Here is a 56,887-nt window from a genome sequence, read left to right as displayed (position 1 = left end):
CAGCCGAGCTCGGCCAAGCCCTTGACGTACTCGTCCGGGATCCGGCTCTCCGCTTCGATCACCGATCCGTCGATGGACTCGCACAGCGTGCGCAGCCGGGACAGGAACGCCTCGGTGCGCTCGGCGTCTTCCGGGCCGGGCTGCGGATACGGGTGGATCAGGTCGAGCCGGAACCGTCCCAGGAACATCTCCTTGGCGAACGACGGCTTGGCCCAACTCGTTTCGCGCGACTCCTCGACCAGTGCGCGGGCCTGTTCTTCGGTGGCGTCGACTTTCGCGGCTGTCGCCATGATGTCCTCCTCGGACGTGATCAGGATCACATCCGAGTGTAGGAGGGTTTGTTACCCATCGGTAGGGCTGCTGGTCGAGATAAATCTACGAATATCTATTGATCTTGGAAGAGATGGCCATAGTCGGCAATGCGCCGCCGCCCGCGTCGCCGGGCGACGCTCAGACCGAGCGCAGATAGCGGCCGAAGTGCGGCACCGTGAAGCCGATCGTGCCGCGTTCGGCGGAGTAGATCAGCCCTTTCTTGATCAGGCCGTCGCGGGCGGGGGAAAGGGAAGCCGGTTTGCGGCCGAGTTCGTTGGCCACTGCCGCGGTCGCCACCGGGCCGTCGTCGCCGGCCAGGTCGGCCATAGCGCGCATGTATTCGCGTTCGGCGGGGGTAGCCCGCTCGTAACGGGACCCGAAGAACCCGACCGCCAGCTCCTCCTCGGCGGCGGGTGAGGCCACCTCGACGTCCTCGGCCGTGATCGGACTCTCGGGCGCCTGATCCCAGGCGGCCTTGCCGTATGCCTGCACGAAATACGGATAGCCATCGGCCTTGCGGTACAGCGCGTCCAGCGCCTCGTCGGTGAACTTCACGTCTTCGCGCTGGGCCGGCGCGATCAGCGCTTGGTCGGCGGATTCCCGGTCCAAGCGGTCGATGCGGTGGTAGCTGAACAGTCGCTCCGAGTAGCTCTTCGAGGCGGAGAGCACCGCGGGCAAGTGTGGGAGGCCCGCGCCGACCACGATCAGCGGCGCGGCGTCCTGGCTCAGTTCGTGGCATGCGCCGCAGATCGCGGAGATGTCCGCGGGCCCGAGATCCTGCATCTCGTCGATGAAGATCGCGATGCCGACGCCGATGTCGCCGGCCAGTGCCGCCGCCTCGACCAGCAGTTCCACCAGATCGATCTCGATGTCGCCGGAATCGGCCCGACCGCTGACCGCCGGTACGTCGATGCCGGGTTGCCAGCGTTCTCGCATGCCCTTGTCCGCGGTGGCCCGCAACGCGAACGCCTTGAGTATGCCGAGGAAGTCGTCCACCCGCTCCGGATTCCGGTGCGACGTGGCGATCGCCCGCGCCGCCATGTGCAGCGCCGAGGACAGCGGGCGGCGCAGTTCCTGGTCCGGCCGCGCCTCGATCTTGCCGGTGCCCCACCCCCGGGAGATCGCCGCGGAGCGAAGCTGGTTGAGCAGCACCGTCTTTCCGACCCCGCGCAAGCCCGTGAGCATCACGCTGCGTTCCGGGCGGCCGCGCGCGACGCGTTCGAGCACGATGTCGAAAGCGGTGAGTTGCTTGTCGCGCCCGGCTAATTCGGGTGGGCGCTGTCCCGCTCCGGGGGCATACGGATTCCGCACGGGGTCCATGCCCTGACACCGTAGCGCGTTTCGTCCGGATAATCTGGGCGCGTCTACGGCGTGTCCTAGAGAGCCCTAGCGGTCCGTATTGCACTATTGCTCTCGCCGCCGGTTCTCTAGGCTGGTGGCGGTTCGCCAGAATGGTCGCGCGGTATCGACGCGCGGGAACGGAGGGGCATGTCCGACGAACCCAACCCTCCCGGCCTCGCCGAAGTGGTCGGGTCCTGGAATGTTCCGGCGGGCGCCACGGTGGCCCAGCGCATCCGGTCCAACATCCTCGTCGCGATCGAACGCGGCTACGACGATCCCCAACTGGTCGCCGATCTTGCGGTCGGGCCGCTGGTCATGGCACTCGGCGGGCTCGAGGTCGAACTGGCCGAGGCGCGCCGCAGGATCGACGAGCTCGAGCGCGCGGTGCACGGCTCGCGGTCTTGACGCCGGGTGCCCGTGCGGGGCGGGGTTGTCCTTTCGGTGACCCGGCCCCGCCGAACGAGATCCGGTCGTGACCCGGGGCCCGATGGCCGTTTTCCGCCATGTCGTCGCGGGTTCGGTGGTGATGGAAAAGTCGCAGCTCTGTGCGCTGGACAACATCGCGTCCGCACCGTAATCTTCTCGTGACTTAGTGGAACAAGTCGCTTCGTAAGTGAAACGGCGCCACTAGTTACCGCCTTAACGGCTGTCGGGGCCAACTGGTCTCGGCTGTCGTGCCGGGGACCCACAGGTTCGTCTGGGGTGAATCCTTGCGGCCATTTTCGGTCGCGAGGTAGGGCCGCTCTCCCGGTCCGAACCCGTCAGCTAACCCGGTCGGCGGGAGAGCAGCAAGATCGGAGACGTAGCTCGGTGGGTAAACACAGCTTGCAACGGGATTCTCGGGTTCCGAATTCCGTCAAGGGTGCGATTGTCATGGGTGCGGTGGCCGCTACTGGCGCCATGCCCGCGATTCCGGCCATGGCCGCGACCATCAACGTTCCCGGTGTCGGCAATTTCGACGTTCCGCAAGAATGGGAACAGCCGGTCCAGCAGCTCAACCAGCAGATCCAGCAGGCGCTCGCGGCTGCCCCCGCGGCTCCCCAGGCGCAGCAGCAGGTCGCTCCGCAGGCGCCCAATTTCGCGCCGATGCTGCCGGGCCTGTTCGGCCAGCAGCAGAACTCCCCGGGCGATATCGCCCTCGACGCCGCCAAGACCAAGGTCGGCGCCCAGTACTCCTGGGGCGCCGCGGGTCCCCGGGCCTTCGACTGCTCCGGCCTCGTCCAGTGGGCGTTCCGCCAGGCGGGCGTCGAACTGCCCCGCACCAGCTTCGAGCAGTCGCATGTCGGCGCTCCGGTCGCCTACCACGACCTGCAGCCGGGCGACATCGTCATCACCAACGGCGGCGGTCACGTCGGCATCTACGCGGGCGACAACAAGCTGCTGAACGCGGTGCAGTCGGGTACGCCGGTGTCCTACACACCGCTGCGCCCCGACATGGTGGTCACCGCACGCCGTATCGTCTGACGAGTGGCCCGCGCCGAATCCGGCATCCAGAGCACTGCGACCCAGGCCCGCGTCGACTCGTGGACCTGGGCGGTGCGCCTGTTCAAAACCAGATCCGCTGCCTCGGAGGCATGTCGCGGTGGGCACGTCCGGGTGAACGGCGCGACGGCCAAGCCCGCCCAACCCGTACGCCCCGGTGACGAGGTACGCATCCGCGCCGGCGGTATCGAACGCATCGTCATCGTGGAGCGGATTGTCACAAAGCGTGTCGGCGCTCCGATCGCGGCGCAATGCTTGATCGATCGCAGTCCGCCTCCTCCCCCGCGCGAGATCGTGGCGAGCCTGCCCCGCCGCGACCGCGGCGCCGGACGGCCCACCAAGCGTGAGCGGCGCGAGACCGATCGCCTCATGGGCCGAGCCGATTCCTGAACAAGCGCGTCCTCGTCAGGACTGTTCGCTTCGCGGAAATCCGCTGACCTCAGATCATGGCGACCGGGTGCAGCCGGCCCGCGAGGTAGCGGGCCCTGCACTCGCCGCGGCGGAGCTTGCCGCTGCTGGTCTTGGGAATCCGCCCCGGCTCCACGAGCAGCACCGCACCGGGCATCACCTCGTGGGTGGCCGCGACCGCGGTGCGGATGCGCCGGGCCAGGGCGAACAGTTCGATGGTCTCGCAGCCGCCGATCGTGACGAGTTCGGCGACCACGACCAGGTCTTCGCGAAGCCCGTCGTCGTGCCCGAACGCCGTCACGTGGCCCGGCCGGACCTCCGAGGCGCATATCTGCACCGTCGCCTCGATATCGGCGGGATAGTGATTTCGCCCGTCGACCACGATGACGTCTTTGCGGCGGCCCGCGACGTAGAGCTGCCCCTCGTGCTGGAACCCGAGATCGCCGGTGCGCAGCCAGCGGGCGGCGCTCCCCGGCACGGTGGCGCCGAAGGTCTCCTCGGTGGCATCCGGCCTGCCGAAATACCCGTCGCACACATTGTCTCCGGCTACCCAGATCTCGCCGACGCGTCCGGCGGGCAGCACGGTCCCGGCTTCCGGATCGACGATTCGCAGCTCCTGCCCGACGGGCGCGCCGCACCCGACCAGCGGCACGCCGTCCCGGTATCCCGGCGCTGCCTCGGGTAGCGCGACCACGCGTCCTTCGGCCAGCGCGGCACGATCGAAGTGCTGCCATACCGGGTCCTCGTGCTGGTCGCAGACGGTGACCGTGAGCGTGGCTTCGGCCAAGCCGAAGCCAGGGGTGTGCGCGTGATGGCGGAAGCCGTATGGGCCGAAGGTCTCGGTGAATTCGGTGAGCGCGTCGGCGCGGACCGGTTCCGAGCCGTTGAGCACGAGGTCGAGCCCGGACAGGTCCAGCCCGGCCCGCTCGGCGGGGGTAGTGCCGGAGACCGCGAGCTTCAGGCCGAAATTGGGACACCCCGTGGTACCGGCACGATAGTCGGAGATCGCGCGCAGCCAGCGGACAGGGCGCTTCACGAACTCCGCGGGCGCAAGGGTGATGCCGTGCACGCCCAGGAACAGCGGCAGCGAAAGGCCGAGGATCAACCCCATGTCGTGGAAGAACGGCAGCCAGGTCACGACGGGCCGATCGTCCGCGACCGACACGGCGTGCCCGAGCTGCGTCAACGCCGTGGCGAGGTTCTTGTGGGTGACCCGGACGCCGGCGGGAGATTTGGTCGAGCCGGAGGTGTACTGCAAGTAGGCGAGCTCGTCGCCCACCGGGTCGATCACGGGCGCGGCCGCGAAGTCCACCGCGGCCGAACCCGCGATCGAAGCGGCTGGACGCATGTCCGGCGTACCGGAAGGCGCCCGCGATGATTCCGCCTGCCGCGCGACCGCGTCGGCCGCACCCGCCGTTGCGAGCACCGGATGAGCGTTCGACAGAAACTGATCGGCCGAACCCCACTCCGCTGCCGAGAGATTCGCGGGCAAGGTGACTATCCGGCCCGGCGCGGGACCGAGGATCGGCGCGGTGATCTCGTCGTGCGCCGAGAGCAGGCTGAGCGTGGGCCGGGCGTCGGCCAGGACGGCGTGCAGCCGGTCGCGGTTGCGCGCGCCCGCGGCCGGGAACAGCGGCACCGCGACTCGATTGCTGTACAGGCATGCGAGGAACGCCACCGCGTAGTCGATGCCGTGGGCGCAGAGAAGGGCCACTCGGTCGCCGGGCGCGCTCTCCCGCCGTAATCGTGCGGCCAGCGCGCCCGCCGCGGCATGCAGACGGGCGTAGGTCAGCGTGACGGGCACTCGTTCCTGCACGCGGAAGCGCAGTTCGGTGAAAGCCGGCTCGTCCGGCCGGATGGCGGCCCACGCGGCCACCGACGTGGCGAGGCCATTGCCTGCCGGGTGCGGGTCGCTGCTCACGAGGCGTCTCCGGTATTCGTGGCGACACGCTCGAGCAGGGCCGCGCCGAGGGCGGTGATGGTGGGGTGCTTGAACAACTCCGCGGTGGCGATCCGCACGCGCAGCAGCGATTCCAGATTCCGTCGCATCTCGATCGCGAGCAGCGAGCTGAGCCCCAGCTCGTTGAAGTCGGCGGCGGGGTCGATGTGCTCGGCGGGCAGATCGAGCGTGCTCGCGAGCACCCGGCGGATGATCGTGGTCAGCGGTTCGGTCGGCTCCGCGGGCGCGGGCGTGGGCTCGGTCGCGGTGTGCCGGGTGGAAGCGATGCTCGAATCCGGCGTCGGCACCAGCAGATTCGCCAAACGCGCCGCGACCGGGGACATGTCGGTCGTCGGGGTGTACTCCAGGGCGAGCAGGTACGGGCCGTCGTAGCGCAGGGCCTGGGACAGTACGGCGCTTCCGCGCCGCAGGTCGAACGCCCCGATGCCCGCGCGCCGCAGATGGGCCGCCCCGCCTGCGGCCGCGGCGAGGCCGGAATCCCACAGCCCCCAGCCGACGCTCAGAATCCGCCTGCCCGGATCACGCTGGGCCAGGGCGTCCATCGCCGCGTTGGCGGCGGCGTAGGCGGCCTGCCCCGGCGCTCCGAGCGCACCTGTGGCCGAGGAGAACAGCAGGACGAAATCCGTGGCGTCGGGCGCGGTGAGCTCGATCAGATTGCCCGCCGCGGTGGATTTGGGCAGGAACGTCCTGGCCACCTGGCCGGTGGTGACCGCGTCGAACCCGGCGTCCTCCAGCACGCCCGCCGCATGCACGACGCCGCGAATCGCGGAGTCGGAGGCTCGGATATCGCTGAGCGCGTTCGCCAGATCGTCCCGGTCGGCGGCGTCGCAGCGCACCACGACGATGCGGTCCTCCAAGCCGTCGAGCAGCGCGGGCACCGGCCGGGGCGCGCGGGTCAGCACAACCACGTCGCGCGCGCCTCCGTCGAGTAACCAGCGCACGGCGACCGAACCGAGCGTGCCCAGCCCGCCGGTGACGACGTAGGTTCCGTTCGCATCGATGCCGGCAACCGGAAGGGCGCGCGCTCGCGCGGGCGCGAAGCGCCGCACCGCGACCTCACCCGCCGACAGGCGCAGCTCGCCGGGAGTCGCGCTGTCGGTAGCCGTCACCAGACGGGTGAGCGGCGGCAAGTTCCTGAGGTCGGGGTCGGTCCAGATCAGCCGTACCGTCCGGCCCGTCTCGAGCTGGAGCGATCGAACCAGCCCTGCGATCGCGGCGGGGATGATCGAGATCGGCGCGCCGGGCGGCTCGTCGGGCCGCGAGAGTGAACGCGCCGCGTCCCGCAGCGGGAGTACAACCGTCACGGACGCGGTGGCGGCGTGGGCGCAAACCAGTTGCAGCAGTTCGAGTACGCGACTGGTCGCCGCGGCGGCGTTCTGGTCGTCGCTCCCGCCGGAGTCCGCGGGCCAGACGGCCACTACGGCGTGGCCGCCGCCGCGCCCGGCGAGGACCGCGGCGACGAGCGGGCTCGCGGCGTCAGGTTCGTGTGCGATCCGCTCGGTCGGCAGCTCGGCGTCCAGCGCGCGGGCGAGCCGTACCGCGAGATCCGAAGCACCCACCACCACCGCGCGCCGCACGACGCTCTCTGCCGCGTCACCGATCCCGAGCGAGCCGGGATCGCGAGCTTGCCAAACCTCGTGACGGAAGGGCGCGATCTGCGTTTCGTCGGCACGTACCGTGCGAAGTGGGTCGAGCCCCTCCTCCGTGCCGGGGTCGGCGTAACGGATGCGCACGCCGGAGAAGGCGAGACAGGGCACGCCGTGCTGGTCGGTCGCGATGACGTCCCCGACCAGTCCGGTGTCGCCGCGCTCCCGCACCAGCGCGTGCACTTCGAGCACATGGCGGTTCGGCTCGTGCGACAGCCAGGCCGAGTCGATGCCGATCGGCAGTGGAATCGACGCGGTGGGCAACTCGTCGAACACCGCTGCGGTGAGTACGTGCAGGCAACCGTCCAGCGTTGCGGTGCGATGCAATTCAGCGGCGTCGAACAAGCCCAGCGCTCGGCCGGTGCCCGCCGCGATACCGCGCAGCGTGCGGAACCGGGGACCGTACTCCAGCCGCCTGCGGCGCAATTCCTGGTAGAAAGCGCCGGTGGTGATGACGCGCATGTGGTGCCGGGCGGCCCGGTTTGCATCGACCACCCGCATCCATGCGACGATATCCGCGGGTGTGGGGTCACCGGCGGGCCGGGCCGAAGCCAGCGTCCCGGTGCCTGTGACCTCCGCCCGCACGCTTTGCTCCGCTCCCGGCCCGCGGTAGACGACCTCGGGCAGCACGCCCGGATCGGTTCGCTCGTGCACGGCGAAGTCGGCCAGGGCGGCGGTCCCGGCGGTGTCTTGGGCGAGTCGCAGCAGCCTGCGCAGCCAGAAGACGGCGGGGACGACGCCCTCGCCCTGCACCACGTGATGAGCGAGATCCTCGGTGGCGAACGCGGATTCGGGGACGTGCGCGCTCGCGGGCCCGGCCACCAGCAGCGGGAACTTCCGCTTGCGCCACTGCCGCGGGGTGAGCGGGCCGAACGGACCGAGGGCGGACCAGTCGACCGGTCGCCCCTCCAGGTACAGCCGCGCCAAGCCGGTGAGAAAGCCGCTCGCCTCGTCATCGCGCAGCGCCACGGCATGCGTGCCGTCGCGGAAGTCCGGATACTCCCGCACCGCCGGGAGCAGAACCGGATGCGGGCCGATCTCGACCACGGTCGAGATGCCCTCGTCCGCCGCGCGTTCCAGGGCGGCCGCCAATTCCACTGTGCCCGTTGCGTTCTCGGACCAGTAGTCGCGGTCCATCGCCGCCGTGGTGAGTTTCGTGCCGCGCCGCGCCGTCGAGTACACCGGTACGCGCGGCGTCCGGGCGGTGATCTCGGTCAACGCCGCGACGAAAGGCGCGAGCACGGTAACGACCTGTGGGCTGTGCGCGGCGAAGTCGACCGCGAGCTTGCGCGCGAACATGTTGCGGCGCGTGGCCCGCCGCACCAGCGTGTCGACATAGCGTGGCGTGCCGGACACGACCACCGATCTCGGGCCGTTCACCGCGGCGATGGCGACCTCCGCCCGCATCGGCTCCACGAGTTTGGCCGCTTCGTCCGGGTGCGCCTCGAGGACCGCCATCGCGCCGCGCCCGTCCAGATGCGCCAGGGTCGCGCTGCGCAGCACCACCACACGCGCCGCGTCCGCGACCGACAGCGCACCGCTGACCGCCGCCGCCGCGATCTCACCCAGGCTGTGCCCCGCCACCGCGTCGGGCCGAACCCCCCACGCCGTTAGCAATTTCACCAGTGCCATCTGGAACACGAACAACGCGGGCTGCACCAGATCGGTGGCTTGCGTCTCACTCGAGGAGGCGAAACCGTGGCGCGGTGTCCACACTCGCGGCCCGCCCGCCGCCACGATCGCGTCGGTCGTCTCGGCGAGCGCGGCGGCGAAGACCGGATACCGCGCCGCCAGCTCGCGGCCCATCTTCGGATGCTGGCCGCCTTGCCCGGAGAACAGGAACAACAGCCCACCGCGGCGGCGGTTCACCACTGGGCCGAGCACCGCGCCGGCGTCGCCGTGTCCGAAAGCGCGCAGCCGGTGCACCGCGTCGGCGTGATCATGCGCGAGGACCGCTGCCCGGGCCTGCTCGGGAAGCGATCTCGCCGCAGCCGAGGCGAACTCGGGCAGCGGCGGCCGCGCCTGGTCCAGTTCGCCGGCCAGCCGCTGTGCGCGTTCGCGCAGTTCCTCCTCGTCGCGTGCGGTGAGCGTCAGCAGAATCGGGAAGTGCTCAGCACGGCCGGGCCGGGCCGGGCCGACGCCGCGGAGCACGATGTGCGCGATCGTGCCGCCGAATCCGAACGAGCTGACCCCCGCCACGCGCTCCGGAGCGGCCACCCGGCTCCAGTCCACCGGCTCGGTCGGCACCCGCAGGCCGCGCTCGGCCAAGTGCAGCAACGGGTGTTCGGTGTGGACGTTGATCGTCGGGGCGATCATCCCGTGATGGATGGACAGCGCGGTCTTCACCATCCCGGTGACTCCGGCGGCGGCCTCCAGATGCCCGATGTTCGACTTCACCGAGCCGATCCAGATCGGATCGCCCGCGCTGTCGCCGAGCGCGGCGGCGAGCGCGCCGACTTCCACCGCGTCACCCAACGGAGTACCCGTGCCGTGACATTCGATGTAGCCCGCGCGCCCCGGCGTGCGCCCGGCCCGCGACCAGGCGGCGCGCAACGTCTCCTGCTGCGCCCGGCCGTTGGGCGCGTACAGACCGTTCGAGCGCCCGTCCGATCCGACGGCGCTTCCGACGATCTCCGCGTAGACCCGGTTGCCCTCGCGTACCGCGTCCGAACTGCGTTGCAGCACCACCACGGCGCAGCCGTCGCCGCGGGTGTAGCCGTCGGCGGTGACGTCGAACGGCGCCGACCGCCCGCCGGGCGACAGGACCCCGCTCTCGGCCAGGTAGTTCGAGGTGTGCTCCAGCAAGACGAGATTGACGCCGCCCACGATGGCGAACGGGACCGTGCCGTCGGCGAGCAGTCGGACGGCGAGGTCCACCGCGGCGAGGGAGGACGAGCAGGCGCTGTCGAGCACCAGGCTCGGTCCGTGCAGATCGAGCACGTACGACAGCCGGTTGGCGATGATGCTGAGCGCGGACCCGGTCACCGCGTAGGGCGCGTCGTGGCCGGCCCGGCCGAGTACCGCGATGCCGTGGTCGTACCCCGAAGCGCCGAAGACGACGGCGGCGCCGGAACCCCGCACGCGGTAGCCGATCCCGGCGTCGTCGAGCGCCTCGACCGCGACCTCCAGCGCGAGCCGCTGCTGCGGATCCATGACCGCGGCCTCGCGCTCGGAGATGGCGAACCAGTCGTTGTCGAAGGACTCGACGTCGTCGAGGTACCCGCCGCGGCGGGAGCTCAGCCGCCCGGCGGGCGGGCTGGACGTGGCGTCCCGGCCCTCGATCAGCAGCTGCCAGAACTCGGCGACGCTCGCCGCTCCGGGAAGTCGGCAGCCGATGCCGATGACGGAGACGGGTGGATGCGAGCCGACGGGGTAAGTGGGCGCGCCGCTCATCGCATCGCGAGATACTCGACAAGCTGTTCGATGTCCGGATGGTCGTAGATCGCGGTCAGCGGAACCTCGACTCCTATGGCGTCTTCGAGATGGGCGGTCAGCCTCGCGAGTTGAGTGGAACCGAGGCCGAGATCGGTGAAGGGCGAACTGGTCGACACCGCGGCGGCGTCGACGCCTAGTAGATCCGCGACGGCCAGGACGGCGGCGCAAGTGAGCGCGGTGCGCCGGCTACAGCCGAGCGAACCCTCGTTCTCCTGTGCGCCACTGCGCCCGTCCGGAAGACTGGGCCGCATCGCGTCCTCCCTCCCCGTCTCCCCGGCTGCTGTTACCCACTCGAGATCGGTACCCACGCGATTATGCCGGAGAAATCGTCCGGAGCAAGGTCGCATATCCGCTGCCAGCCCGGCTCTTTCGCGAACCGGCGGTGATCGCATACCGTGGCACCGTGACCGAACCGGACAACGGTGCCGCCACCCGCGCCGAGCGCACGCCGACTTTGCCCGTCCTGCTGCGCTGCTGTGCCGCGCTGGCGGCCACGCCAGGCCGGTTGTTGCGGCCGCGCCGCCCCGACACCACCCTGCTGGCGAACCTCGAGGTGCTGCCGCCGCCCCCCGCGAGCGCCACGGTCGAGCTGACCGTGCTGACCCAGGCCACCATGTCCGCGCCGACCACCATCGTGGCCGAGGGTGTGCGCAGCCTACGGGAGATGCGGCTGTCGATGGCGGCGTTCCTGGTCGAGCATCCGAAGGCGCGTTTCCTGGTCGATCCCGCCCTGTGCGCGGGCGTGCACGAGCGCGTGCTGCCCGAACTTCCCTTCCCCGTTCCGCTGCTCGTCGCGCCGGACAAGCCGGTGCTCGGTCTGGCCGATGCGCTCGCCGCGCACGACGTCGCGGGCGCGGACATCGATTTCGTGGTGCCGACCCACCTGCACTGGGACCATGTCTCGGGCCTGCTCGAGCTGCCCGCCTCGGTCGAGATCCGGTTGCCAGGAGCCGAGTACGACTGGGCGATGGGCGGCCCGCACGCGCCGGCCGGTGTGGCGCGCGGCCCGCTGCGCGGACGCAGCTTCGACCGCTTCGACCTCGACGGCCCGCCGGTGCTGACCTTCCCCCGCAGCAAGGACCTGTTCGGCGACGGTTCGGTGCTGTTGGTCGATCTCGCGGGACACACGCCCGGCAGCATCGGTGTGCTGCTGGCGGTGGACGACGGCACCCGGGTGCTGCTCGCGGGCGACGCCGTCTGGAGCAAGCTACAGGTCGATCTGCTGCGGGAGAAGGCGCCGATGCCCGGCAAACTGTTCGACACCGACCGGGACGCCGCCTTCACCACCATCCACCGCCTGCACGCGCTGCCCGACGGCATCGAACTCGTCGCGAGCCACGACTACGCGGCCGTCACCGTCCGCGCGGCCAGGTAATTCCTGGTCAGCCGACCACCACGGTTTCGGCGAGGCGCGCCGTGATCAGCCGCTCGGCCTCGGTGACCATCCGGCCGATGAGTTCGGCGCAGGTCGGGATGTCGTGGATCAAGCCCTGGCACAGGCCGACCGACCAGATGCCCGCGTCCAGATCGCCCTCTTCGAACACCCGGCGGCCGCGGGCTCCGGCGACCAGATCCCGCACGTCGTCGAAGGTGCCGCCGGACTTCTCGATCTCGACGACCTTGCGGCTGATCTCGTTGTCCGCGACCCGCGCCGTGTTGCGCATGGTGCGGAAGATGAGCTGGGTGTCGCGCTCGGAGTTCGCGACGATCTTCTCCTTGACCTTCTGATCGATCGAGGACTCCTGCGTGCACAGGAACCGGGTGCCCATGTTGACGCCGTCCGCGCCGAGCGCGAGCGCGGCGACCAGGCCGCGGGCGTCGGCGATCCCGCCCGAGGCGATCATCGGGATGGTCAGTTCGCGGGCGGCGGCGGGGATGAGCACGAGGCCGGGAACGTCGTCCTCACCGGGATGGCCCGCGCACTCGAAGCCGTCGATGCTCACCCCGTCCACACCGATCCGCTCGGCCTTCAGCGCGTGCCGCACGCTGGTGCACTTGTGCAGCACCTTGATGCCCGCGTCCTTGTAGTAGGGCAGGAACGGCTCTGGGTTGCTGCCCGCCGTCTCGACGATCTTGATGCCGCTGTCGATGATCGCCTGCACGTATTCCGCGTACGGCGGCGGGTTGATCGACGGCAAGATGGTGACGTTCACGCCGAACGGCTTGTCGGTCAGCTCCTTGGTGCGCTCGATCTCGCGGCGCAGGTCGTCGGGGGTCGGCTGGGTCAGGGCCGTGATGAAGCCGAGCCCGCCCGCGTTGGCGACCGCCGCGACGAGTTCGGCCCGCCCCACCCACATCATGCCGCCCTGCACGATCGGGTGCTCCACTCCGAACTTCTCGGTGAACCTGGTCCGCAGCATTGCGCTTCTCCTATACCTCGCGCGGGCGTGCCGGTTCGCCCGTTGGGGTCGATGGTGACACGAGAATCGCCTCGCATTCAACTCATAAGTGAGCCGAGGTTCGCATATTTGATGATCTTTCCCGGTATAGTTCGGGCGGTACGGAGTGTTGCCACGAGATCGAATGGCCTGCTAGAAGGCGTGCCGTTGGAATCGACCTCCGAGCCGGGCCGATTAACCCCGATTCATCCCGCTATCCCTTGCCGGTCGCTTAAGTTAGTTGCTATTCTGCACGCGATTCAGCCCGTCGCCGCCGCCGGACAACCCGGCGGCCGATGACGGTCCGAGAGGAGTTCGTGGCAATGACCACCGGGGCAGCAGCGCTCGACGAACCGATCAGGTCGCGGCGCAACCACTGGAACAATCAGCTCGCCGTGCACGCGCAGATGCGCCCGGACGCGGTCGCGCTGCGATTCCGTGGCGTGGACACCACCTGGCGGCAGTTGCACGAACGGTCGCTGAAGTTCGCCGACGGATTGGCGCGCCGGGGCGTCGGGTTCGGCGATCGGGTGCTGATCCTGGCGCTGAACTACCCGGAGTACCTCGAAGCGGTGTTCGGCATCAACGCGCTGGGCGCGATCGCGGTGCCGGTCAACTTCCGCCTGACGCCGCCGGAGGTCGCCTACATCGTCAGCGATAGTGGAGCCAAGGCGATCGTCACCGACACCGTGTTGCAGCCGCTGGCCACCGCCGTGCAGGCGCAGGTGCCCGCCCTGAAGACCTGCGTGGTGATCGGCGGCGCGTCCGGCGACGGCGTGATCGGCTTCGACGATCTGCTCGCGGAGCCGGGTGAACCGCACATCCCGCTGGACATCCCCGAGGACACCCCCAGCCTCATCATGTATACCTCCGGCACCACGGGCAGCCCGAAAGGCGCGGTGCTGACCCACGCGAACATGAACGCCCAGGCGCTGACCTGCATCCGGGCGCTGGCGCTGCAGCCGGAGTCGATCGGGCTGTGCACCTCGCCGCTGTTCCACATCGCAGGCCTCGGCAGTCTCGCCCCGGCGTTCCTGCTCGGTGCGAAGACGGTGCTGCATCCGCTCGGCGCCTTCGACGCCGGTGAGTTCCTCGACGCGCTGGAGCGGGAGCAGGCCACCTCCGCCTTCTGCGTGCCCGCGCAGTGGCAGCTGGTCTGCGACCACCCGACGGTGAGGGATCGCAAGCTCGCGCTGGAGGTGCTCAGCTGGGGCGCGGCGCCCGCCTCGGACACCGTGCTGCGCGCGATGGCCGAGTGCTTCCCGAACGCGTTCAACGTCGCGGTGTTCGGGCAGACGGAGATGTCGCCGATCACCTGCGTGCTGGAGGGCAAGGACGCGATCCGCAAGCTCGGCTCGGTCGGCAAGCCCATCCCGACGATTCAAGCGCGCATCGTCGACGACGAGATGAACGACGTCGCCCCCGGTGAGGTCGGCGAGATCGTCTACCGCGGCCCGACGCTCATGCAGGGTTACTGGAACAAGCCGGAGGCCACCGCCGAAGCGTTCGCGGGCGGCTGGTTCCACTCCGGCGACCTGGTCCGCCAGGACGACGAGGGCTTCATCTACGTGGTCGACCGCAAGAAGGACATGATCATCTCCGGCGGTGAGAACATCTACTGCGCCGAGGTGGAGAACGTTCTGTTCGCGCACCCGAAGATCCGCGAGGCGGCGGTGGTCGGCCGCAGGCACGAGAAGTGGGGCGAGGTGCCGGTCGCGGTGGTCGCGCTGCACAACCCGGACGACGAGTTGACCCTGGCCGAACTGGAGCCGTTCCTCAACGAGAACCTGGCGCGCTACAAGCACCCCAAGGACCTGGTGCTACTGGCCGAGCTGCCGCGCAACGCGAGCGGCAAGGTGGTGAAAGTCCAGCTGCGCAAGGATTATTCGTCCTGACCGCGCGGTCCGTTCGTTTCACGTGAATCGGACGATTTACGCGGACGCGGATGCGTAAGGTCGTCGTATGGCGATCCGACGTATCCGCGCCGCCGTGCTGGCGCTGCACTGGCAGGTGAATGTTATTCGGCCGGAGGGCTTTTTCGGCCCGATGCTGGCCGCGCCCGTGGCAGCCACGGGCGTGGTGGCGCGGGCGGCGGACTTCCACACCGCGGCGCTGGCGGCGCGAATGCCGGTGATCTTCACCCGGTTCACCATCCCGGTCGGGGAGGGTGAGCTGGTGCGCAACACCGGATTCATGCGCTCGGTCGGCGCGGCGCAGACCGAGTTCCGGCCGGATTCGCCTGGCGCGGCGATTATTCCGGAGATGGCGGCGCAGCCGACGGAAGTCTTCGACAACCAGAAGCTGTCCGGCCTCGCGGGCAGCAAACTGCCGGAGTGGCTGGCGGATCAGGGTATCGAGACGCTCTTCGTCACGGGCGTCGCGACCAATCTCACCGTCGAGCAGACCGCGCGGCACGGCACCGATCTCGGGTTCAGCGTGCACCCGGTGGCCGACTGTGTGGCCGCCGCCACCCCGGAAGCGCACGAAGCCGCGCTGGCCAACCTCGAACTCGTCACCGCGGGGAGTATCCGCGCCGCCGACGCGGTGGAGCGCTTGAACGCCCGCTGATCACGGTGTACGCGGCGACGGCCCAAGCCCGCGAGATCTCGCTGAGGTCTGCCTGGCGACGCTCGACACCGCGACGGCGGCTGCTTCCGCGGCCTCGTGCGGATATCTCGGAGCGGGCTACCGCCCGGACGGTGGTCGACGGCGGGAGCGGAAAAAGCTCGTCAAACCTCGTCGCGCAAGCCGGGACCGACCAAGCGCACCAATTGGCGGTACGCCTCTGCGGCCGAGAGCGGCGGATGCGGCTCGGCGATGGCGCCGAGCAGGCCGACGACACCCCAGGACAGGAACGTCACGGTGGTCGCGAACTCGTCCTCCGGCATCGTCAGTCGCTCGCGCAGCCGCTCGGCGAGGATCTGCGCGACCATCACCCGGGTGGTGCGCAGCGAGACGGTGCCGCTCTTGCGGCCGAGCAGCGCCCGGTAGACCTCGGGATGGCCGGCGGCCAGCTCGAACAGCGTGCGCACCGGCGCGAGCAGTTCGGGTGCATCGGTGTCCGTCTCGGCCGCCGCCATTGCCGCGCGCAGGTAGTCGGTGCTGCTGCGTAACAGCAGGTCGTCCTTGTCCCGGTAGTGCGCGTAGAACGTCGACCGTCCGACGTCGGCGCGATCCAGGATGTCGCGGACGGTGATCCGGTCGTAGGCGCGTTCGATCATGAGCTCGATCAGCGCTTGGTGCAGCAAGGCCCTGGTGCGCCGGACCCGGCGGTCGGCGCTGTCCTGTTCTCCCGGCACGGTAGCCTCCCGGACAAAAGTCTCGTGTGCGTCCGGTTCCGGACAAATCCCGGGGCATTGTCCCTGGTAGGCAGCGCGGTGGCGGCCGATCCTGAACTCATGTCCCGAAACGAACCCCAGTCTGCCATCACTTCGCACGACGACATCGGAGTCCTGCTCACTCAGCCGCGCCGCTACCGGGCCTTCAAGGCCGCTTTCCTGCTCGGCGGGGCAGACCGCCTGAACACCCGCCTCGCCGGACTGGCCCGTCCGGCGCCCGGCGCCGACGTCGTCGACATCGGTTGTGGCCCGGGCGACCTGGCTCGAGTGCTGGCGCGTCGCGCCGGCCAGGTCACCGGCGTCGACCCGTCGCCGCAGATGATCGACTACGCGACCGCGCGCTGCCGCGACTTGGCGAATTGCCGATTCGAAGTGGGTAGCGGGCAGTCGCTTCCACTGCCCGACCTCTCCGCCGACCTGGTGACCTGCACCTTCGCCATGCACCACATCCCCGCGGCGTACCGTTCCGACGCCGTCGCGCAGATGTTCCGGGTACTGCGACCCGGCGGTCGGCTGCTGCTCGCCGACACTTATCCGACCGACCCGTTCCGCTCCGCCGTTGTGCGCGCGATGTCCCGGTTCGCGGCCCACCGCACCCACGACACCGGCCACGACCATGGTGATCCCATGGCAAACATCGACATTCGCCGGTATAGGGACATGTTGGAGGCGCACGGTTTCGAGGACGTCGAGTTCGCCGTCGTGCGCCCCGCCACCGGCGTCCTGTCGGCCACCAAGCCGTAAGCGGGCCGCCCCGGACCGAACCTAGATCAGGTCCTTGTTCGTCAGCCAGCGCATGGCGCCCCACCCGCAGAACACCGGCAGCCAGCAGGTCAGCACGCGATACAGCAGCACCGAGGGCACCGCGATTTCCGCGGGCAGGCCGAAGGCGGCCAGACCACCGATGAGCGCGGCCTCGACCGCGCCGACGCCGCCCGGCGTCGGCGCGGCCGCGGCCAGCGTGCCGCCGATCATGGTGACGATAGTGACGGTGATGAAGGTGGTGCCGCCGCCGAACGCTTGCACGCTGGCCCAGAGCGCACCCGCCATGCCGATGGTGAGTGCCGCGCATCCGCCGATGATCACCGCAGATCGCTTGGGATCACGCGCCAACCCGGCGAGTTCGCCCAAAACCTCTTGCAGCTGTGGCCGGACCGCGTTGTTCAGCCAACGGCGCAATCTCGGTACGAACATGAACGCACCGACGATCCCGACACCGACGCCGGCGAGCAGATACAGCACCGTGGCGTCCGGGACGAAATGCGACAGATCCGCCGAGGTGCCCGCGAGGATGCTGAACGCGAGCAGCAAGCCGACATGGGTGATCACCTGGGACGCTTGTTGCAGTGCGACCGCGGCCGTGGCGCGCACCGCGCCGGTCCCGGACTTCTGCAGAAAACGCACGCTCAATGCGAGCCCGCCGACGCCCGCCGGCGTGGTGGTCGCCGCGAAAGTGTTGGCGACCTGCATGACGAGGAGATTCCGGATGCTCACCGTCCCGAACGCGCAAGCCCACAGCGCCGCCGCAGCGCCGACATACGTCAGCGCGGAGACCGCGAGCCCGAGCAGCGCCCACCACCAGTTCGCCGTGCGCAACTGGGTGAAGAACGTCGGCACGGCGCTGATGAACGGATAGGCGACGTACACCAGCGCGATCAGCAGCACCAGTTGGATGATCTGGTTACGGGAGAACCGAGTGATCTGCTCGGCTTCGATTCGATCCTGTCCGGTCTGTCTGCGCACCTCGTCGCGGGCGGCGGACAGCGCGGTCTTCCATTCCGGGACCGCCTTGCGGATGCCGGTCGGTATGGCGGATTTGGTCAACCGGCTCGCCGCGGCGAGCACCGGCGCTTCGCCGAGGGTTTCGATCGCCGCGCGCACCGCCGGCTCCTTGCCGAAAATCGCGGTGGTCGTCACCAGCAACTGGGCGATGTCGGATTGCAGTTGCGCGTCCGACGCCCCGTACTCGGCGTTGCCGAAGCCGCCGAACAACGTGACGCCGTCGTCGACGCGGATATCGATCGGCCGCAGGTCGCCGTGCGCGATCCGCTTCTGCTGCAAAGTGTCCAGTGCTCGCCACACGCCGGGCAGCGCGTCGACGGATCGGTCGGTGATCGGCGTGCCCCGGGGTCTGGTGTGCGCGTACAACATCCAGCCGCGAGACAGCGCGGCGACCGCGACAGGCGTACTGCTGCTGGAACCGAGTTCGCCCACTGCGATCGCCATGAGGGCGCGATGCTCGACCACGCGGTGCATGGAACCGTGGATGGCCGCGGTCTCGCTGGTGCGGAATGTCAGCCAGCGCCACAATTGCCGTAGCGCGCCGAAGCTGCTCTGGTTCTTGCCGAACATCTCGATGCTCAGTTCGCGTTCCGGCCCTTCGACGGCGGCGGCGAGCATCAACGGCCCCCGGCCCGCCGGATGCACCACGGTGAATCCGGTGACCGTATGACCACGTCCGGCGAGCACCCGGACGGCCGCGTCGAGGGGGACCTCCAGCGCAGGCGTGCCCACCACGAGCACGATCACCGCGCCGACCAGCCAGCCGACCGCCAGCCCGAACATCGCCCGCGCGGGCACCACGGTGCTGACCACGAGATGGATCGGCGCGAACGCCAGCAGCAGGAACCACAGCCAGCGCCGCGGCCGGACGGGCAGCCACGGGCTGGCGACGGTGAGCATCGCGGCGATCATCGCGATCCAGCGCGGATCGTCCAGGAACTGGGATAAGAAGGTGTCCAACCGGTCCGGCACCTGCAGATGCCACTTCGGCGCGGACAGCCCGGTGCCGGTGATGGACAACAGCAGTCCGGCGACCGCACCGGCCGCCGCGTAGCCGGCGAGCAGCTTCCACTGCCTGCCGATGATCAGCTCGATCAGGATCGCGAACGGCAGCGCGAGAATCGCCATGCCGTAGACCAGATACACCAGGTTCGACTGGTCCGGATTGAGGAAACCGACGATGTTGGAGACCGAGCGTTCCAGCGCCAGCCATTCCGGGCGGGTGATCAGCGACGCCGCGATCACGACCGCCACCCACAGCGCCGCGAGAACGACGCGAATGATGTCGCTCGTCCGCCGGATCAGCGGCTGTAGCAGGTTGCCCGTGACCGGGATCTCCCGCCCGTCCACTCGCATGCTGTTCCGCCTCTCCGGGTCTTCAGGCCGTACTGTGCAGGTGGCGCAGGATTTGCGTTCAGGTCCTGCGTGGGGTGCCACTCCTGTTCTGGGCGTGCCCGGCGAGTTACCCATGTGCGTACGAAACCAGTTGCTGCGTTCGCTGCACGATACCGGCCGATGCACAGCGCGAACTCGGCAGAACCCGGCCGCTGTCGGCATCGATGAGGCACTGTGCCGGACGTCACTCGAGACCGAGGTTGATCCTCACACTAGTGTCAAGTTCGAGCATGAGGACATGGACAACGAACTCTTCGGCTACAGCCCGATCGTCGACCGCCCGTCGCTGCGCTGGCCCGGCAACGCCCGGGTCGCGTTCTATATCGGGCTCAATGTCGAGCACTACCAGGTGGACCGGCCGTCCACGAGCATCTTCCCCGGTACCGCCGGGCTCGCGCCCGACCCGCTGAACTACGGGTGGCGGGACTACGGGGCGCGCGTCGGCATCTGGCGGGTGATCGAGGTGCTCGACCGGCACGGCATCCGGGCCAGCGCGTTGCTCAACTCGGATGTGGCCGAACACTATCCCCAGATCGTGGCCGCAGGGGTGCGGCGGAACTGGGCGTGGCTCGCGCACGGGAAGAACAACTCGATCTTCCAGGCCGACCTTCCGCCGGACGAGGAGCGCGCCTACCTCGCCGACGTGGTCACGACCATCGAACGAGCGACCGGCCGCAGGCCGCGTGGCTGGATGGGACCGGCGCTCACCGAGTCGTTCCTGACCCCGTCGCTGCTGGCCGAACTCGGCCTCGGCTACGTACTCGACTGGACCAACGACGACCAGCCTTATCCCCTGTCGGTACCCGGCCTGCTCAGCGTCCCCTACTCGGTGGAACTCAACGACAACACGCTGTTCCTGGGCAAGGCCACCAGCGGACCGGACTTCGTACGGATCGTTCGCGACCAGCTCGACCAGCTCTACGCGGAGTCGGCGGGCAGCGGGCGCGTCATGGCGCTGGCCCTGCACCCGTTCGTGATCGGGCAGGCGTTCCGGATCAAGTACCTGGATCAAGCGCTCGACTACGTGGCGAGCCACCCGGGGGTGTGGCTGACCACCAGCGACGAGATCGCAGAGCACTACGAGGGCGCGTCGATGCTTGCCGAATACGCGCGAGCCGAAGACGATCGGGTCACGTAAACGATGCTCGGGAGGCAGCGATGGCAGCGCAGGACCAGGTACAGGACAAGGACCTGACCGGAAAGACGATGGTGGTGACGGGCGCGAGCTCCGGCATCGGCGCCGCCGCGGCACAGCGGCTCGCCGCGCGCGGCGCAAGCGTCGCGGTCGTCGGCCGATCACCGGAGCGGACCGCCGAGGTGGCGGCGAAGGCAGGCGCGGAGCCGTTCGTCGCCGACTTCGCCCGGCTCGACGACGTGCGCAAGCTGGCCGACCAGCTGCTCGACCGGTATCCCAGGATCGACGTGCTGGCCAACAACGCGGGCGGCGCGTGGCCCAAGCGGACGGTCACCGACGACGGCAATGAACTCACCTTCCAGGTCAATCACCTGGCGCCGTTCCTGCTCACCAATCTGCTGCTGGAGCGCTTGGCCCACTCGCAGGCCCGGGTGGTGAACACCGCGAGCATGACCTACCGGATGGCCAAGCTGGACCTGGACACGGCGAACGCGGCGACGGGCTCGTTCAACCAGCTCGGCGCGTACGGCGCGTCGAAACTGGCGAACATCCTGTTCACTCGGGAACTGGCCCGCCGCACCGAGGGCACCGGGATCACCACCGCGGCCTTCCATCCCGGCGCGGTCGCCACCCACGTCTACGACAACGCCCCGCTCGGTCTCGGCTGGTTCATCCGGTCCCCGCTGGCGCGCCCGTTCTTCATCCAACCGGACAAGGGCGCGCAGCCACTGGTGCACCTGGCCACCACCGCCGATGGCGCGGCGATCAACGGGCAGTACTTCCACCGGTTCGAGCTGGAGCCGCCGCGCAACAAGCAGGCGGTCGACGCCGATCTCGCGCGGCGGCTGTGGACGCTGTCCGAGCAGGCCACCGGGCTGACGCCGAGCGAATAGGCCTTCCCTTACGGCTCGGCGTCGGTGAGTCGCAGGGAGCGGCCGTCCACCGGCTCCGGCTCGACGCCGACCCCGTAGCCCCCACCGGACCGGTCGCTCGCGTCCAGTTCGACGATGGTCCGGGCTACTTGTCCGGTGGGGATCAACACGGGAAAAGCGGCGGGCGCGGAGATGCTCCTGACATTGACGATATTCCGGTTGCGCGCGCGATTCTCGGGTCCCGCGTGCAACCAGCACCGCTGCGCCGGCCGCGTCGAAAGCCGCAGTGGCACAGCCACAGTCAAGGCAAGTGGGGGCCGAAGTCGTCCAGCGCCGCGTCGCCGTCGACGATGCCGCGCGGGTGCGGCCGGACGTGCGCCGTTCTCCGGCGCCGCGGCGTCCGGCGGGGAGACTGCGCCGGACCCAGCGCCGGTGGGCGAACAGCTGCGCGAACCACTGCGGAACCGGCGGTGTCGCAAGCTCCGGCTCGGTTGTCACCGTTACTCCTCCCGGTCGAACCTCCGCGATCATATTGCCCGCACCCGGTGGCAGCGGGCCGGTCTCCGCGCTGCCAGGATCAGGTGGTGAGCCGTGATCTGCGTGTGTGTTTCGTCGGGGATTCGTTCGTCGCCGGTGTCGGCGACCCGGCTTGCCTGGGCTGGGCGGGCAGGCTCGCGTCCGATGCGCACGCGCAGGGCGTCCCGCTGACCGCCTACAACCTCGGGGTTCGCAGGGAAACCTCGGTCGCGATCCTGCGGCGCTTCCGAGCCGAATGTGCGCCCCGCCTACCGGAGGATGCGGACGCCAGGGTGGTGCTGTCGTTCGGCGTGAACGACGCCATGCACGAGAACGGCGGTCCGCGGGTGGCCCCCGACGAGTCGGTGGCCAATCTGGGCGAACTGCTCGCGCAGGCGGCCGAGCGGGGGTGGCCGGTGCTGATGGTCGCCCCGCCGCCGATCGCGGACGACGAGCACAATGCGGGCACCGCCGCGCTGGATGAGAGATTCGCGCAGGTCTGCGCCCGATCGGAGGTGCCGTACGTCCGCGTGCACCAGCCCCTGCGCGCCAATGCGGTCTGGGCCGCCGAGGTCCGCGCGGGCGATGGGGCGCATCCGGGGGCCGCGGGCTACGAGCAGCTCGCGGCACTCATCGCCCCGCACTGGCGCGCGTGGTTGGCACGGTGAAGAGCCGGTTTCGTAGGCGGACAGCACTGCGGATAAACTGTCTGAGACAAAGACGGAACGACTGCTGGATCGCACCAGATGTGCTGATAGATCAGCGAATCCACCTGCGACTCAGCAGAACCGGGCTCACGTGATCGGCATGCCGCGCTCGCTCATCTCGGCCCGCCGCCTCCGCGCGGCGCCCAGGTCCACCGTCGGCGCGATGGCCTCCGTGTTCTCCTCCGAGATGAACGCCTCGCTCAATTCCGGTACCCAGCGCACGATTTCGTCGCGATAGGGACCTTCGGTCTCCAGCTGGCCGAGCACGCCCACCAGCGTCAGGAAGGAGCGGGCGAACGGCGTGAAGTAGGCGGGCATGGTCATCTGCCGTACCACGTTGCTCAACCGAAGGTTGGTGGTGCGCAACACTTGGCGGCGCAACCAGCGTGCCGTAAGGCGATACGTCTCGTGGCGGAACGGTTCGCCGCACGGGGTTATCGCGGCGTAGAGCGCCTCGCTGTCGATGGCTTGCCCGTTCTCCACGAAACCGTGCCTGCGCGTGGCCGCCGCCAGATCTCCCGGCCCGCCTCGGAAGATCGCCTTGCAGCAGTCGAGCGTCAGTTCGCCGAAACCGGCGGGCGGCCACGCGCAGCACGCGCCGAAATCCATGACGCCGAGCCTGCCGTCGGGCAGCACCCGGAAGTTGCCCGGATGCGGATCGGCGTACAGCAATCCGTGACGGCCCCAGCCGGAGGTCACGAAACGGACCATGAGCATGCCGACCCGGTCGCGCTCGGCCTGCGTGCCGGAGGTGATGACGCGCGGTACCGGCGTGCCTTCGATCCATTCGCTGATCAGAACATCACCCTGCTGCGCAATGACATTCGGTACGTAGAAGTCCGGATCGCCGGCATAGGCCGCGGCGAATGCTGTCTGGTGGGCGGCCTCCGCCGCGTAGTCCAGTTCCCCGGCGACCGACGCGCAGATCGCTTCGGTCACCGCTTTCACGTCCGCGCCGGGCAGAAACACCGTTGCGAGATAGGAGATCCGGCGCAGGTGGTCCAGATCGCGTGCCACCGCTTGCCTGCCGCCCGGGTACATCACCTTGACCGCGACCGTCCTGCCGTCGTGCCAGACCGCGCGGTGCACCTGTCCGAGCGAGGCGGCCGCGGCGCGGCGGTCGTCGAATTCGCGGAAGCGCGAAAGCCATTCCGCGCCCATGCTTTCGGCCATGGCGGCGTGCACCGTGTGCGGCAGCATGGCGGGCGCGGCATCCTGGAGCCTGCTGAGCGCGATCCGATACGGCTCGGCCACCTCCCGCGGCAGCGCCAGCTCGTAGATGGCCAGCACTTGCCCCAGTTTCGCGGCGCAGCCCTTCAGCTCGCCGAGCACCTCGAAGATGTGCTGCGCGGTGCGCAGCTGGATGTCGCGATTGACTTCTTCGGCCGATCTGCCGAGCGCCCGCCTGCCGAGGCCCGCGGCCTGCCGTCCGGCGAACGCCATCGGCAGGGCGGCGAGTTTGACGCCGCGCACAGCGCCGTGAACAGGCGGTTTATCATGGGACCGCGACGCGAAAAGGCGGGATCGCTTGCCCGTGGACCCCTCCTCGGGGCGCTCTCCGATGGGCCGGATGGTCATGCCTCACCTCACAGTCGCGCGCCCAAGTGTGACACAGGTGCAGTACCGGACAGTAGGGCTTAGACTGTCTGGGACGTGTTCAAAAGTAGTCGAAAGGTGACTTCGATGGGATCCCAGACGGTGGTCGCCGACGTTGCCGACGAGCTGGCGCGCCGGGTTGCCGCGGGGGAATACCAGCCGGGGGATCTCATGCCGTCGGTGCGTCAGGTCGCCGAGGAATTCGAGATGAATCGCGCTACCGCGCAGCTGACCTTGGGCCGGCTGGAGTCGTATGGCTTCGTCGAAGCCAGGCGCGGCAAGGGTTTCACGATCCGTGACGTCCGGGAGGCCGGCGGAGTGGACGTGTACCGCCAGCTGTTCCGGTTCTCGATTCCCATGCCGGACATCGCGATAGAGATGTTCCGCGACATCGTCGACGTCGAGCGCAATCTCGTGCTGGAGGCGCTGCTCACCTACACGGGTGGCGAACAGCGGATCGATGCGGCCGAACTGAAGGACGCGATCGACGAACTCGAATCGATAGCGCGCCAGCCGGATCCGGACTTCCGACAGCTCCTCGCGCTCGAGGTCGCGCTGGTACGCAGGCTGTTGACCGTGCTCGGACTCCCCATGCAGCGTGCGATTTTGAATTCTATCGGCGAGATGGTGCTCGAGGTGCCGGAGGCGGTCGAGGCGTACTTCGCGGGTGCGGCGGACCTGCACGTCCTGGTCTGGCGGGCGCTGGCCGCGGTGTGGGATTCCGGCTCCGGGCCGAGCGATGCGCAGCTGGCGCTGTTCGAGGATTTGTTCGGTATGTACCACGAGAAGGTCATCGCGCGCTTCGAGGAATTGGTGGCCGGGGTCGTGGACGGCTCCGACGAGACGCACGCTGCCACCGCCTGATTTTTCGTACGCCGCACATTCCGTCTGGGACGGCGCTGGGAGACCAGTGCGGATCTGTCCGCTCGGGACGCGCCGATCCGGCTGTCCGCTGAGTTCGGTGAACAGTCTTGTCTCAGACAGAGTGAAGCAACGGGTGTGGTCCCCGACGCTGAGCCGCTCGGGCTAGCGGGGCTCCGCCGGTCGCGACGAATCAATCTGGGCGACAGGGCATCAGCGCTCGGGCCGACCGCCGAAGAGGGCGGCTCGCGGTGGGGATGCCGCACGGGGAATTCCGCGCGGCATCGCGACCAGGAACCGGCGCCCGAACTCAGACCCCGCCGTTGAGCTTGTTGAGGCGCTCGCAGGCCTCGACGTACTCCTGGATCAGCCGGTTGACCACGTCGGCGGAGCGCTCCACGCGGTTCATCATGCCGACGATCTGGCCGACCGGGTTGAAGTTGACGTCCTTGGCGGCCTCCGGATAGCGGTGGCCACGCTTCACACCGTCCAGCGCGACCATCATCTGCAGCGGCATCGGCAGCGGGTCAGGGGTATCGGCCTGCTCCCACGCCTCGGTCCAGTCGTTGCGCAGCATGCGGGCGGGCTTGCCGGTCCATGCGCGCGAACGCACCGTGTCGTGGCTGGTCGCGTCGATGTAGGTCTGCATCTGGGCCGGCGGCACATTGGCTTCCTCGACGGTCAGCCACACCGAACCGGTCCACGCGCCCGCGGCGCCCATCGCCATCGCGGCGGCCACCTGGCGGCCGTTGCCGATGCCGCCCGCGGCGAGCACCGGCAGGTCGCCGACGGCGTCGATGACCTGCGGCCACAGCACCATCGAGGAGACCTCGCCGCAGTGGCCGCCGCCCTCGGTGCCCTGGCAGACCACGAAGTCCAGGCCCGCGCGCTTGTGGTTGAGCGCGTGCTTGACCGAACCGCACAGCGCGCCGATCAGCCTGCCGGAGTCCTGCACCTGCTTGATCACGTCTTCCGGCGGGGTGCCGAGGGCATTGGCCACCAGCTTCGCCTTCGGGTGCCGCAGGATCACCTCCACCTGCGGTCCCGCGGTGGTGGCCGTCCAGCCGAGCAACTGGTTGTGGTGCTCGTTCTCCGGCAGCTTGGGCACACCGTGGTCGGCGAGGATCTTCTCGGCGAAGTCGCGGTGCCCCTGCGGGACGAGTTCGGCCAGCTTGGCTTCCAGCTCCTCGGGGCTCAGGTCGTCGATGCCCTTGCCCTCGTACTTGGACGGGATCACCAGGTCGACGCCGTATACGCCATGCACGTGCTCGTCCAGCCAGGCCAGCTCGACCTCGAGCTGCTCGGCGGTGAAGCCGACGGCGCCGAGCACGCCGAGTCCCCCCGCGTTGCTGACCGCGGCCGCCACGTCGCGGCAGTGGGTGAAGGCGAAGATGGGGAATTCGATCCCGAGCCGTTCGCAGATTTCGGTACGCATGGCGTGCTGGTCTCCCTAACTGCTCCGCCGCGAACGGCGCGGCGCAGGTGTACTAGAACGAGTTGCATAAGTGGCACGCGGTGCGGCCTGGCTGCCGCGCGTCGAGTCCGCCGCGAGCCGCGAATATCGCCATGAAGCGGCTGCGGCATCCTCGACTGGCCGGTGCACCATTCATCGACAGTAACACGTTCTAGTTTTCTGCGGAATGCGCTGCCCTCAGGCGCTGGCCCGCTCCAGTTCGGCGAGCGACTCCTCCAAGTGATCGAGCAGGCGAGGTAACTGCGGCACACTGCGGCGGCAGCCGACCACGCCGAAATCGAGGTTGCCCGCGTTGGAGGTGAGCGTGATGTTCACCGCCTGGCCGTCGAACGGGATCGACAACGGATAGCTCGCGTCCAGCCGCGCACCGTTCCAGTACATGGGCTCGCGTGGCCCCGGCACGTTCGAGATCACGATGTTGAAGGTCGGATTGGTCAACGAGATCAGCGCGGGCACGAGATTGAGGGCGAGCGGGCTGAGCATCAGCGCCGACAGCGCCATCGTCTGGTTGCACGAGAGCGTGCTGTAGACGTCCTTGCCGTCACGCATCGACCCGGCGACCACCCGCAGGCGGTCCAGCGGATCGGCGATGTCGGTGCCGAGATTGCACAGCACCGCCCCGACCTTCACCCCGTTGGTCTCGTCGTCCTCGGCGCGCAGTGACATCGGCACCATCGCGATCAACGGCTTGTCCGGCAGCGCGTCCCGTTCGATCAGGTACCGCCGCAGCGCGCCCGCCGACATGGTGAGCACCACATCGTTGAGCGTCGAACCGGACGCCTTCTTCACCTGCTGCAGCCGCTCCAGCGGCCAGGACCGGACCACCGCACGGCGCGCGCCGCCGATCGGCACGTTGAACATGGTGCGCGGGGCCGCGAACGGCAGGGTCAGCTGCTGCCGCGACAGGGCGGTGCGCGCGGCGCGCAGTACCGACGCGCCGGAGGCGGCCGCGGAGACCAGGTTCCGCGCCGGACCGGCCGCGCCGGACTCCCTACTGCGCCTGCCCCGGGGCAGATGCCACGGCACCCGCGTGGTGCCGGAGGACGGATCGCTGGTCAGTGTGCGCCGCAGCAGGCGTTGGGCCGAGACGCCGTCGATCAACGCGTGATGCATCTTCGAATACAGCGCGAACCTGCCGTCGGCGAGACCCTCGATCAGATGGAACTCCCACAGCGGGCGATGCCGGTCCAGCAGGCTGCTGTGCAGGCCGGAGGCCAGTTCCACGAGCTGGTCCATGCGGCCCGGGGCGGGCACGGCCTGCCGCCGCACGTGATAGTCCAATTCCACGTGGTCGGCATGCGTCCAGGCCATCTGCGGTGACCCGAAAATTGTTGCGGGATGCTTGCGGAAGGTCGGATCGACGTCGGCGCTTCGGAGTAGTTCGGTATGGACCCGAGCAGCGAAGTCCGCTCCGGCGTCCTCCGGTGGTTCGAACAATTGCAGCGAACCGACGTGCATCGGCTGTTCCCGGGATTCGGCGAGCAAGAAGACGGCATCGACCGGCGCGATGAATTCCATGATGAGTCGCCCCCTGACGACATGGTGAAAAGGTTCGGAGTTCAGATCGACCACATTGTCGGCGGGCCCGCGCAGCCATGAAATCGCCGCGACACGACAAACCTACCCGGACGGGATGGACCGCGTTCGGTGAATCACCGAACCTTCGATGCCAGCAGGTATGCCTGCCCGAACCGCTCCTCGGGACCCGGTTCGCGCACCATGCGAGCGATCATGGCGAAACCGGCGGCGCCGAGTAGACGCGCGAGGCGTTTCGGCGCCCACCGGTAGGCGCGAATCACCCTGTGATCGAAGGCTTCCACCGCATCGGGCCGGTCCGCCGTCTGGAAAGTCAGCAGCACGTGCCCTTTGCCCGCGAGTACCCGATTGCACTCGCTCAACACGTGCGGCACGCGATCCGGTGGTGTGTGGATCAACGAATACCAAGCCACTATGCCGCCGAGCGTGCCGTTGCCCAGCGGTAGCTGTTCCATCGAACCCTGCGCGAAGTGTAGGTGCGGGTATTCCGCACGCGCGAGCGCGACCATGCGGGGCGCGAGATCGATGCCGAACACCCGCGCACCCAGCGCCGCGAGGTGAGCTGTCACATGCCCCGGCCCGCAGCCGAGATCGGCGATCGGTCCGGAACCGTTGCCCGCCACCGATTCCGCGAACACCGCGAGCATCGCCCGGTCGAGCGGCTGGCGCTCGAGCCGGTGCCGGACATCCTCGGCGTAGCGGTCGGCGACCTCGTCGTACGCCCTGCGGGTGGCGATCGGATCGGGACGCTCGCCGGCGAAGTCTTCGGTCGAATCCAGCACCTGTAGCAGCGTATTACGTGCTCACTCCCCGGGGTCGAATGCCCGGGCGACGGCGAGACTGTCCTCGTAGACGTGGTGCCGGGTGATCAGCCCATCCCGCACCGTGAGGTGCAGCGCGAAACGCGCGCGATAGGCACGGCCGGTGCCGCGCGCGGTTTGCCGGATCTCGCCGAGCACCACGGCGTCGTCACCGTCGACGAGCACCCGGTCGACCCGCGTGGCCGACTCCTCCGGCACATGGTGTTCGGCGAGCGAGCGGTAATGCGCCGCGGCGTCCGCGCGGGTCGAACGGTGCCGAATCCAGGGCGTGGCGGTGCGCCCGTGTTCCGCCTCCGGCCAATTGAGCTGCCAATCGGTGTGTTCGGCGTACAAATCGGCGACGGCTTCCGGATCACCGGAACCGATTCGGCGCAGCAACTCTTCGACCACCGCTCGAGTGGTCGGCGCGGGCACTGACACGGCAGGTCCTTTCACAGCGACACCGCGTGATCCCGCGGCTCCCTGCCATTCTCGGCAGGCGCGCGCCCGATGGCGATTACCTCTCGGGTAATGGGACCGCCGCCTCCGGCGCGGCGGGCGCGGGCAGGTCCGCCCGGGCCGCCTCGTCGCGACCGCGGGCGGTTCCGAGCACCGAACCGAGGACGACCAGCGGGAAGCCGATCGCCATGCCCGCGGTCAGCGGCTCGTCGAGCGCCGTGACGCCGAGCAGGATCGCCACCGCGGGATTGATGTAGGTGATCACCGTCGCACGGGCGGGGCCGGCCTCGGCGATCAGCGCGAAGAAGAACAGGAACGCCGCGGCCGTGCAGATCACCGCGAGACCCAGCACCGACCAGGCCGCGTCGGCGGTGATGCGCGAGGGCCACAGCCAACCCGCGAACGGCGCGTAGATCGCCGCCGCCAGCAGCAGCGACCCGGTCACCACGCCCAACGGAGGCAGGTCGGCCAGCGCGCGATCGATGACGACCGGCCCCACCGCGTATCCGATCGTGGTCAGGCCGATCGCGGCGAGCGCCGCCGGATTCCCCAGGTCGACGTCCAAGCCGACGAGCGCGGCGACGCCGGCGAACCCGGCGAGCAGACCGATCACCCGGCGCGCGTCGAACCTGTCGTGGCCGAGCACGGTCACGAGCACCACGGCGATCAGCGGCACCGCCGCGATCAGCAAGCCGACGGTCGAGCTGTTCAGGGTGGTCTCGGCGTACCCGATCAGGAACCACGGCCCGGTGATCTCCACCAAGGTGTAGAGCAACAGCGGCCGCCATCGCCGCAGCACCGGCGTCAGCGCGCGAGCGTACAGCGCGACCGGCAGCAACAGCAGGCCACCGATGAGCGTGCGCCCGAATGCGACCACGACCGGGTCGAGATCCCGCACCGCCACGCGGATCATCGCGTACGGCACGCCCCAGATCAGGCCCATCGCCAGGAATAGTGTCCACCCGCGGCGCGTCATCGCGTGCCCACTGTTCGGCACGCACGGACGGCGACCGGCTCGGTGACGGATGGAATCGGCTCGATTCGGGACATACTCCGCTCGCTTTCGACCGTTCGGAGCTTATCCAGATGATCCGATCATCCGACAGATCCCGTTCCCCCTTGTGACAAGAGGCCGCCCGCCTGTCCTTTTCGTCTGATTCGGGCGAATCATCCGCGTGTGCAGGGTGTTCGGGCTAGTCTCGCCGGGAGCGAAGGGAATACATCATCGTGGTCGACGTGATCCGCCGGCTTGCCCCGAGCGAGGAAATGTTCGCCGCGGGCGAGGTCTTCATCGGTTATGCGGCACGGGTGTCCGGGCGGTTGGACCTGCCCGCGCTGACGGCTGCCTTCGAGGCCGTCGCAAGGGCGCATCCGATCCTGCGCGCCCGCATCGAGGCGACCGAAGAGGGCGGCCACGTCTTCGCCGTGACCGATGCCGCGCCGGAGATCTTCGTCGCCGACGCGAGCCCCGAATCCCCGCTCGGCGGCGCGAAATTCGATCAGCGGGCGGGCGTGTGCGCCCTGTGCGTGGTGCGCGACGGCGCTACCGCGAGCGTCACGCTGATGCTCCATCACAGCGTCGCGGACGCCTTCCACGCGTTCGCCATCGTCACCGAGTTCTGGACCGGATATCGAGACGCGGTCGGTGAAGGTATGTCCGAGCTGCCGGTGCACCCGTTCCCCGAACCCGTCGAGCACCTGCTCGCGGCGCGAGGCATCGAGAAGATGGCGCTGCCCGGTTCCGGGCCCGCCGGTGCGACCGCCTCCCCGCCGCCGGAGATTCCGCGACCGCGCGAAGACGAGTACCCGGCGTTGTGCACCACCCGGTGCCTGCTGACCGCGGAGGAGACCGCGGCGCTGGTCGCGGTCGGGCATCGCGCGAATGTCACGCTGCACGGCCTGGTGTCGGCGGCGCTGCTGCGGACCGAGGCCGAGATTCGCGAACTGCCGCTCACCGGACTGCTCTACCTGTACTCCGTCGACCTGCGGACCAGAGTGAGCCCCGCGATCGACGCCACCGAAGGGACGAACGTCCTCGGTTTCGCCACTTACCTCTCCCCCGCATCCGACGTGACGCTGGTGGAATCGGCCCGAGGGATCAGCGAGGCTCTGCATGCGGGCCTGGCCGCGGGCATCGTGCAACGTACGCCCCTGAGCATCCCCGACATGGCGGCCGCACCGAGGCCCGCCCTGCCCGGCGTGGTCATCGCCACCAACTGGGGCGCCATCCCCCCGCTACCCGAACAGGACGGGCTGCGCATCGACGACTTCCACTCCACCATGCTCGCCAAGCCGGACCTGACCGGCCGCCGTCCGCAGCAGCCGGGTGGCGGCACCTGCGTCATCAGCACTTTCGCCGGGCGGCTGAGTGTGGAGATACACCATCCGGAGGAATTCACCGAACTCCAGCACCACCGCATCGAAGTGCTGGCCCGTAACCTGCGCACCGTCATCTCCTGACAGCGCCGTCGGCTCGCGATCGCGCCGAGGGGCGATCACGAGCCGACGGGTTGGTCAATTCGGCGCTTGCGCGGTCGTACTGGTGGTCGGTGCCGCGGATTGCGTTGTGGTCGTGGTCGTTTCGGTGGTGGTCGGCTTCGCCGTCTCGACCGGAGCCGCGACCTGGGACGGAGCGGGCGTCGTGGTGACCGCCGGCGTCGAGGTCGTGCTCGTCGGCGCGACCGTAGTCGTCGAACTGCCGGTGGTGGCGGTCGTCGTCGGGGCGGCGCTGGTCGGTGACGTCGTCGAAGTCTTGGTGGGTTCGGTCGTCGGCGTCGCCGAGGTGGTCTCCGCCGCCTTGTACACGGCGGCGAGGTCCGCCTCTTGCGGCTTGGACGTCGTGTCGACCTGCTTGCCCGCCTGCGCCTGCTTCGCCAGATGGGTGAGCCAGGCAGCGGCGTACTCGGCGGAGGTCAGCGGCTTGCCGCCGTCCGGGTCGGCGTCGTCCCAGTAGTCGAAGTGATGACCGGTGTGGTTCGGTCCGAGCGTGAGGTTGTACGGGTCGCTCATGATCACGGGGATCGTGTTCTGGTTCGTCACGATCAGACCGATGATCTCGTTGAACACCTTCTGCGGCAGGTAGGCCAGCGGCGACATGTCATCGATCGCGATCGCGTCCGCCTTCGCGGGAGCCTTCGACTGCTCACCCGGCTTGTACGCCGGATCGGACACCCTCAGCAGCACCTGCAGAAAGGTCTCGTCGCTCTGCATCCAGTTCGGCTGCGACTGGATGTCGGCGAACGCCGCCAGCGCGATCCTGCCGAGCACCACCGCGACGTCCTGCCCGGTCGCAGGCGTGAGCCCGTCGCGTTCGAGCGCGTCGACGTTCAGCTGCCTGCCGACGTTGACCACCAACTGCAGCAGCGAGATGTTCTGCGGGGCCGAGCAGGTGAGATCGCCGTCCGAGCAGAACGACGCGATCTTGCCGTTCAGCGCACCGAAGTCACCGCTGGTGCCTTGCGCCGCACCCTGACCGGGAACCGGGTTCGTGCCGTTCTGATACTGCTGGTCGAAGCCGTCCGGGTTGCTGAACGGATCCTTCGATCCCGGGAACGGCCCGTCCCCCGCCGAGCGACCCGAGTCCGCGAGGATGACGACACCGACGACGTCGTCCGGATCCACGATCCCGTAGGCGCCGTCCTGGCCGGGCTCCTGGTGACCGATCTTCATCGCCACGCGGCGCACCACGTCGGCGCCCTCGCTGTAGCCGACGATCGAGAACTTGGTGTCCGGGCACGCCGCGGAGATCTCCCGCATCACCTGTTCGGTGTTCGCGACACCCGCGTTGACGGCGTCTTCGTAGGTGGACATATTCGCCGGATACGCGATGTAGACCGCGGCGTACGCGCCGGGATCGACGTCATCGGCCGGCGCGTTGACAACCGGGTCGACCCACTCACTGCTGTGGTCACCGGACAGGGCGGCAGGCAACGGGTTGCCGTCGGCATCCACCAGCATCTTGGTGGTGCCCTCCCGCGGAGTGTCATTGCGACCGGCCACCGAGATGGTGACCATGTCGTGGCATTCCGTGACGGACGACGTGAGCTGCGTATCCCTGGTTTCCGGCGTCGAGGTCAGTGCCAACGAGGCGGCGACGACCGCCGCCACCCCCAATACCGCCGGCGCGGCAGCGGCCGAAGCGATGCGATGCCGCGCGAAGAACTCGCGAAGAGCCATGTCCTGATTCCCATTCCATACACCGACAAAGTGGACGGACAAGCCCCCCGACGGGCCATACGTCACCGAGGACGTCGTGGTTGGGGACCCGGGCGTTACTGGTCTGCGACCCCGGCAACACCGCCGCACCCAGCCGGATCATGCGGCCGGACAAGTGTGCGTCCGCGGTTTCGTCGGGTCGACGAGCCAGACTTGCGGCCCGCCTCGGTGGTCGCGTAGGGCTGACCGGCCACAGGGCCGCGCCTATCCCCGTCACCGGCGGACCGGCGTGGATTCAGTCCGTGGAGGGTAGCGCCGCCGCGAGACCGTCGAGGACACGGTCCAGACCGTAGGAGAAGTTTTCGTCGCGCAGGCGGGCGGGGTCGTCGTCGCGCCGGGCGGCGTAGCCCTCGCTCAGGAGCGGATGCTCCCGTGCGGCCGCTTCCGCGGTCGGCCGCAGGCTCTCGGCCCACTCCTGTTCGGTCTGGCCGCTGCGGGCCAGCAGGGAGAGGTAGGCCGCCTCGCTGGTGGCCATGCCGATGACGTAGGCGATGAGCGTGCTCATGGACCGGTCGGCCTCACCAGGGGCGAACCCCGCCGCATGGAAGAGGGCGAGTATGCGTTCGGACTGCCGCATCATGTTGGGCCCGAATTCCGAGAGCCCCACCTGGCCGAGGACGGAGACGACCCAAGGGTGGCGGAGCGCCATCGCGCGCATGCTGTGCGCGCACGTGGCGACGGCGTCCCGCCAGGTCTCGGGGGCGTCCGCGTCGGGGACGCTGATCTGGCCGTAGACCTCGTCCACGACCAACTCGATCAGCTCGTCCTTGTTGGCCACGTGCCGGTAGATCGAGGTGGCCCCAGCGTTGAGCCGGGTCCCGAGAGTACGCATGCTCAGGGCCTCGATGCCCTCCTCGTCCAGCAGGCGCACAGCCTCGGAGACGATGCGTTCCCGGGTGAGGACCGGTTGTCGCCGGGCGGGGCGCTGACGGGCCCAAACCGAGGGCACGGGCGGCTTGTCGGTTGGCATGGGTCTCCTCTTCGGTGTTGACGGCCACGATAGCGCACACTGTTCGCACTTGCGCACGACACAATCTATGCGTACGGTGTTCGCATATCGAGAACACCGTACTCATCTTGAGGAGAGGCTATGTCGACGACCGTGAGCTGGGACGCACAGGGCAATTGGAAGGCGCGGTGCAGCCGGGACGACGAGGGCGCGCGGCGCGGTGGACTGTCGCGGCCGGGGCTGCGGCGGATGCGCGACGTGCTGGCCGGGCATGTGGCAGCCGTAGCCGCGCCCGGACTGGTCGCGCTGGTCAGCCGGGGCGACGACGTCCACGTCGAGACGCTGGGAACGATGCACGAGGGCGGCGGCGAGCCGATCCGGCGCGACACGATCTTCCGGATGGCGTCGCTGACCAAGCCGATCACCGCCGCGGCGGTCATGGTCCTGGTCGAGGAGTGCCGCCTGCGACTGGACGATCCGGTCGACACGTGGTTGCCCGAACTCGCGAACCGGCGGGTGCTCAGAAACATCGGCGCCGCACTGGAGGACACCGTCCCCGCCCTGCGGCCGATCACGGTACGGGACCTGCTGACCTTCACGTTCGGATTCGGCGCCGTGCCGGCCGCGCCGGGCACTTACCCCATCCAGGACGCGATGGCCGAACTCGGCCTGGACGTGCCGCCGTCGGTCGCGCCGGACGAGTGGATCCGGCGCCTGGGCACCCTTCCGCTCATGCATCAGCCGGGAGAGCTGTGGCAATATCACACCGGCTCCGACGTCCTCAGCGTGCTCATCCCGAGGGTCACCGGCCAGACGTTCGAGTCGTTCCTGCGCGAACGGATCCTCGACCCGCTCGGTATGAGGGACACCGGCTTCCACGTGCCCGAGGATCAGATCCACCGGCTGCCGACCAGCTATGCCCACGACCCCGAGACGGGCGCCCCGGTGGTGTGGGACGAGGCGAGGGGCGGCAAGTACAGTCGGCCGCCGCAGTTCCAGGCCGGTGGCGACGGGATGGTGTCGACCGTCGACGACTATCACGCGTTCTACCGCATGCTGTTGAACAAGGGCAGCCTGGGCGGCGAGCGCGTCCTGTCACGCGCCTCGGTCGAGCTGATGACGATAGATCACCTGACGCCGGAGCAGAAGGTCGAGAAGGACGCCTTCGGCGACCACTTCGGTAGGCACGGCGGCTACGGGTTCGGAATGGCCGTGCGGACCCATCGCCGCGACCTGGCCCCTGTGGGTCAGTTCGGGTGGGACGGCGGGCTGGGGACGACTGCCTACTCCGACCCGGTCGAAGGACTCACCGGGATTCTGCTGACACAGTCGGCGATGGATATCCCGGCCACCGCGCACCTGCACCGGGACTTCTGGACCACGGCCTACCAGGCGATCGACGACTGAAAAGGACGCCGGGAGGAAAGGCTTGTCGTGCCGCGCCCGCGCAATGGTCACTGGAAGGACGGCGACCGCTACGAAGCTCGGCGACGCGGCACCGGACGGCAGGCGAACTTACCTCCCCCGGGGACGTTGCAGCACGGGCGGTTGCACGGGCCGTAACTCAGCCGCGGGCCATGTCCACGAAGCGCGACAAATGCAATTGGTGGGCGACGGTGATCGTCGCGGTGGGACCATTACGGTGCTTGCCGAGAATGAGATCCGCCTCACCGCCGCGCGGGTCGTCCCGCTCGAATGCGTCGGGACGATGCAGCAGGATAACCATATCGGCATCCTGTTCGAGGCTCCCCGACTCGCGAAGATCGGACACCATCGGGCGCTTATCGGTTCGCTGTTCGGGGCCGCGGTTCAGCTGGCTGATCGCCACCACCGGCACTTCGAGTTCCTTGGCCAGCAGTTTCAGATTTCGGGAGAAGTCCGAGACTTCCTGCTGGCGGGATTCGACTTTCTTGCCGGAGGTCATCAGCTGCAGGTAGTCCACCACAACGAGTTTCAAATCGTGTCGTTGCTTCAGCCGCCGCGCTTTGGCGCGGATCTCCATCATGGTCAGGTTCGGTGAATCGTCCACGAACAGCGGCGCCTCGCTGATCTCGCTCATCCGCCGCGCCAACTTCGTCCAGTCGTCATCGCTCATCCGCCCGGAACGCATATCCCCGAGCTTGATCTTCGCCTCCGCCGACAACAACCGCATGACAATCTCGGTCCGGCTCATCTCCAAGGAAAAGATAACGCTCGCCAAGCCATGCTTGATCGAGCAACTGCGCATGAAATCCATTCCCAGCGTCGATTTGCCAACGCCGGGCCTGGCCGCGACGATGATCATCTGCCCTGGGTGCAGGCCGTTGGTGACCTCGTCGAGTTCGGTGAAACCGGTGGGCACGCCGAGGGAGATGCCGCCGCGGCTGGCGATGGAGTCGATCTCGTCCATCGTCGGCTGGAGCAATTCCTCGAGGGGAAGGAAGTCTTCGCTGGTGCGGCGTTCGGTGACCTCGTAGACCTCGGCCTGGGCGCGGTCGACGACCTCGGCGATGTCCTGGCCGTCAGCGCCCGCGTAGCCGTACTGGACGATGCGGGTGCCCGCCTCCACGAGGCGGCGCAGAATGGCCTTCTCCGCGACGATTTCGGCGTAGTAACTGGCGTTGGCCGCGGTCGGCACGGTCTGGGTGAGCGTGACCAGATAGGGCGCGCCGCCGATGCGCTTGAGCTCGCCACGGCGGTCCAAGCCCGCGGCGACGGTCACCGGGTCGGCGGGTTCCCCGCGCCCGTAGAGATCGAGAATCGTGTCATAGACGGCCTGATGGGCGGGACGGTAGAAATCGCCGGGACGAATCACCTCGACGACGTCGGCGATGGCGTCCTTGCTCAACAGCATGCCGCCGAGCACCGACTGCTCGGCCGCCATGTCGTGCGGAGGCTGTCGGCCGAAATCCTCGCCGGGGGGTTCGGGCGGAAAATCCCTGCGCCCGCGGTCATCGGTGGCTGTCACCAGACTCGACCGTCCTCTCTACCCCACGACCGGGTTGCACCCCGTCGACTCGTTTTACTCCCGGGCACCGACACGTACGTGAAAGCCGTTGACCAGGGCTCCAGCTACCGCTTCGGCACCCGTCCGTGCCCGCGATCGGGAGCGTTCCGCGCGCAGCGATGCGACGAACCTAGGCGACCCGATGGGTGTGGACCAAACCGCACTGTGCACACAGCTGTGGATAACTTGGGGAAAGTTCACCCAACCGTGTGCAGCCCCTGTGGACAACTTGGGGAAAACCCAGTTCGGCGGGGTCAAATACGCAGATAGATATAGATTTCCACGTTTTCCCAGGTGTGGATTAAGGAAGTACCGGCGTGTCGGCCAAGTTGAACAGCCGGGCGTGTTGGGTTAACAGCACGTGAGCCGTATATGACCTGAATCACATTGCGAGCGGTCGGTTTTACCGGTACTCCACAGGCTGGGTGAGCGGGGCGCTTGTGTAGGTAGGGTGACGCCCCGATTGTCCCGAATAATGCTCGGCACCATTCGGCAAATAATCAGCTATTAAGCAGGCGTGGACGGCAGGGCACAGCCGAGGACCACTCCCGTTCGACAGACGGGAGCGGTCCTCGACGCAATGCCTGAATCAGGCGGCGGTGACCGTGAGGTCGAACTTCGCCACCACATCCGGATGCAGGTGCACCACGATGCCGTGCTTGCCGGTCGACTTGATGTGCGCCTTCGGCAGCTCGATGCTGCGCTTGTCGACGACGGGGCCACCCGCCGCCTTGACGGCTGCCGCGACGTCCGACTGGGTCACCGAGCCGAACAGCTTGCCGGTGCCCGCGGTCTTGACCGCCAGCGAGACCGAGTCCAGGCCCTCGATGGCCTGCTTCAACTCGTTGGCGTGGTCCAGGTCGCGGACCCGGCGCGCTTCCTGCGCCCGGCGGATGCCCTCGACCTGCTTCTGCGCACCGCGGCTGGCCGCGATCGCCAGGCCGCGCGGCAGCAGGTAGTTGCGGCCGTAGCCGTCCTTGACCTCCACGGTATCGCCGGGGGCACCGAGGTTGTCCACATCAGCAGTCAGAATCAACTTCATTTGTGCGCCTCCCTTTCTCAGCGAGCCGTCGACACGTAAGGCAGCAGCGCCACCTCACGCGAGTTCTTGACCGCAACCGCGATATCGCGCTGGTGCTGCACGCAGTTGCCGGTGACGCGGCGGGCGCGGATCTTCCCGCGGTCGCTGACGTACTTGCGCAGCAACGCCGTGTCCTTGTAATCGATGTTGACGGTGCCGGTCTTGCTCTCCTTGCAGAACGCGCAGGCCTTCTTCTTGAGCACCTTTTCGCGCGCGGGCGCTTTAGGCATGGTCTTGTACTCCGTAATCAGTGATGGCCCGAATTCCTGCGGGCCGTTGTGGCCGTTCTCAGAACGGCGGTTCGTCATCCATGCGGCCGCCGCCCCCGAAGGAGCCGGCCGCGGGCGCACTGCCCCAAGGGTCGTCCTCGGCACCGCCGGAACGCCCACCGCCACTACCGGAGGAGGCGTAGTTGCCACCGCCACCGGAGCCGGACCCGAAGCCGCCGCCACCGCTGCCACTGCCGCGGCTGGTCTTGTTGACCTTCGCGGTGGCGTAGCGCAGCGAGGGACCGACCTCGTCGACCTCGAGCTCGACGACCGTGCGCTTCTCACCCTCGCGGGTTTCGTAGGAGCGCTGCTTGAGCCGTCCGCTCACGATGACACGGGAACCTCTGGTCAGGCTTTCGGCGACATTCTCCGCGGCCTCGCGCCAGATATTGCAGCGCAGGAACAGCGCTTCGCCGTCTTTCCATTCGTTCGAATTACGGTCGAACACACGGGGTGTCGACGCGACGGTGAAATTCGCCACCGCCGCTCCCGCCGGTGTGAATCGAAGCTCCGGGTCGGCCGTCAGATTGCCGATGACGGTGATGACCGTGTCGCCTGCCATGTGGTTCCTCCTGCTCGGTGTGCAGTCCGCGTCTCGCTGTTGCGCTAGAGCCTAGGCACAGGCTCCGACGCAAACGAGAGTTGCCGGACTACTTGTCGTGGCGCAGAACCTTGGTGCGCAGCACCGTCTCGTTGAGACCGAGCTGGCGGTCGAGCTCGCTCACAGTGGCGGGCTCGGCGGTCAGATCGACCACGGCGTAGATGCCCTCGGCGTGCTTGGCGATCTCGTAGGCGAGCCGGCGGCGGCCCCAGATGTCGACCTTGTCGATCTTGCCGCCCTCGGTACGAACGACACTGAGCAGGTTGTCCAGCGACGGACCAACAGTGCGCTCGTCCAGGCTCGGATCGAGGATAACCATCACTTCGTAATGACGCACGGACCAATCACCTCCTGTGGACTAGGAAACGGCCACGGACGGTCCGTGGCAGGAGGGTCGTTGCGTCAGCAACCCGAACAGGCTACATGAGCGGGGCGTGAGCAGTGAAATCGCCCCGGCGAGCCGCCCGGGCGAGCGCGAAATCGGTCCGCGCGTTCACTTCGTGGGGAGGGGGAACGGCGGCGCGGCCCGGACCGTCCGCTTAGGGTGGATCCATGCCGACCGCACTCGCCGCCAGCGACCTGCCCGCGGGTGGTGTGCGACGCCGCGCGGCGTTGGCCGTGGTGGTGGTGTTGCTCTGCGGTCTCGTCCTGGGGCTGGCGTACGCGAACAAGGCGCGCTGTGCGGGGGCGCCGTTCGACCGGGACGGGCGCAGCGCGGTTTTCGACGTCATCAAGGATTCGGACGTCTGCTATTCGGACATCCAGTTCCTCTGGCTGGGCCGAGACATCAACGAGCACGTCTTTCCCTATGTGAGCGGCGGCATCACCGACGGCGGGGCCCTGGTCGGCGGCGCGGTGGAGTACCCGGTGCTCAGCGGCGTGCTGATGTGGCTCGGCGCGGTCGGCGCGCACAACGACGCCGATTTCCTGCGGTACTCCGCGCTGCTGCTCGCGCCGTTCGCGCTGCTGACCGCGTGGATGCTGGCCCGCCTGGCCGGAAGCGCCGCCCTGCTCTGGGCGGCCGGGCCGCCGCTGGTGCTCTATGCCTTCCACAACTGGGAGCTCCCGGTGGTCTGCACGGCGGTGGCGGCCGTCTACGTGATGGCGACGTTGACCCGATTCTCCGTGCGTGTCAGAGGAATCCTGGCCGCGGTGCTGCTCGGCCTCGGGTTCTGCCTCAAGCTGTACCCGGGCATCTTCGTGTTGCCGCTGTTGGCGTACGTGCTGACGGGCGGCGTCGACCATGACCCGGAAGAGCGCGAGCGCGAACTCGACCCCTGCGGCGCGCTGCTCACCGCCGCCGCGGCGATCGGCACCGTCGTCGCGGTGAATTTGCCCTTCGCGCTGGTGGGGTACGAGGGCTGGCGCGCGTCGATCACCTTCCAGCAATTGCGTCAGGCCGACATCACCACGAACTCGATCTGGTACTGGGGACTGCGGCCGATGTTCGGCCCGGACGCGCGCAGCGAGGTGGCATTTCAGCAGGTGGTCACCATCGCCTCGCCGCTGCTGGTGCTGGCGGCGTTCGCGCTCGCGATGTGGCTCGGCTGGAAGCGTTACCTGGCGGTCGGCGTTTTCCCGTGGGTGGGTGTGAGCGGGGCGATGCTGTGTGGATTCCTGTTGTTCCACAAGGTGCATTCGCCGCAGTACACCCTGTGGCTGGTGCCGTTCCTCGTGCTGCTCGAGGTGCCCTGGTGGCTTATCGGCAGCTATCTCGTCGCCGACGCGGCCATCGGGATCGGGGTGTTCCGCTACTTCTACTCGATGGGTGCGGGCACCTCGGTCGAGCAGATGGAGAACGTCGTCCAATTCGGTGTGTGGGGGCGCGCGAGCCTGCTGATCGTGTTGTTCTTCGTGTTCGTGTGGGCGATGCCCCGGGGGCACCGTTCGACGCCGCCCCCGGTGGCCCGGTCCGACCCCCGCAATCTGGTCCCGGTGGTCTAAGGCCCGCCGTGCCGAGCGCGGAAGGCGGCGCTTTTGGCGCGGTTGCCGCACAGCGTCATGTCACACCAACGGCGCGAGCCGCCCCGGGAAGTGTCCACATAGAGCCGGGTGCATACGGTCCGGCCACACTCCTTGACGAGTGCCCCGCCACCCAGTAGTTCGATCGCGGAACGGGCGATGGCGGCCAAGGCGGCATCCGCGTCACCGGAACGGACGACCGCGCCGTCGGTGCCCAGGCTGATCGAGGGCGGTGCTGTCACGGCGAATTCGTTGAGCGTGCGGCGGTCGGCGTCGTCGAGGGAGTGTCCGCGCGCGGCGGCCAGTGCCGACCGATAAGCCGCCTCGCGCAGGCGCACCGCACGTGCGAGGGTGCCCGCGTCGCTGGGCGGGGGATCGTCGAGCAGGTTCGCGGCGGCGATCCAGTCGGCGAGCGCGGCGGGTGTGGTGAGGGCGTCCTCGAACGTGGTCGACCGCGCCTTGACGGTCCCGGCGAAGTCCAAGGCGAGATTTCCGCTCACGAAGGTGAACACGCCCTCATGGTAACCGCCTTGACAGGTTAGTCCGCGGGATGTCACCGTGATAACCGCCCAAGGCGGTTATTACCGGGAGGTCCCGTGCAGAGTCGGTTCGCGATGGTGGCCGCGCAGCCGCTGTTCGTCCTGTTGTGGAGCAGTGCGTTCATCGCGGGTGTGATCGGGGTCGGCGCCGCGCCACCGTTGCTGGTGCTGTTCGTGCGCTTCGCCGTCGCCGGAATTCTGCTCATGGCGTACGCGCTCCTCGCGCGAGTCGCGTGGCCGCGCGGCAATCGACTGCGTCACGTGCTCGTCGCCGGGTTGCTGATGCAGATGGTGCAGTTCGGCGCGTTCTACACGGCGATGGCCGAACACGTCTCGGCGGCGGTGATCGCGCTTGTGCAGGGCTTGAACCCGGTGGTGATCGCCCTGTGCGCGGGACTGATCGGCGAAGTCGTCACGCTGCGGCAGTGGTTCGGCTTCGGCGTCGGCGGGGTCGGAGTCGCGCTGGCGGTGTTCGACCAGTCCCACTTCTCCGTGACCGGATTGGCGTTGTGCGTGGTGGGACTGCTCGGGCTGAGCCTCGGCACCGTGTACCAGAAACGGTTCGTGCCCGCCGTCGATCCCAGGGCCGCAACGGCGCTGCACGTGGTGGTGAGTGCGCCGATCGCGGGAGCGCTGGCCTGGCTGTCGGGCCAGACGCACGTGTCGGACGTGGGCCGCTTCGCCGGGTCGCTCACCTGGATGGTGCTGGTGAACTCCATGGCCGCGTTCCTGCTGTTGAACGCCATGCTGCGCCGCTGGGACGCGACCAGGGTGGGCAAGCTGTTCTTCGCGACGCCCGCCGTGACCGCGATCCTGGCCTGGCTGCTGATCGATCAGCCGTTGCGACCGCTGACGGTCGCCGGGCTCGGCATCGGCCTGGTCGGTTTGGTGTTCGCCGCGCGCACGCCGACCGGCTCGGCGGTCGTGGCGCGGCAGCCTGTGCCCGCGGCGCGGTGACCTACTTGCGCCCGGCCTGCCACTGCATGCCCCACTGATAGGCCTGGTCGAGTTCACGCTGGGCGCCGTTGACGTAATGCACTTCGCGGTGCACGGTGATTCCGGCCCCTTGGTTCAGCAGCAGGGCGATGGCGCATGAGCGCGCGCCGTCCACCGGAGAGTCGAGGCGGACCTCGATCTGCGGACCGGACGTGGGGTAGAGCGTGACCACGCCGTCGGCGGCGGCCCAGTTGGGCACGCCCTCGTAGATGAAGGCGAAGATCAGGATGCGCCGGAACAACTCGGGGCGGGCGAGGTCGATGTGCATGTTCTCGCCCGACGTGGCCGAACCGCTGCGGTCGTCGCCGTCGAGCCGGATGAAGGGCTCCGCCTCCAGCGTGCCGAAATTGTTCCCCATCGCCTGGACGACGCCCTTGGCTCCGGTGGACAGTTCGTAGAGGCAGCCGAGGTCCAGGTCGACGGGCTTGGACCGGCGGAAGAATCCCTTGGATCTGCTCGACCAGTTCAGGTTGACCCGCATGGTGCCCTGTTGCTCACCCGGCTTGGTCAGGTTGATGCTGGGCGTCGCCTTCGACAGGGTCACCTTGGACAGGTTGACGCCGCCAGGGTTGGCGTTGATCGCCATGGCGCGATCCCCCTCTGTGGAAACGAGAGCGGCAGCGGCCATCCGCGGGGATGGGGCCGCTGCCGCAACGGGTCTTCGGCTGCTTGCCGGGAATCAGCCTACCGGCGTGGGTTCCCGTTCGCTGTCCAGTTCTTCCTCGTCCGCCCGGCGGTTGCGAACGATGCTGGTGACGAAGGCCGCGCCGATGAACGCGACGCCGACCAAGCCGGTGACGACCTCGTTGATGTGCACGCCGATCGAGACCAGCAGGATGGCCGCGAGGGCACCGATCGCCCAGTGCGCGCCGTGCTCCAGGTAGACGTACTCCGACAGGGTGCCCTTGCGGACCAGGTACACCGTGATCGACCGGACGAACATGGCGCCGATCAGGCCGAGGCCGAGCGCGATGATGATCGGATCGGAGGTGATGGCGAACGCGCCGATCACGCCGTCGAAGGAGAACGACGCGTCGAGCACCTCCAGGTAGAGGAAGAGGAAGAAGCCCGCCTTACCGGTGGCCTTGGCCAGCTCGGAAGGGCCGCCTTCGGTGTGCTCCTCGGTGTGGAACATGGAGCCGAGGCCGTCCACGGCGATGTAGGTGATCATGCCGAGCAGGCCGGCCATCAGGACGGTCGAGCGGTGCGCCTCGTCGGCGATGTACTCCGCGGTGAGGATCAGGCCGATGCCCGCGACCACCACGGAGAGCATGTCCAGTTTGCCCGCCTTGGCCAACGGCCGCTCCAGCCAGCTCAGCCAGGTGACCTCGCGCTCTTCGAAGATGAAGTTGAGGAACAGCAGCGCCAGGAACATTCCGCCGAACGCCGCGATCTGCGGGTGTGCGTCGGTGAGCAGTTTCTCGTAGCTCGGGCTGCCGTCCGGGAAGGTCAGGGCGTCGCCCGGCGGCGGGTTGAGGGCCAGGTCGAAGGCTTCGACCGGATTCAGTCCGGCCGTGATCCACACGATGGCCAGCGGGAAGACCAGCCGCATGCCGAAGACGGCGATCAGCACGCCGATGGTGAGGAAGATCCGCTGCCAGAACGCGCTCATCCGCTCGAGCACCGTGGCGTTGATCACGGCATTGTCGAAGGACAGCGACACCTCGAGGATGCCGAGGATCGCGGCGAGCGCGAGGGCGGTCGGCCCGCCGTACAACACCGCCACGACCAGGGATATCACCGTGACGACCAGGGACATGCCGAATATGCGCAGGACCACGCTGGGACCTTTCGTGAGGTGAAGACTTGGCGGCGACGGTTTGCTACCAGCGTGGCCGCTGGATCGCCGGTTGTCCAACGCTGCTCCCAGGGCGCCGGCATGCCTGGGCCGCATGAGCAGGGGGCCCGTCGCCGGGCCCCCTGCGAACAGCGAAGTGTTGCTTAGACGTTCACGCCGTAGTCACGGGCGATGCCCGCCAGACCGGAGGCGTAACCCTGGCCGATCGCGCGGAACTTCCACTCCGCGCCGTTGCGATACAGCTCGCCGAAGACCATGGCGGTCTCGGTCGACGCGTCCTCGGTGAGGTCGTAGCGGGCGAGCTCCTCGCCGTTGCTGCGATCCACGACGCGGATGTAGGCGTTGCGGACCTGGCCGAAGGACTGCGACCGGGAGTCGGCGTCGTAGATCGAGACCGGGAAGAAGATGCTCTCGATCGTGGGCGGGGTGTTTGCCAGGTCGACGTTGATGACCTCGTCGTCGCCCTCGCCCTCACCGGTCCGGTTGTCGCCCGCGTGCTCGATCGCGCCCTCGGGCGAGCGCAGGTTGTTGAAGAAGACGAAGTGCTGGTCGGACAGGACCTTCTTGTCCGCGCCGGTCGCGATGGCGCTGGCGTCGAGGTCGAAGTCGGTGCCGGTGGTGGTCCGCACATCCCACCCGAGGCCGACTGCAACAGCAGTGAGGTTAGGCGCCGCCTTGGTCAGCGAGACATTGCCGCCCTTGGACAAACTGACACCCATGCGGGATTCCCTTTCAATAGTCCGTCATTGGTTCCCAGCATGTCCGAATCGCCGGGTACGTCATACGACAGTAGTAGGTTTCCGCGAACTTGCGTAGGAACCGGCGTAACCCCCGGCGAACAGGAAGATCTCCTACCATCGGGGCGTGGCAGGGCGAAGGCGCGGCTGGTTCCGTTCGTCGGGAAACGACGAGTGGATCGAACCTGCCCGCGCGACGCTGGCGACGGCCTTCCTCGACATGGACCGGCGACAGAGCGCGGCCGACGCGGCGGTGCACGCCGCCGATCAGATCTTCCCCGAGCGGCGGACGGGCGCGCGCTGGGAACCGGTGCGCCACAAGTGTTATGGCGCTGCGGAGGTCTATCTGACGCTGAGCGCGGAATTGGAGGCCGCGCAGCAGGGCGGCCCGCCGGTCCCCCAGGGCCGGCAACGCGTCGACGCCGCGGTACGGCAACTCGCCGACGCGGCGCGCGCCGTCGACGAGTTCTATCGCGGCGACCAGGGCAAGCTCGAAGAGGCGGTGGCCGTGCTCGGCGCGGTGCCGCGGTTGGCGCAGCAGGTGAAGGCCGCCGCGGCCGAGGTGCGCGGCCGGGCCGCCGAGTCGGAGTTCGCGAACTATCCTTCGGTGCGCAAGGGCGCCACGGCGGTCGATGAGGCGCTGGTCACACTGGAGGCTTCGGGGTCCGGCGCACCCGCGGGCGCGGTGCGGGAGGCCGCGAACCGGCTGGAGAGGGCCACCAGGGAACTGGCTGATGCGTTGGCGCAAGCACCATCTCGGGCCGCGGCCGCGAACACCGCTATCTCGTCGGTGACAACCCGCCTTGCCGCCGTCCGGACCAGGGCCGAACGCGTTCCGCAGGCCTTCTCGGCGCTGCTGCGCGAGTTCAATGCTGCGAGTTCGGCCGATCTGGCTAACAATGAGCGGGAAAGCCAGCGAGCCATCGAGGCCGCGGACGCGGCCTTGGGCAGGGCGCGTACGGCGGCGGAGAACAATCCGGAGTTTGCACTTGATCTGACCACTTCCGCGCGCGGGTTCCTCGCCGAGGCCGAGCAGCGGGTCGACGCCGTCACCAAGCGGCTCACCTTGCTGCGTGCGATCCGGTCCGACCCGCAAGAACAGGCCAAGGCCGTACGATTCCGGCTGCGGGACGCGCAGATGCTCGCGGTGAGCCGCGGGCTGGTCACCGAATGGGGGTCGGTGCTCGACGCGCAAGCGGCACGGATCGACCGAATCAGCGAAACACTGTCGGGGCGTCATCCCGACTACTGGGCCTATGTGACGGAACTGAATGCCGTTACGGAATTCATAGCCGGGGTAGTGGAACGAATGAGAAGACAAGCAGGACCACGACGAGAATGAGGATGGGGCAACGATGACCGCAGGCATCGCCGTCCAGCAGGAGGTTTCCCTGCGGAAGCGAATGCCGCTGCGCCACTTCCGGCAGTTGCACGGCCCAGAGGCGAGGCGACTCTTCCACCGGCAGCCCGAGCCGTTCGGCGACGACCACTCCGATCGCGAGTTGCTCGCGGTCGGGCTCGGCGCGACGCTGTATGCGCCCGCGACCAGGCCCGATCTCGCGCTGACGATCGGCAGGCGCGCCGAGCACGGGGTGTGTTCGATGGTGATCGACCTCGAGGACGCGGTGGCCGATCACGAGGTGGAGTACGCCAAGCAGCAGACCGTCGCCGCGCTCGATCTGCTCGCGGGCAGCCACGACGCCAACCCCCTGTTGTTCGTACGGGTGCGCGACGCGGACACGATCACCGAACTCATCGAGCAACTCGGACCGGGCGCCAAGGTGCTGACCGGGTTCGTGTTCCCGAAGTTCGACAGCGTGACCGGACCGAAGTACCTCAACGCGCTGAACGTGGCAGCCCAGCGGGTGAACCGGCCGCTGTACGGGATGCCGGTGCTGGAGTCGGCGGGCCTGGTGCACCGGGAGACCCGCGATTACGAGCTCACCCAGATCGCGGCGCTGCTGGCCGCGCATCGCGACCGGGTGCTCGCGGTGCGGGTGGGCGCGACCGACATGTGCTCGACGTTCGGCATCCGCCGCGACCGCGACCTGACCATCTACGACGTGCGCGTGGTCGCCGACGTCATCGCCGACATCGTGAACTACCTGGGGCGCGCGGACGGCACCGGGTTCGTCATCACGGGGCCGGTGTGGGAGTACTTCGCCGATCACGAACGGATGTTCCGGCCGCTGCTGCGGACCGCGCCGTTCGAGGAGTCCGACGCGGTGCCGTTCCGGCAGTACCTGGTCAGCCGGGATCTGGATGGCTTGCTGCGAGAGATCACGCTGGACCGGGCCAACGGCATCCAGGGCAAGACGGTGATCCACCCGTCGCACGTGGCCGCCGTGCACGCACTGTCGGTGGTGTCGCACGAGGAGTACTCGGACGCGCTGGACATCCTGCGCGAGGACGTCGGCGGTGTGGCGGCCTCCGGTTACCGGAACAAGATGAACGAGATGCGGCCGCATCGCAGTTGGGCGCGACAGACCTTGTTGCGCGCACGGGTGTTCGGCGTGGCGAACAAGGGAGTGTCCTTCGTGGATCTGCTGACGGCGATGGTCACCGTATGAACGGCGGAGCGACCGAACTCGATAGCGGTGAAGTCCCTTGGGCGACAAGGACACTCGGTATAGCGCTGCATCGCGACCCGATGCGCGAACGCGATTCGGACCGGCTGCGCTCGGCGCGGCTGCCGATCACGGCGCTGGTGCAGCCGGGTGTTCGCCGCAACAACCGGCGCCGGGCGCACCTGTTGGTCTCCACCGTCCTCGGCAAGCACCTGCCGACCGATCCGCGGGTGGTGCTCGGCGCGGGCGATCACCTGGGTGATCTGGTGCGGGCGGTGCTCGGTGAGCGCGAAGCCGTCGTGCTCGGGTTCGCCGAGACCGCGACGGGACTCGGCCACTGTGTGGCCGCGCGGATCGGCGCGAGCTGCTATCTCCATTCGACCCGGCGCGAGGTGCCGCACGCGCAGACGCTCGCCGGGTTCGAGGAGGGGCATTCGCATGCCACCTCGCACCTGCTGCAACCGGCGCCTGCCGACATCTTCGTCAACGACCTGCCGCTGGTGCTGGTCGATGACGAGATCTCCACCGGCGCCACGGCGATCGATGCGGTGCGCGCGCTGCACGCCTTCTCGCCGCGCGCCCATTACGTGCTCGCCTCGCTGGTCGACCTGCGCACCGAGGCCGACCGTGCCGCATTCGACACTGCCGCGGCGGAACTCGGGGCGCGGATCGACACGGTCTGTCTCGCCGCAGGCCGGGCGTCGCTGCCCGCGGAGCTGGTCGACGCCGTCGAGGCTCTCCCCGAGCCGCGGTTGAATCCGACCGGGAGACATCTCGGCTCGTTCCGCCGGATGGAACTACCGTGGCCCGCCTCCGTCCCGGAAGGCGGCAGGCACGGCGTACTCGCCTCCGACACCGGCGCGTTCGAGGCCGCCCTGCTGAACGCGGGGCAGGTGCTGGCCGCCCGGCTGTGCACCGATTTCCCGGGCCGGGCCGTCATCGTGCTCGGGCACGAGGAGTTGATGTACCTGCCGCTGCGGCTGGCGGCGCTGCTCGCCGACACGGGGACGCCGACGCGTTTCCAGACCACCACGCGATCGCCCGCCTACGTACTGGATGAGCCGGGGTATCCGTTGCGGCGCGGGTTCCGGTTCATCGCGCCGGAACCGGGCGATCCCGCGCCCCGCTATCTGTACAACGCGCACTGGCCGGTGACTTCGCTCGACCTGTTCGAGGCGGACCTCGCGGGGCTGGGCGCGCTGCTCGCCGTTGCGCCGCGCCGCGACGAGGCCGCTGTCGCGATTACCGATGTCGGTGTCGGCAGTGGTGCCGAGGGTGACGGCCCGGCCGACGATCCGGTGCTCGTCGTCGTGGTCGACTCGCCCGCCGACACGGCGGAGTTGATGGCCGAGCACGGGTTGGTGGACGTACTGACCGCTTCCGGCGCGGACGTGCTGCTCGCGGTGCTGCCGGAGGCGGACCCGCGGCGGCTGCGCGCCGAACGAGCGACGGCGGCCGGGAGCCGGGCGTGACGAGTACCAGGGTGGGTGCGCTACCCACGCCGCTGCACGGGCCGGAGTTCGGCTCCTACGCCGCCGACGAGGTCGCCTGGTTGCTCAAGGACCTGTCGGGTGTCGATCTGGAGGCCGACGTCGCGGAGCGGGAACAGCGGATCCAGGCGGGGCAGGCGCACTACGCGGAGTCGCTGCCGATCGAGTACCAGCCGGACGCGACGTATCGGTCGCTGTTCGACGAGGTGTTGACGGCCAGCGCCGAGCGGCTCGCGCTGGCCGTGGCGACCGTCTCCGAGCTGGTCGTCGCCGAACGCGGCGAGGACATCGTCCTGGCGTCGCTGGCGCGGGCGGGCACGCCGGTCGGGATTCTGATGCGCCGCTGGCTGCGTTCGCGGCGTCCGAGCCTCGAGATCCCGCACTACGCGGTGTCGATCGTGCGGGATCGCGGCATCGACGCGGTGGCGCTGGACTACCTGGCCGAGCAGCACGATCCGTCCTCGGTCGTGTTCGTCGACGGATGGACCGGCAAAGGGGCGATCACTCGCGAGCTGACCGAGGCGCTGGACGCCTATCACGCGGCCGGTGGGGCGCGGTTCGACGACGAGTTGGCGGTGCTGGCCGATCCCGGGCACTGCGTGCGCACCTACGGCACCCGCGACGACTTCCTGATCGCCTCGGCCTGCTTGAATTCGACCGTTTCCGGCCTGGTCTCGCGCACGGTTCTCAACGACACGCTGATCGGCCCCGGTGATTTCCACGGCGCCAAGTTCTACCGCGAACTGGCCGGTGAGGATGTGTCCGGCCGTCTGCTGGACGTCGTGAGCGGCGCCTTCGACGCGATCAGCGACCGGGTGCCCGCGGAGTTGGCCGCGGTCCGCGCGAGTGACCGGACGCCCACCTGGACCGGCTGGGCGTCGGTGGAGCAGGTGCGCGAGCGATACGGCATCACCAGCGTGAACTTCGTGAAGCCCGGCGTCGGCGAGACCACGCGGGTGCTGCTGCGGCGGGTGCCGTGGCGGGTGCTGGTGCGCGAGGCGGACGCGCCGGAGCACGCCCACATCCGGATGCTCGCCGCCGCCCGGGGTGTCCCGGTCGAAGTCGTCGCCGACCTGGCATATTCGTGCATGGGATTGATCAAGGACGTGCAGCAGTGAACCTATCTCCGAGAGCACACCGAAGACGCGCGCTGATCGCGACCGACCTGGACCGGACGATGATCTACTCGCGTAATGCCTTCAGCACCACCGCCGACGTGCCGACGGTCTGTGTGGAGCATCTGGAAGGGGCGCCGCTGTCGTTCATGACCACCACCGCGGCGCTGCGGATGCAGACCCTGACCGAACCCGCCGCCGTCGTTCCCACCACCACCCGCACCATCAAACAGTTCGACCGCATCCGGCTGCCCGGAGCGCCGTGGCGCTACGCGATCACCAGCAACGGCGGGAACATCCTGGTAGACGGCGTGCCCGATCTGAGCTGGCGCATCGATATCGACGCCAAGGTCCGTGCGGGAGGAGCCACCCTGTCCGAGGTGAGCAAGGAATTGCACGCCCGCATCGATGACTCCTGGGTCACCAAGTTCCGCGTGGCAGACCACCTCTTCTGCTACCTGGTGGTGAAGCCCAAGGAGGTGCCCGAGGAATTCCTGGCCGAGTGGGACGACTGGTGTCGTCCACGCGGCTGGTCGGCTTCCCAGCAGGGCCGCAAGATCTACACCATGCCGCAGGCCGTCTGCAAGAGCCGCGCGGTCGACGAGGTGCGCAAGCGCCTGTGGGAAAGCGGGGAACTCGCCGACGATGCCCGCACGCTCGCGGCGGGCGACGGCGCCCTCGACGCCGACATGCTGCGCGCGGCCGACTCCGCGATCCGCCCCCGCCACGGCGAACTCGAACAACTCAACTGGACCCACCCCAACCTCACCATCACCCGAGCCACCGGCATCCTGGCGGGCGAGGAAATCATCAACTGGTTCATCAAGGCAGCTCCGACGCCCTCCGAGTAGCCAGCACGGCATCCGTGTACTGCTCGTGGTGAGATCGCTGTGAGTCGATGACCGATGGGTCGGCCACCTCGGTTTCGTATTCGGGCTTCGATCCACTGGCCGTGTCCACCGTGGGTTCCTTGTAGGTCAGCAGGGACCGCCGCCCGTTGTCCGTGGTGATCGTCCGCAAACGCAGCTTCCTGCCCTCCGACGACAACTGCTCATCTGCCAGGTCGTAGTAGGTGTCCGCATACTTCGCGCGTTGACCGCGCTCTGCGCCGCCAGCGCAGCCCGCATCGACTCGACATCACGGACTCGAGCCTCGAGTTCGGCCTCGATCATCGTCGATGGGGCCCTTGGTCTATCGGCTATCGCGATGGACTCCGGGCACTCATACCGCGTCGGTGGTGGGCTCGAAGGTTGATTTGAAGTCCGGGCAGTCGACCAAGGGGTCGTGGGTGCAGGTGGAGGCGTGGCGGAGGCTGTCGCGCATGCGGATGAGGCGGGTGATGTCGTCGTCCAGTTGCCTGGCTTTCTCCGCCATGCGGGTGCGTAGTTCGGCGTCGGTGGGGGAGGCGCGCAGGAAGCGGGCGATCTCGGCGAGGGTGAAACCGGCGCCACGGGCGCAGGCGATGAGGGCTAGGCGGCCGAGGATGTCGGGGTGGTAGGTACGGCGCAGGCCGTTGCGGCCGGTCGCGGTGATGAGCCCGCGTTTCTCGTAGAACCGCAGTGCGGAGGGGGCGAGGCCGGTTTGCTCGCCCACTTCGGCGATATCGAGCAGGTCGTTCATCTCGTCTCCTTGACTTGAACCGCGCTTCAAGTCACAGACTAACTCGCATGACGATCCATCACCTCAATTGCGGCTCGGTCCGGCAGATCGAAGCCACCTACGACGGACCAGCGCCCGCCCATGCCGTGAACCACTGCCTGCTGGTCGAGACGGCATCCGACGGGCTGGTCCTGATCGAGACGGGCATCGGGCTCGATGACGTGCGTGACCCGGCGGGCACGCTCGGGGCGGACTGGGTGGCGATGGCCCAGCCCGTGCTCACCGAGGACGAGACGGCGATCCGGCAGGTCCAGCGGCTCGGCTACGACCCCGTCGACGTCGGGCACATCATCCTCACCCACCTCGACGTGGATCACTGCGGCGGACTGCCCGACTTCCCGCACGCACGGGTCCACGTGCTCGCCGCCGAACTGACCGCGGCGCAGGCCGAAGCGCCCAGCTTCCGCTACCGCCCCGCGCACTGGGCCCACGACCCGCTCTGGCAGACCTACCCGTCGGACCCGACGGGACAGTGGTTCGGCTTCGACGCGATCCAACCGAAGGACCTGCCCGGCGACTTCCAGTTGATTCCGCTGGGCGGGCACACCGCGGGCCACACCGGCGTAGCGGTCCGCGACGGTGAACGTTGGCTGCTGCACTGCGGCGACGCGTACTACTACCATCGCGAACTCGATCCGGCCCCGCAGCCCCACCCGGTGCTCGACATCGTGCAGACCACCTCCGAGGTGCACCACGACCTGCGACTGGGCACCCAGGCGCGGCTGCGCGAACTACACCGCGATCACGGTGACGAGGTCACCTTGATCAGCGCGCACGACCCGTGGGAGTTCCAGCGCGCGAGCTGAACTCACCGACGCTGCCAGCACTGTGCCCGGTCGCCGAGATTCCACCACGAGACGTAGCCAGGGTCCTGGTCGAGCAGAGTCCACCCGGCCTCGAGCGTGTCGAAGAACGCGCTGTCGGCCGTGCGCCCGCCGCGCGGTTCGCCGATGTAGACCAGCAGCGAGCCGCCCGCCTCCTGATAGGCGGTCAGCGTCGTCGAAGCCATGGGATTCTCCCAGCCGGGCGGCCAGCAGAGGAACAGCGCGTCGTCGGCGTGGGCGGCGGCGAGATCGGCTGTCGACACGGGTGGCGTCGCGGTGGGGTGCCAGGTCGCGGGTAGTCCCACGGCGGCGGGGAACGCCGTGTTGGCTGCCCGGTCCGGCGGGTGTGAGTCGAAAGCATTGATGGGCACACCCATTCGGGTGAGTTGGTAGGCCCAATAGCCGCGCCCGGAGCCGACTTCCAGCAGCGGTCGACCCTGCGCGACGTCGGCTACCCAGCGCAGTGTCGCGGGCGAGGGGATCGCGTAGGCGTAGGCGGCTTGCAGCAGGATCTGCGCGTACGCCAGTCGCGCACTGCCTTTGGGGTTCCCGCCGTTCACCTCGGAGCGGTTCGCGCGCTCCCACGGCCCGGGCGATACCGCCGCGGCGACGATGTCCCAATACGGGTTCGTGCTCGCGCCGCCGGTCATGTAGTGCAGCAGGTGTAAGTCGAACGTGGCGTCGGCGATGTCGTCCCCGGTGCCGGGCAGCCGGCCCGCGGCGGCCCAGTAGTCGGCGACACGCGGATACGCTGTCGCGAAGCAGAATTCGTCTTGGGCCAGGTGCGTCAGCGCCGTGCGACGCTGCGGCGAAAGCGCCGAGTCAGCCATGACCCGATTCTGCGCCGACCGTGCACGGGTGCCGGTGCACATCGAGACGAGTTCACCGTTCCGTCGCGAATCCTTTGCTGTACGTATGTGACCTGCCCGTCGGCGCGAGTTACTCCGACGTGGTTTGCCCGCTTCGCCGGCTCACTGGCCGTCGCGCATCGACACCAGTCCGCCGAGCGTGCCGAGGTAGGCCGCTCCGTCGGGGGGCGCCCGGTCGGGACCGGCGTCGAAACGCAGGAGCTGCCGGTTGGTGGCGACGTAGACCTCGCCTGCCGCGCCGACCGCGAACGAGTTCTCGATCTGGTTCTCCGTGCCCGTTCCGAGCCGAACCACCTGCGCCGCGCCGGTGTCCGGATCGAGAGTGCCGACCACGCCGTTCGTCTTGGCCACGAACCAGATCAGGCCGTTCGAGTCCGGCAGTGCGGAGTTCAATGTCTCGCCCGGATGCAGGACGCCGGTCGGGTCGTAGTCGCGTTTCAGCGAAAAGCTGTCGGCGGCAGCGGTTTCCGCGAACACTTGGATGTGCCCGGCGCCGGTGCCCACTACGGCGCGGTCCTCGTCATCGAGGTAGAAGTACCCGCCGCCGACGAAGTTGTCGAAAGCGCCGGGCCGCAGCGTATCGATCGGGCTCTTACCGGGCAGTGGATGTTTGCCGAGCACGATCATCGAGGCGGGATCGCTGACATAGAGACCCGGTGGCAGCCCGAGGCACGGTATCCAGGCCCGGTGGGGCGCGAATCCCCCACGCGAGTGTTTACGCCGGTCGACGTCGCGATGTTCGCAGGGCCGAGACCGGAGTTCCGCCGGTCAGTACTGCTGCTGCCCCGCCAGTTGTTGCGCGATGAGCCCTTGCAGTCTTTGCAGGCCGCCGACGGTGATGCCGCTCTGGATCTGTCCCTCGATGGTGCGTACCAGCATCGAGTCGCTGAGCACCTTCTCGCTGGACTGGATCAGCACGGTGCCCGCGCCGGTGAACTCGAACTGGCGCTCCTCACCGGAGTTCGCGCCGAAGCGCGCCGCACCGGCGGCCAGGAAGTTCGAGATCCAGCGCTCGTCGTAGTGGTGGCTGGGGGAGGGGCAATCCGCCCAGCCGACCAGCGATTCCGGGTCGACGCGCAGCGGAGGCTCGGCGAACATGACCGGTCCGTTGGAGGAGGCGAGGAATTTGCCGGTGCCGATGAGGGTGAGGAAGCCGGGCACGATGGATTGGTTGAGCGACAGCCCCGGCTCGAAGGCCAGCAGGTTCGCCGCCCGGATGGTCAGGTTGCCGTTGTCCTCGAGGTCATAGGAATTGATGTCGTAGCCGCGGTCGCCGATGATCAGCTTGCCGTGCCCCTCCGCGACGACGTAATCGCCGGTGAACAGCGGCGCCGAGAACTGCTGCGACACCATGTGCAGCAGCCCGCCCTGCAACCCGTGGGTGAGCATCTGGAACCGCATGTCGCCGTAATAGGCGATCATCGCGCCCTTGCGCATGAACCAAGGCTTGTTCAGGTCGATGCAGTACGCGTAGCTGTTTCCCGGGATGTTGTCGCTCTCACCGAGATTCATGGGGTTGAGGATCTGGGACATACCCTGCTCACAACTTCTCTTCGGAGGCCTGCACGTAGACGACGCCCTGCCCGGCGCAATGCAACTGCATCGCCTCGCCGGAACCGCGGCCGACGGCATCCCGCCAGCTCAATGCCGCTTTGAGCTCGGTCTGCACGTTGCCGTAAGCGGCGACGAAGGCTTGCGGGTCGACCACGATCGGATTAGGTCCGCCCACCTGCAATTCCAGGAATCCGCCGTGCGCGAGCAGCACCGCGGCCCCCTGCCCGGACAGCTGGGTGGTGAACATGCCCTGCCCGGTCAACGCGCCCGAGGCGGCGCCGCGCAGCGCGCCCATCAGGCCGCCACCGCCTCCGCCGCCCGAACTCATCACCGAGACCACCGAACTCTGCAACCCGGCGGTATTGGCCAGCAGCCGCGAAGCCTCGACGCGCAGCGCCGCGCCCGGCTGCATGTGAACCACGTGGACCTCCAGGCCCGCGAATCCGTAATGGACCTGGCCGTTGCCCTGCGCGAGCATGGTGCGCTCATGCTCACCCGCCATCGCGCGGCCCGCCAGCGACATCAGCCCGCCCATGCCGCCCATTGCCTGCGCCCCCGGAATCTGATGCGGGGCAAACGAAACGTCGCCGGTATAGAACAGCATCGCGCCGTTGCGGGCGACCACACCGCCCGCCATCCCGACATCGACCTTGACGACTTTGCCGTTGACCTTCTCGAACACCCGCTCGCCCCTACCGTTCCGCCGGTTGGATCAACACCACGCCCTGGCCGTCCCAGCGCAGCGAAAACGCCTCGCCCGCATCCTGGCCCACGAAACTGCGCCAGGACACGTCGGTGACGAAGGACTGGTTGAGGTTCCCGCGCGCCGCGACGAACGCGTCCGGATCCACGATCAGCGGGTACTGCGGGGAAACCTCCAGGTGGATGAGCGGACCGCCGGCCGAGAGCAGCGCGACCTGACCCTGGCCGGAGACGGTCGTGGTGAACAGGCCCTGCCCGCTGGACGCACCGCGCAACCCGGCGAAACGCACGTCGGTGCGCAGGTTCCCGGCGAACGCGAGCAGTTGCTGCGACTCCACCTGCAGCGTCTCGTTGTTCAGATCGACCACGGTGACGTTCTGGCCGTTGACGGCGAAGAACACCCGGCCGTGCCCGGCGCACTCCATCAGCGACAGCTTCTCGCCGGTGGCCCGGCGCTTCAGCCCGGCGATCACACCGTCGCCTCCGCCGAAACCGGCCGCTTTGAACTGCACATTTCCCTCGTAGGCAATCATCGAGCCGG

At 68.6% G+C, this 56,887-nt stretch carries 53 protein-coding genes, 1 pseudogene and 1 riboswitch (1 of these 55 cut by a window edge); of the genes and pseudogenes, 21 read left to right on the top strand and 33 right to left on the bottom strand.

What is annotated here, in order from left to right:
* Positions 1-290: the 5' portion of an acyl-CoA dehydrogenase family protein gene (locus NA8_RS11125; RefSeq protein ID WP_063050410.1), read on the bottom strand. 1,666 nt of this gene lie to the left of the window's left edge; only the first 290 of its 1,956 coding nucleotides appear in the window; it begins with the start codon at positions 288-290; its stop codon lies off the left edge, out of view.
* 160 nt (positions 291-450) lie between these two features.
* Complete coding sequence (locus NA8_RS11120; protein ID WP_063050296.1) at positions 451-1,632, bottom strand: ATP-binding protein; 1,182 nt, start codon at positions 1,630-1,632, stop codon at positions 451-453.
* Between the two features lie 168 nt (positions 1,633-1,800).
* On the opposite strand from NA8_RS11120, the gene NA8_RS11115 reads away from it, so the two are divergent.
* From NA8_RS11115 to NA8_RS11105, 3 genes are all read left to right on the top strand, one after another.
* Positions 1,801-2,058 carry a hypothetical protein gene (locus NA8_RS11115; RefSeq protein WP_063050295.1) on the top strand — a complete coding sequence of 86 codons (258 nt, stop codon included), beginning with the start codon at positions 1,801-1,803 and terminating at the stop codon, positions 2,056-2,058.
* Between the two features lie 220 nt (positions 2,059-2,278).
* Positions 2,279-2,448, top strand: a riboswitch (cyclic di-AMP (ydaO/yuaA leader).
* Positions 2,449-2,526: 78 nt separating this feature from the next.
* Positions 2,527-3,117, top strand: coding sequence for a C40 family peptidase (locus tag NA8_RS11110; RefSeq protein ID WP_040871243.1), 591 nt, complete (start codon positions 2,527-2,529; stop codon positions 3,115-3,117).
* A gap of 3 nt (positions 3,118-3,120) precedes the next feature.
* Entirely contained in the window at positions 3,121-3,525 is a 405-nt protein-coding gene (locus NA8_RS11105) for an RNA-binding S4 domain-containing protein (protein ID WP_245663774.1), read from the top strand.
* 49 nt (positions 3,526-3,574) lie between these two features.
* Here NA8_RS11105 and NA8_RS11100 read toward each other — a convergent pair whose 3' ends face one another.
* From NA8_RS11100 to NA8_RS11090, 3 genes are read right to left on the bottom strand one after another with little or no spacing between them, the layout of a single operon-like run.
* Positions 3,575-5,464: a fatty acyl-AMP ligase gene (locus NA8_RS11100; RefSeq protein WP_063050294.1), complete on the bottom strand. Its 1,890-nt coding sequence runs from the start codon at positions 5,462-5,464 to the stop codon at positions 3,575-3,577.
* Positions 5,461-10,542 carry a type I polyketide synthase gene (locus tag NA8_RS11095; RefSeq protein ID WP_063050293.1) on the bottom strand — a complete coding sequence of 1,694 codons (5,082 nt, stop codon included), beginning with the start codon at positions 10,540-10,542 and terminating at the stop codon, positions 5,461-5,463. Before NA8_RS11095 ends, NA8_RS11100 begins: the two co-directional genes overlap by 4 nt.
* On the bottom strand, positions 10,539-10,835 hold the full coding sequence (locus NA8_RS11090; RefSeq protein ID WP_084466693.1) for an acyl carrier protein: 297 nt from the start codon (positions 10,833-10,835) through the stop codon (positions 10,539-10,541). The genes NA8_RS11095 and NA8_RS11090 overlap by 4 nt, the downstream gene beginning before the upstream one ends.
* A gap of 152 nt (positions 10,836-10,987) precedes the next feature.
* Here NA8_RS11090 and NA8_RS11085 point away from each other — a divergent pair, with 152 nt between their 5' ends.
* The gene (locus NA8_RS11085) at positions 10,988-11,959 is read left to right on the top strand and encodes an MBL fold metallo-hydrolase (RefSeq protein ID WP_174550066.1); all 972 of its coding nucleotides are present in this window, start codon (positions 10,988-10,990) and stop codon (positions 11,957-11,959) included.
* Positions 11,960-11,966: 7 nt separating this feature from the next.
* On the opposite strand, the gene NA8_RS11080 is transcribed toward NA8_RS11085, so the two are convergent.
* The gene (locus NA8_RS11080; protein ID WP_174550065.1) at positions 11,967-12,944 is read right to left on the bottom strand and encodes an NAD(P)H-dependent flavin oxidoreductase; all 978 of its coding nucleotides are present in this window, start codon (positions 12,942-12,944) and stop codon (positions 11,967-11,969) included.
* A gap of 341 nt (positions 12,945-13,285) precedes the next feature.
* Between NA8_RS11080 and fadD5 the strand changes: the two genes are divergently transcribed.
* The gene (gene fadD5, locus NA8_RS11075) at positions 13,286-14,857 is read left to right on the top strand and encodes a fatty-acid--CoA ligase FadD5 (RefSeq protein WP_063050292.1); all 1,572 of its coding nucleotides are present in this window, start codon (positions 13,286-13,288) and stop codon (positions 14,855-14,857) included.
* Positions 14,858-14,924: 67 nt separating this feature from the next.
* Positions 14,925-15,530, top strand: a complete 606-nt coding sequence (locus NA8_RS11070; RefSeq protein WP_063050291.1) for a cysteine hydrolase family protein — start codon at positions 14,925-14,927, stop codon at positions 15,528-15,530.
* 161 nt (positions 15,531-15,691) lie between these two features.
* Here NA8_RS11070 and NA8_RS11065 read toward each other — a convergent pair whose 3' ends face one another.
* A complete protein-coding gene (locus NA8_RS11065) occupies positions 15,692-16,261 on the bottom strand; it encodes a TetR/AcrR family transcriptional regulator (RefSeq protein ID WP_063050290.1) in 570 nt (189 codons plus the stop codon).
* Between the two features lie 99 nt (positions 16,262-16,360).
* Between NA8_RS11065 and NA8_RS11060 the strand changes: the two genes are divergently transcribed.
* Positions 16,361-17,044 carry a class I SAM-dependent methyltransferase gene (locus NA8_RS11060; RefSeq protein WP_084466707.1) on the top strand — a complete coding sequence of 228 codons (684 nt, stop codon included), beginning with the start codon at positions 16,361-16,363 and terminating at the stop codon, positions 17,042-17,044.
* 21 nt (positions 17,045-17,065) lie between these two features.
* Here the strand turns inward: NA8_RS11060 and NA8_RS11055 are convergent, their stop codons facing one another.
* The gene (locus NA8_RS11055) at positions 17,066-19,438 is read right to left on the bottom strand and encodes a lysylphosphatidylglycerol synthase transmembrane domain-containing protein (RefSeq protein ID WP_063050288.1); all 2,373 of its coding nucleotides are present in this window, start codon (positions 19,436-19,438) and stop codon (positions 17,066-17,068) included.
* Between the two features lie 277 nt (positions 19,439-19,715).
* On the opposite strand from NA8_RS11055, the gene NA8_RS11050 reads away from it, so the two are divergent.
* Entirely contained in the window at positions 19,716-20,615 is a 900-nt protein-coding gene (locus NA8_RS11050) for a polysaccharide deacetylase family protein (protein ID WP_063050287.1), read from the top strand.
* A 20-nt stretch (positions 20,616-20,635) separates the two neighbouring features.
* Positions 20,636-21,505 (top strand): SDR family NAD(P)-dependent oxidoreductase, encoded by an 870-nt coding sequence (locus NA8_RS11045; protein WP_245663773.1) that lies wholly within the window; start codon positions 20,636-20,638, stop codon positions 21,503-21,505.
* Between the two features lie 8 nt (positions 21,506-21,513).
* Here the strand turns inward: NA8_RS11045 and NA8_RS33695 are convergent, their stop codons facing one another.
* Positions 21,514-21,654 carry a hypothetical protein gene (locus tag NA8_RS33695; RefSeq protein ID WP_157106641.1) on the bottom strand — a complete coding sequence of 47 codons (141 nt, stop codon included), beginning with the start codon at positions 21,652-21,654 and terminating at the stop codon, positions 21,514-21,516.
* Between the two features lie 414 nt (positions 21,655-22,068).
* On the opposite strand from NA8_RS33695, the gene NA8_RS11035 reads away from it, so the two are divergent.
* The gene (locus NA8_RS11035) at positions 22,069-22,668 is read left to right on the top strand and encodes a DUF459 domain-containing protein (RefSeq protein WP_063050404.1); all 600 of its coding nucleotides are present in this window, start codon (positions 22,069-22,071) and stop codon (positions 22,666-22,668) included.
* Between the two features lie 126 nt (positions 22,669-22,794).
* On the opposite strand, the gene NA8_RS11030 is transcribed toward NA8_RS11035, so the two are convergent.
* A complete protein-coding gene (locus tag NA8_RS11030) occupies positions 22,795-24,285 on the bottom strand; it encodes an ABC1 kinase family protein (RefSeq protein WP_245663772.1) in 1,491 nt (496 codons plus the stop codon).
* Between the two features lie 105 nt (positions 24,286-24,390).
* On the opposite strand from NA8_RS11030, the gene NA8_RS11025 reads away from it, so the two are divergent.
* Positions 24,391-25,167: a GntR family transcriptional regulator gene (locus tag NA8_RS11025; RefSeq protein WP_063050285.1), complete on the top strand. Its 777-nt coding sequence runs from the start codon at positions 24,391-24,393 to the stop codon at positions 25,165-25,167.
* A gap of 307 nt (positions 25,168-25,474) precedes the next feature.
* Here the strand turns inward: NA8_RS11025 and NA8_RS11020 are convergent, their stop codons facing one another.
* The 5 genes from NA8_RS11020 to NA8_RS11000 all read right to left on the bottom strand — a co-directional run bounded on the left by NA8_RS11020 (position 25,475) and on the right by NA8_RS11000 (position 30,409).
* Positions 25,475-26,599, bottom strand: a complete 1,125-nt coding sequence (locus tag NA8_RS11020) for an NAD(P)H-dependent flavin oxidoreductase (protein ID WP_063050284.1) — start codon at positions 26,597-26,599, stop codon at positions 25,475-25,477.
* A gap of 216 nt (positions 26,600-26,815) precedes the next feature.
* Entirely contained in the window at positions 26,816-28,156 is a 1,341-nt protein-coding gene (locus NA8_RS11015; protein WP_063050283.1) for a WS/DGAT/MGAT family O-acyltransferase, read from the bottom strand.
* A 134-nt stretch (positions 28,157-28,290) separates the two neighbouring features.
* Positions 28,291-28,956 (bottom strand): class I SAM-dependent DNA methyltransferase, encoded by a 666-nt coding sequence (locus tag NA8_RS11010; RefSeq protein WP_245663771.1) that lies wholly within the window; start codon positions 28,954-28,956, stop codon positions 28,291-28,293.
* A gap of 21 nt (positions 28,957-28,977) precedes the next feature.
* On the bottom strand, positions 28,978-29,415 hold the full coding sequence (locus tag NA8_RS11005) for a nuclear transport factor 2 family protein (RefSeq protein ID WP_063050282.1): 438 nt from the start codon (positions 29,413-29,415) through the stop codon (positions 28,978-28,980).
* A 76-nt stretch (positions 29,416-29,491) separates the two neighbouring features.
* The gene (locus tag NA8_RS11000) at positions 29,492-30,409 is read right to left on the bottom strand and encodes a DMT family transporter (protein ID WP_063050281.1); all 918 of its coding nucleotides are present in this window, start codon (positions 30,407-30,409) and stop codon (positions 29,492-29,494) included.
* A gap of 251 nt (positions 30,410-30,660) precedes the next feature.
* Here NA8_RS11000 and NA8_RS10995 point away from each other — a divergent pair, with 251 nt between their 5' ends.
* Positions 30,661-31,893 carry a phthiocerol/phthiodiolone dimycocerosyl transferase family protein gene (locus NA8_RS10995; protein WP_063050280.1) on the top strand — a complete coding sequence of 411 codons (1,233 nt, stop codon included), beginning with the start codon at positions 30,661-30,663 and terminating at the stop codon, positions 31,891-31,893.
* Positions 31,894-31,947: 54 nt separating this feature from the next.
* Here the strand turns inward: NA8_RS10995 and NA8_RS10990 are convergent, their stop codons facing one another.
* Complete coding sequence (locus NA8_RS10990; protein WP_063050279.1) at positions 31,948-33,609, bottom strand: cutinase family protein; 1,662 nt, start codon at positions 33,607-33,609, stop codon at positions 31,948-31,950.
* A gap of 274 nt (positions 33,610-33,883) precedes the next feature.
* Complete coding sequence (locus NA8_RS10985; RefSeq protein ID WP_063050278.1) at positions 33,884-34,618, bottom strand: TetR/AcrR family transcriptional regulator; 735 nt, start codon at positions 34,616-34,618, stop codon at positions 33,884-33,886.
* Positions 34,619-34,738: 120 nt separating this feature from the next.
* Between NA8_RS10985 and NA8_RS10980 the strand changes: the two genes are divergently transcribed.
* Positions 34,739-36,004 carry a serine hydrolase domain-containing protein gene (locus NA8_RS10980; RefSeq protein WP_084466691.1) on the top strand — a complete coding sequence of 422 codons (1,266 nt, stop codon included), beginning with the start codon at positions 34,739-34,741 and terminating at the stop codon, positions 36,002-36,004.
* A gap of 157 nt (positions 36,005-36,161) precedes the next feature.
* On the opposite strand, the gene dnaB is transcribed toward NA8_RS10980, so the two are convergent.
* From dnaB to rpsF, 5 genes are all read right to left on the bottom strand, one after another.
* A complete protein-coding gene (gene dnaB / locus NA8_RS10975) occupies positions 36,162-37,544 on the bottom strand; it encodes a replicative DNA helicase (protein ID WP_084466690.1) in 1,383 nt (460 codons plus the stop codon).
* Between the two features lie 628 nt (positions 37,545-38,172).
* Positions 38,173-38,625, bottom strand: a complete 453-nt coding sequence (gene rplI, locus NA8_RS10970; protein ID WP_063050277.1) for a 50S ribosomal protein L9 — start codon at positions 38,623-38,625, stop codon at positions 38,173-38,175.
* Positions 38,626-38,642: 17 nt separating this feature from the next.
* Positions 38,643-38,894, bottom strand: coding sequence for a 30S ribosomal protein S18 (rpsR, locus tag NA8_RS10965; RefSeq protein ID WP_040871322.1), 252 nt, complete (start codon positions 38,892-38,894; stop codon positions 38,643-38,645).
* A gap of 58 nt (positions 38,895-38,952) precedes the next feature.
* Positions 38,953-39,495 (bottom strand): single-stranded DNA-binding protein, encoded by a 543-nt coding sequence (locus tag NA8_RS10960; RefSeq protein ID WP_063050276.1) that lies wholly within the window; start codon positions 39,493-39,495, stop codon positions 38,953-38,955.
* An 88-nt stretch (positions 39,496-39,583) separates the two neighbouring features.
* Positions 39,584-39,871, bottom strand: coding sequence for a 30S ribosomal protein S6 (rpsF, locus tag NA8_RS10955; RefSeq protein WP_040871220.1), 288 nt, complete (start codon positions 39,869-39,871; stop codon positions 39,584-39,586).
* A 215-nt stretch (positions 39,872-40,086) separates the two neighbouring features.
* Between rpsF and NA8_RS10950 the strand changes: the two genes are divergently transcribed.
* Complete coding sequence (locus NA8_RS10950; protein WP_063050275.1) at positions 40,087-41,478, top strand: glycosyltransferase family protein; 1,392 nt, start codon at positions 40,087-40,089, stop codon at positions 41,476-41,478.
* Here NA8_RS10950 and NA8_RS10945 read toward each other — a convergent pair.
* Positions 41,475-42,008 (bottom strand): CGNR zinc finger domain-containing protein, encoded by a 534-nt coding sequence (locus NA8_RS10945; RefSeq protein ID WP_063050274.1) that lies wholly within the window; start codon positions 42,006-42,008, stop codon positions 41,475-41,477. The two genes, NA8_RS10950 and NA8_RS10945, sit on opposite strands and share 4 nt — an antisense overlap.
* An 84-nt stretch (positions 42,009-42,092) precedes the next feature.
* On the opposite strand from NA8_RS10945, the gene NA8_RS10940 reads away from it, so the two are divergent.
* Positions 42,093-42,992: a DMT family transporter gene (locus NA8_RS10940; protein ID WP_245663770.1), complete on the top strand. Its 900-nt coding sequence runs from the start codon at positions 42,093-42,095 to the stop codon at positions 42,990-42,992.
* A gap of 1 nt (position 42,993) precedes the next feature.
* Here NA8_RS10940 and NA8_RS10935 read toward each other — a convergent pair whose 3' ends face one another.
* The 3 genes from NA8_RS10935 to NA8_RS10925 all read right to left on the bottom strand — a co-directional run bounded on the left by NA8_RS10935 (position 42,994) and on the right by NA8_RS10925 (position 45,548).
* Entirely contained in the window at positions 42,994-43,617 is a 624-nt protein-coding gene (locus tag NA8_RS10935; RefSeq protein ID WP_063050273.1) for a TerD family protein, read from the bottom strand.
* A gap of 93 nt (positions 43,618-43,710) precedes the next feature.
* The gene (locus NA8_RS10930; protein ID WP_063050272.1) at positions 43,711-44,811 is read right to left on the bottom strand and encodes a DUF475 domain-containing protein; all 1,101 of its coding nucleotides are present in this window, start codon (positions 44,809-44,811) and stop codon (positions 43,711-43,713) included.
* Between the two features lie 161 nt (positions 44,812-44,972).
* Positions 44,973-45,548, bottom strand: coding sequence for a TerD family protein (locus tag NA8_RS10925; protein ID WP_062966714.1), 576 nt, complete (start codon positions 45,546-45,548; stop codon positions 44,973-44,975).
* Positions 45,549-45,693: 145 nt separating this feature from the next.
* Here NA8_RS10925 and NA8_RS10920 point away from each other — a divergent pair, with 145 nt between their 5' ends.
* Genes NA8_RS10920 through NA8_RS10900 form a run of 5 tightly spaced genes read left to right on the top strand, consistent with a single transcriptional unit; the run spans position 45,694 to position 51,589 of the window.
* Positions 45,694-46,908 carry a hypothetical protein gene (locus NA8_RS10920; RefSeq protein ID WP_245663769.1) on the top strand — a complete coding sequence of 405 codons (1,215 nt, stop codon included), beginning with the start codon at positions 45,694-45,696 and terminating at the stop codon, positions 46,906-46,908.
* Positions 46,909-46,921: 13 nt separating this feature from the next.
* Positions 46,922-48,136, top strand: coding sequence for an HpcH/HpaI aldolase/citrate lyase family protein (locus NA8_RS10915; RefSeq protein WP_084466689.1), 1,215 nt, complete (start codon positions 46,922-46,924; stop codon positions 48,134-48,136).
* The gene (locus NA8_RS10910) at positions 48,133-49,605 is read left to right on the top strand and encodes a phosphoribosyltransferase domain-containing protein (protein ID WP_063050271.1); all 1,473 of its coding nucleotides are present in this window, start codon (positions 48,133-48,135) and stop codon (positions 49,603-49,605) included. Before NA8_RS10915 ends, NA8_RS10910 begins: the two co-directional genes overlap by 4 nt.
* A complete protein-coding gene (locus NA8_RS10905; RefSeq protein WP_245663768.1) occupies positions 49,602-50,741 on the top strand; it encodes a cysteine protease StiP family protein in 1,140 nt (379 codons plus the stop codon). Before NA8_RS10910 ends, NA8_RS10905 begins: the two co-directional genes overlap by 4 nt.
* 59 nt (positions 50,742-50,800) lie before the next feature.
* Positions 50,801-51,589: an HAD family hydrolase gene (locus NA8_RS10900; protein WP_063050269.1), complete on the top strand. Its 789-nt coding sequence runs from the start codon at positions 50,801-50,803 to the stop codon at positions 51,587-51,589.
* Here the strand turns inward: NA8_RS10900 and NA8_RS35700 are convergent.
* Together NA8_RS35700 and NA8_RS10890 are read right to left on the bottom strand one after the other, a co-directional pair.
* Positions 51,561-51,827: pseudogene (locus NA8_RS35700) on the bottom strand (CYTH domain-containing protein); the annotation flags it as partial. The gene NA8_RS10900 and the pseudogene NA8_RS35700 overlap by 29 nt on opposite strands.
* A 132-nt stretch (positions 51,828-51,959) precedes the next feature.
* A complete protein-coding gene (locus NA8_RS10890) occupies positions 51,960-52,358 on the bottom strand; it encodes a MerR family transcriptional regulator (protein WP_063050267.1) in 399 nt (132 codons plus the stop codon).
* Positions 52,359-52,405: 47 nt separating this feature from the next.
* Between NA8_RS10890 and NA8_RS10885 the strand changes: the two genes are divergently transcribed.
* Positions 52,406-53,203 (top strand): MBL fold metallo-hydrolase, encoded by a 798-nt coding sequence (locus NA8_RS10885; protein ID WP_063050266.1) that lies wholly within the window; start codon positions 52,406-52,408, stop codon positions 53,201-53,203.
* A gap of 2 nt (positions 53,204-53,205) precedes the next feature.
* Here NA8_RS10885 and NA8_RS10880 read toward each other — a convergent pair whose 3' ends face one another.
* From NA8_RS10880 to NA8_RS10860, 5 genes are all read right to left on the bottom strand, one after another.
* Positions 53,206-54,051, bottom strand: coding sequence for a hypothetical protein (locus NA8_RS10880; RefSeq protein WP_063050397.1), 846 nt, complete (start codon positions 54,049-54,051; stop codon positions 53,206-53,208).
* A gap of 141 nt (positions 54,052-54,192) precedes the next feature.
* Positions 54,193-54,717 (bottom strand): hypothetical protein, encoded by a 525-nt coding sequence (locus NA8_RS10875; RefSeq protein ID WP_063050265.1) that lies wholly within the window; start codon positions 54,715-54,717, stop codon positions 54,193-54,195.
* Positions 54,718-54,858: 141 nt separating this feature from the next.
* Positions 54,859-55,623 (bottom strand): AIM24 family protein, encoded by a 765-nt coding sequence (locus NA8_RS10870; protein WP_063050264.1) that lies wholly within the window; start codon positions 55,621-55,623, stop codon positions 54,859-54,861.
* 7 nt (positions 55,624-55,630) lie between these two features.
* Positions 55,631-56,326, bottom strand: a complete 696-nt coding sequence (locus NA8_RS10865; RefSeq protein ID WP_063050263.1) for an AIM24 family protein — start codon at positions 56,324-56,326, stop codon at positions 55,631-55,633.
* A 10-nt stretch (positions 56,327-56,336) separates the two neighbouring features.
* Positions 56,337-56,887 (bottom strand): AIM24 family protein (locus NA8_RS10860; protein WP_063050262.1); only part of this gene is annotated, 551 nt, incomplete at its 5' end.

This window comes from Nocardia arthritidis NBRC 100137 (assembly GCF_001612765.1).
GTDB lineage: Bacteria > Actinomycetota > Actinomycetes > Mycobacteriales > Mycobacteriaceae > Nocardia > Nocardia arthritidis.
The sequence above is the reverse complement of the archived record's forward strand: the minus strand, read 5'-3'. Positions and strand labels throughout refer to the sequence as shown.

Bases quoted from the DNA above. Each gene is read 5' to 3' on its own strand.
- NA8_RS11110 (WP_040871243.1), top strand. From the start codon at position 2,527: ATGGGTGCGGTGGCCGCTACTGGCGCCATGCCCGCGATTCCGGCCATG.
- NA8_RS11055 (WP_063050288.1), bottom strand. From the start codon at position 19,438: ATGCGAGTGGACGGGCGGGAGATCCCGGTCACGGGCAACCTGCTACAG.
- NA8_RS11045 (WP_245663773.1), top strand. From the start codon at position 20,636: ATGGCAGCGCAGGACCAGGTACAGGACAAGGACCTGACCGGAAAGACG.
- NA8_RS10875 (WP_063050265.1), bottom strand. From the start codon at position 54,717: ATGATCGTGCTCGGCAAACATCCACTGCCCGGTAAGAGCCCGATCGAT.
- NA8_RS10935 (WP_063050273.1), bottom strand. From the start codon at position 43,617: ATGGCGATCAACGCCAACCCTGGCGGCGTCAACCTGTCCAAGGTGACC.
- NA8_RS11115 (WP_063050295.1), top strand. From the start codon at position 1,801: ATGTCCGACGAACCCAACCCTCCCGGCCTCGCCGAAGTGGTCGGGTCC.
- NA8_RS10960 (WP_063050276.1), bottom strand. From the start codon at position 39,495: ATGGCAGGCGACACGGTCATCACCGTCATCGGCAATCTGACGGCCGAC.
- NA8_RS10910 (WP_063050271.1), top strand. From the start codon at position 48,133: ATGAACGGCGGAGCGACCGAACTCGATAGCGGTGAAGTCCCTTGGGCG.
- NA8_RS11095 (WP_063050293.1), bottom strand. From the start codon at position 10,542: ATGAGCGGCGCGCCCACTTACCCCGTCGGCTCGCATCCACCCGTCTCC.
- NA8_RS11025 (WP_063050285.1), top strand. From the start codon at position 24,391: ATGGGATCCCAGACGGTGGTCGCCGACGTTGCCGACGAGCTGGCGCGC.
- NA8_RS11120 (WP_063050296.1), bottom strand. From the start codon at position 1,632: ATGGACCCCGTGCGGAATCCGTATGCCCCCGGAGCGGGACAGCGCCCA.
- NA8_RS11015 (WP_063050283.1), bottom strand. From the start codon at position 28,156: ATGGAATTCATCGCGCCGGTCGATGCCGTCTTCTTGCTCGCCGAATCC.
- fadD5 (WP_063050292.1), top strand. From the start codon at position 13,286: ATGACCACCGGGGCAGCAGCGCTCGACGAACCGATCAGGTCGCGGCGC.
- NA8_RS10870 (WP_063050264.1), bottom strand. From the start codon at position 55,623: ATGTCCCAGATCCTCAACCCCATGAATCTCGGTGAGAGCGACAACATC.
- NA8_RS10985 (WP_063050278.1), bottom strand. From the start codon at position 34,618: ATGCCAACCGACAAGCCGCCCGTGCCCTCGGTTTGGGCCCGTCAGCGC.
- NA8_RS10915 (WP_084466689.1), top strand. From the start codon at position 46,922: ATGACCGCAGGCATCGCCGTCCAGCAGGAGGTTTCCCTGCGGAAGCGA.
- NA8_RS11060 (WP_084466707.1), top strand. From the start codon at position 16,361: ATGTCCCGAAACGAACCCCAGTCTGCCATCACTTCGCACGACGACATC.
- NA8_RS11080 (WP_174550065.1), bottom strand. From the start codon at position 12,944: ATGCTGCGGACCAGGTTCACCGAGAAGTTCGGAGTGGAGCACCCGATC.
- NA8_RS10990 (WP_063050279.1), bottom strand. From the start codon at position 33,609: ATGGCTCTTCGCGAGTTCTTCGCGCGGCATCGCATCGCTTCGGCCGCT.
- NA8_RS10950 (WP_063050275.1), top strand. From the start codon at position 40,087: ATGCCGACCGCACTCGCCGCCAGCGACCTGCCCGCGGGTGGTGTGCGA.
- NA8_RS10925 (WP_062966714.1), bottom strand. From the start codon at position 45,548: ATGGGTGTCAGTTTGTCCAAGGGCGGCAATGTCTCGCTGACCAAGGCG.
- NA8_RS10980 (WP_084466691.1), top strand. From the start codon at position 34,739: ATGTCGACGACCGTGAGCTGGGACGCACAGGGCAATTGGAAGGCGCGG.
- NA8_RS11030 (WP_245663772.1), bottom strand. From the start codon at position 24,285: ATGACCATCCGGCCCATCGGAGAGCGCCCCGAGGAGGGGTCCACGGGC.
- NA8_RS11000 (WP_063050281.1), bottom strand. From the start codon at position 30,409: ATGACGCGCCGCGGGTGGACACTATTCCTGGCGATGGGCCTGATCTGG.
- NA8_RS10890 (WP_063050267.1), bottom strand. From the start codon at position 52,358: ATGAACGACCTGCTCGATATCGCCGAAGTGGGCGAGCAAACCGGCCTC.
- NA8_RS11090 (WP_084466693.1), bottom strand. From the start codon at position 10,835: ATGCGGCCCAGTCTTCCGGACGGGCGCAGTGGCGCACAGGAGAACGAG.
- rpsR (WP_040871322.1), bottom strand. From the start codon at position 38,894: ATGCCTAAAGCGCCCGCGCGCGAAAAGGTGCTCAAGAAGAAGGCCTGC.
- NA8_RS10900 (WP_063050269.1), top strand. From the start codon at position 50,801: ATGATCTACTCGCGTAATGCCTTCAGCACCACCGCCGACGTGCCGACG.
- NA8_RS11050 (WP_063050287.1), top strand. From the start codon at position 19,716: ATGGACAACGAACTCTTCGGCTACAGCCCGATCGTCGACCGCCCGTCG.
- NA8_RS11070 (WP_063050291.1), top strand. From the start codon at position 14,925: ATGGCGATCCGACGTATCCGCGCCGCCGTGCTGGCGCTGCACTGGCAG.
- NA8_RS11020 (WP_063050284.1), bottom strand. From the start codon at position 26,599: ATGCGTACCGAAATCTGCGAACGGCTCGGGATCGAATTCCCCATCTTC.
- rplI (WP_063050277.1), bottom strand. From the start codon at position 38,625: ATGAAGTTGATTCTGACTGCTGATGTGGACAACCTCGGTGCCCCCGGC.
- NA8_RS10880 (WP_063050397.1), bottom strand. From the start codon at position 54,051: ATGGCTGACTCGGCGCTTTCGCCGCAGCGTCGCACGGCGCTGACGCAC.
- NA8_RS10885 (WP_063050266.1), top strand. From the start codon at position 52,406: ATGACGATCCATCACCTCAATTGCGGCTCGGTCCGGCAGATCGAAGCC.